This window comes from Vibrio sp. (genome assembly GCF_984391705.1).
The window spans coordinates 1-45,067 of sequence record NZ_CFHWOM010000034.1 but is presented as its reverse complement, the minus strand read 5'-3'; the positions used below and the strand labels follow the sequence as shown (position 1 = coordinate 45,067).

Below are 45,067 nucleotides of genomic sequence, written 5' to 3'. Positions count from 1 at the left end.
CGCAGTAAAAGTGACAAGTACGACGTGAAAGTTAGCCTAAGCGCTTCACCGACATGACATCCTTAATCTGCTCAACGCGCTTTGACACTCGTTGTAGTACTTCAATGTTGGTAACTTCTAGGTCAAAGTCCATGATTGATAGCTGCTTACGATAATCAACTCGGCTCTTCATGCTAGTGACTTTGATCTTCTCGTTTGCAAACAACGTGGTGATGTCTTTGAGTAAACCGCCTCGCTCCATTGCTTCAACTCGAACAGTTAAGATATATGAGCCGACGAAACCGCTGCCCCATACAGTGTCGATGATACGTTCGGGAGCATGGTGGCGAAGCTCTTCTAGTTGCTCACAGTCCGCACGGTGAACAGAAATACCTCGGCCTTGAGTAATATAGCCTGCAATCTCATCACCTGGAATTGGTTGACAACAACGTGCCAAATGGGTCATTAGGTTATCAACGCCTTCAACCACTACCGCATCTTTTTTAGGACGACTTTGAACAGGTGCTTTGTTTTCAGCTTCTTGCAACTTCTCAAGCGCTTGTTGATCTTCCTCTTCTGCAGTTGGCTTATTCACCAGCGCATTGATGTGGTTAATGATTTGGTTAATGCGTAAATCGCCGCTACCGACACCCACATAAAGCTCATCTGGCGTATTCATATTGAAACGCTTGAGACCATATTGCTCAGCATCTTTTAGCGTTGCACCAATCTTTGTGAGCTCTTGCTCTAGGATCTCACGACCCGCTTCAAGATTCTTCTCACGGCTCTGTTTACGGAACCAAGCATTGATCTTGGCACGAGCACGGCCTGAAGTGACAAAGCCAGTCGAAGGGTTTAACCAATCGCGCGACGGGTTCGGCTCTTTGGAGGTGATAATTTCTACCTGGTCACCCATTTGCAGCTTATGAGTAAACGGAACAATACGCCCAGCTACTTTCGCACCGATACAACGATGGCCCACCATTGAGTGAATATGGTAAGCAAAATCAAGCGGCGTCGCGCCCATTGGCAGGTCAACAACATCACCGCGTGGCGTAAAGGCATAAACTCGATCGTCGAAGACTTGGCTACGCACTTCGTCGAGCATTTCACCAGAGTCTGACATCTCTTCTTGCCAATCCAGCAGCTTACGTAGCCATGTGATCTTCTCATCATAGCCACTACGACCGCCACCACCTTCTTTGTACTTCCAGTGTGCAGCAACGCCGAGTTCAGAGTCTTCATGCATCTCTTTGGTGCGAATCTGGATCTCGATTGTTTTACCTTCAGGCCCCAATATAACCGTATGAATTGACTGATACCCGTTAGGTTTTGGGTTCGCCACATAGTCATCAAATTCACTAGGCAGGTGCTTGTATTTGGTATGAACTGTACCTAGAGCGGCATAACAGTCTTGCAGTTTGTCAGCAATGATACGCACGGCACGTACGTCAAAGAGCTCGTCAAAAGCGAGACCTTTCTTCTGCATTTTGCGCCAGATACTGTAGATGTGTTTTGGACGACCACTCACTTCTGCATTGATAGAGGAAGCCTTCATTTCTGAAGTTAAGTCATCAACAAAGTCGGTAATATACTGCTCACGAACAATGCGGCGTTCAGAAAGCTGCTTAGCAATTTGCTTATAGGTATCTGGTTGTTGGTAACGGAATGCGTAGTCTTCCATTTCCCATTTCAGCTGACCGATACCAAGACGGTTCGCTAGCGGCGCATAAATATTGGCACACTCTTTCGCGGCGGCTTGACGAACTTCTTCTGGCGCTTGCTTTACTTCAACAAGGTTAGCAATTCGTTCTGCAAGTTTGATGATGACACAACGGAAATCATCCACCATGGCAAGTAACATTCTGCGGACATTATCCACCTGAGTCGATGCGGCGCTCCCTTCCATTGTGACGTTTAATTGCCCCAACGCTGCCATTTCTTCCACACCATCAATCAATTTGATGGTTTCTTTGCCAAAGTCTTCTTCAAATTTTTCGCGGTCATAGGCACCGCTTGAGACCAATGGAAAAAGCAAGGCAGCCACTAAAGTTGCCTTGTCCATAGAAAGGGTAATTAAGATCTCAATCATTTCTCGGCCACGCCACAATAAAAGCGGGCCTTGATCATTGCCTTGTAAAATGGTTTCACATTGGCGGTACACCTCTTTGAGACGTTTCGCCACATTTGCGTCCTGATTTAGGCTCGCAATCCATTTATCTAGCTCAAACTGTTCGTCTTGGTTCAAATGTGCGCTTCTTACCGCAACCATCTTTTTCGTCCTAGTTTTTAGTTTTTCTTCGACTTATCCCAGAGTCTGACTCACTTTATGGTAATAAGTTTAATCCTTAACAAAAAGCGCCATGGATTCTAGGTGACTGGTATGTGGAAACATATCCAGCATGCCTAACTTTTTCAGTTGGAAACCCTGATTTAGCAAGCTTTGTGAGTCTCTTGCTAGGGTAGCAGGATTACAGGAAACATAAACGACTCTCGAAGCACCAAGGCCAGAAAGTTGATCTACGATACCACTCGCTCCTGCTCGCGCTGGATCGAGTAGTATTTTATCAAATTTTTCGCTCGCCCAGGGCTGACCAGACATATCTTGTTCCAAATTGGCTTGGAAGAATCGCGCGTTATCCAATTGATTGAGCTTAGCATTAGACGTTGCCTTCTCAACCATTGCATCGACGCCTTCCACACCAACTACATCACGCACTTGATTCGCCATTGGTAAACTGAAGTTACCCAAGCCACAAAAGAGATCTAGCACACGATCATTAGCGTTCAAATCAAGCCAGTTCAGTGCCTGAACAACCATCTGCTGGTTCACGCGTTGATTCACTTGAATAAAGTTGTTTGGCTCAAATGGGATCGTTGCTCCCGCCTCTAAATAATGAGCCTGCTCGCCTATCACGCGCTCCAGAACATCGCTTTGCGGCATGAGATATAGACTCACATTGTGTTCATTCGCAAAAGTTTCCAATGCCGCCCGATCTTGCTCTTCAAGCGGCTTCATATGGCGCAAAACAATCACTCGAGTATTATCACCTTTCACCAATTCTAAATGACCTAAAGCCTCTTGATGACGAAACGTTTTTAGTAACTCGAACAATGGTGGCATCAACTCATTTAAGCCACTATCAAGCACTGGGCAATCAACAACATTAACGATGTCTTTGCTTTGCTTTTTACGAAAACCGAACTGTAGCTGACGTAATTTCTTATCCAACATCAGGCTCACACGGGCCCGTCGGCGATAACCTAACGACTCGCCCACCAAGGGAGCATCTAACGACGCAGTCTGACCAGAGAACTTTTTCATTAACTGCGACAGTGTTTGTTGTTTGTGTTGTTGCTGCTTTTCAATGTCGAGGTGCTGCATATTACAACCACCGCACTCTTGATAGTGCGGACAAAACGGCTTAATACGCTCGGCACTTTTATTCTGAATCTTAATAAGATTCGCGCGGGCGTATTTGCTTTTACTCTCAGTAAGCTGAACCAGTACTTGTTCTCCTGGTAGCGCCCCTTCAATAAAAATAGGCTTTTTGTTTTGATAGGCGATCCCGGCACCGTGATGATCAAGTTTCTCGACCAAAACGGATTGGTGCTTTGTGTTGAATTGAGTTTTCTTCTTCGGTTGGAAAAAACGCGCCATGCTCTATGCCTATTTAAATTGCTCGAATTGCTGTTCAGGTTCCACCTTTTGTGCCTGAATCATTGTGTGAGCTGACCGAGTTGATTATGCTTAAGGATTCGGCAGTCTCATCTTTATATTGCGACTATTTTCCCATATCCACACCACGATGTTTAGACAATAATGACAAGATATGGCTTACGTGCCCGCGTTATTACCCTAACCTTAGCGCCGACGCTGATTATCGGGTTACTTCTGAGTGCTTTTTTCTCTTTCAACCGATATCACGACCTTGAACTTCAAGTGTACAACTCAGGCTTAAATATTATTGAACCTTTGGCCATCGCCAGTGAAGATGGCCTTAAGAATAATAGTCGAGAGTCCGTACGGCGCATCATCAGCTACGCGCATCGTAAAAACTCTAAGTTTGTTCGTAGTATTGCGGTATTCGACTACAACCACGAGTTGTTTGTCACCTCGAACTTCCACCCTAACTTTGAGTCTTTGACCTACCCTAAGAATGAACCTATTCCACTGTTAGGTAGCTCGGTACTCAATGAAAACACCTTGATTATGCGCGCGCCCGTTATTGCTGAATCTGGTTTGATTGCCACAAGTCGCGGTAAAGAAAATACACCTGCACTGGGTTACGTCGCTGTCGAGCTCGATTTATCATCACTGCGCTTACAACAATATCAAGAGGTATTTTCTGCAGTATTAGTCCTATTAATTGGCCTCGGGCTGTCTGCCGTATTCGCTTATCGGTTGATGTATGACGTAACCCGCCCAATTTCGCATATGAAAAACATGGTCGACCGTATTCGTCGCGGCCACCTCGACGTTCGTATTGAAGGCAAAATGCATGGTGAGCTAGATTCGCTAAAAAACGGTATCAACGCGATGGCAGTTTCATTGTCTGAGTACCATGTCGAGATGCAACATAGTATTGACCAAGCAACATCAGACTTACGTGAAACGTTAGAACAGTTAGAAATTCAAAACGTTGAACTTGATATCGCCAAAAAACGAGCTCAAGAAGCAGCGCGCGTAAAATCCGAGTTCTTGGCAAATATGTCCCACGAGCTTCGTACACCACTGAATGGCGTGATTGGCTTTACTCGCCAAATGCTAAAAACTAAGCTGACGAACAGCCAAACCGATTATCTGCAAACCATTGAGAAATCAGCGACCAATCTACTCAATATCATCAATGATATCCTTGATTTCTCAAAACTAGAGGCAGGTAAGCTTGCACTAGAGAATATTCCATTTGATTTCCAAGAGTCTCTAGAAGAGGTCGTCAGCCTACAAGCCACCAGCGCTCACGAGAAAGGACTCGAGCTGACCTTGAAGATCGATCCTAAGATCCCTGCAGGCTTGGTTGGTGACTCACTACGTATTCAACAAGTTCTTACCAACTTAGTCGGTAACTCAATTAAGTTTACGGAACACGGCAACATAGATATCAGCGTCGAAATGCGTTCTCAGAAAGACGATGTTGTCGAGCTGCAGTTTATGGTTCGAGACACAGGGATCGGCATTTCCGAACGTCAACAAGCTCAGCTTTTCCAAGCCTTTAGTCAGGCTGATGCAAGTATCTCACGTCGCTACGGGGGGACGGGCCTTGGCCTAGTTATCACCCAAAAACTCGTTAGCCAAATGGGCGGTGAAATTAGCTTAACCAGCCGCCTCCACCAAGGTTCTACGTTCTGGTTCACTCTACGTTTGAATGCGACAGATATGCCAGTCACCGAGATGATTGAAACCGATAGTCTTAAACAACGCTCATTACTGCTAGTTGAGCCAAACATGCAAGCGGCATCGGTTACGCAGCAGCTGTTAGTACAGGCGGGGCTCATGGTCACATACCGCTCCAGCCTGCCAGATGAAGTCGAGCAGTTCGATTACGTGCTGTTAAATCTAGCAACAAATAAAGAGCACAAAACGACAGCCGTCGAGCTTCAAGTTGAGCAAGCTCTGCGCTGCGCATCACACGTTGTTGTCGGTGTTCCGAGTACAACGTTGGCCCTGTCTGATCATTTGATACAGTCCTACCCTGTCCACTGTATCACCAAGCCTCTATCTCGCAGGCGTCTGCTGCAAACACTGTCTGCAAATCAAGAGAGCTTGCCATTAATTGAATCAAGCATTGCGATTCACAATGAAACTCTACCGCTCACTGTCATGGCAGTGGATGACAACCCAGCTAACCTCAAATTGATTAGTGCGCTGCTGCAAGAGCGTGTAGAAAAAGTGATCACTTGTACTAATGGCGTAGATGCGGTGAGGCAAGCGGAAGTAAACCATTTCGATATTATCTTGATGGATATTCAAATGCCTCAGATGGACGGGGTGACCGCTTGTGAAAAAATAAAACAAACAGAGCTTAATGCCAACACACCTGTGATTGCAGTAACCGCTCATGCGATGAGTGGCGAGCGCGACCGCTTACTGAATGCAGGTATGGATGACTACCTAACCAAGCCGATAGAAGAGCATGTGTTGCAGCAAGTGCTGATGCACTGGAGTCCGCAAACAACAGATGATCAATTGGAAAAACTCGACCTCTCTAGCCAACCAGATCCTGTTGAGCACAACCAAGCTGAAACAGCGCCGCACTCGAATATGATCATTGATTGGCAAGCTGCACTCAAACAGTCCGCGAACAAGGAAGATCTTGCGAAAGATATGCTTCAAATGCTGATTGACTATATTCCGGAAGTAGAGGCCATTGTCGAAGGTGCCTTAGAGGACGATCATTTTGACACTGAGCAGTTAATCCATCATATCCACAAACTCCACGGCAGCAGCTCATACTGTGGAGTACCTAGATTGAAAGGCATCTGTGCAACCATTGAAAAAGAGTTACGTTCGGGAGTTGAAATCGAAGAGATCGAACCCGAATTATTCGAACTTCAAGACGAAATGGAGAAGGTCGTTGCAAGTGCACAGCCTTATTTAGGCACGAGCTCTTAGTCACAATAGAGGCTCATGCCCGACTTATCCGTCTGCGTGAGCCTTATATTCCCCTTGGTAAAAATGATAGCTGTTTTTACCTTCCTGCTTGACTCGATACATCGCTTGGTCAGCCCTGTGCAGGAGTTTCTCGATTACAATGCCTTTACTTGGCTGAATTGCTATACCGATACTACATCCCACATTAATCGAGTGCCCATTGTACATAGAGGGAAGGTTGGCTAACTCAATCGCTTCTTTAGCGATACGAGCTAGCAATTCGTGGTCATTTTGCTGCAACACTAAGTAAATAACGAATTCATCTCCCCCAATGCGACCTACCACTCCAGGGATATTACTTTTCGCTTGTAAATCGGAAAAGCGGCTCGCGATTTCAGTTAAGATTAGATCTCCTGCCGCATGACCGTGAGTATCGTTGACGGATTTAAAACCATCAAGATCAACCAGCAGCAATGCAATCGCCTGGCTAGAACGTGATGCTTGTTCGATGTACTTCTCACAACCAAGACGATTCTTCAATCCAGTTAAGGTGTCTTGTTCGGCCATGTTTCGGTAGTAGTGCTCCCAGTGCTCAATTTGAGAGCGAAGCTCTCTCTCACGCTCAATCGCCTGGCGGGAGTTCTCAATGAAGGTATTAACACTATGGATCACAACGCCTAGTTCATTATTCTTGTTCTCAAGATCAATGGGAATGGTCTTTGGATCCTCAGGCGTCGCACTATACATAGCATCAGATAACTCCGCTAGCGGCTGACCGACAATACGCTTAAACACCATAATCAAAGCAATTACCGTCACCAGAAACTGGATTAAGATAAACATGACCTGGTTGAACACTTGTGACAAAGTGGTCTGCTGTAAGGCAGAATGATTATTGTGAATATAAAGTGTCCCTAAAGGTTCACCATTAGTCGGAGAGTAAAGACGATATTTGTTGGCGTGTCCCCAAGGGTCTTTCTCCTCCAGAGTCATATGATTCGATGCAAATGAAACACCATCATCGCTCTCTAAACGCACAGCATCTATTTCTTTATGCAGTAATAAGGCTGATATGACTTCATCGGCGATTTCGGCATTATTAACATACAAAGCGATCGCTGCTGAACCCGATAAGGAAAGAACGAGTTTTTGCTCTAACTCTTTATGATCTCTATCCGCTTGTGCAAAACCAACCGGAATCATAATCACCAAAATAAGAACCAAATAAGTTAGTGCCAAAATAGTGATTATTTTTAGCAACTTATTTGAGAGCGAGTTCAGCTTAGGTCTATTCATTGATTTGTAGCGCTACCTTAACCCCTGAACCTTCAGGAGGCTTTTCCATCATGTAGCCAATTGCCTGTGGGTTCTCAGCGAGTTTCTCTAGCAGCACCTGATTCGAACTCACCTCCTCGGGAGCCCGCATACTGCCGGAAAATTTAAGCTTAGCCCAATACGCATTGACCTGGCTCTCACTCATATTGGTTACTGTTTCAAAAAAGCGTTTCCTGTCTTCTCCAGTGCGGTCAAGAACCTGATCAATATAGGTAGAGCCCAACACTTTTTTTCGTCCTAAGTAAACGTCTGCAATGTCATCTTCAGCGAAGACTGCAATCGGGCTATTTTCGTTTACAACAATGTAAAAGTCCGCATGAGCGTGACTTGCAATAAGCAATAAGGAGAGGCTTACAATTCTCATCTCAGCCTCCTAAAAAATAAAGTTCATGTTAAGACTGAACATTTGGACATCAGTGGATTTACTTATGTTTTCCACTGAAGAGACCCAAAGTCCGTAGCCATATGGATTGATCTTAACGTGATCCACTTGCGCTTTTACCGCAATGTAAGGAGACACATCCCACCGAACACCCAGCGAGTAGGTTGACTGATCTATTCGTACTGAATTAATGCCGGCCATCGCTCCCTGTTGAAGCAACGCGACTTCGGGACCAGCAACGCTCCAATCTTCTTCTAACTTAAAACGAGAGGTACTTGGCTTGAATCGACCATACATGATGTAAGGAGTAAAGCTATCAAATGTATGACCTAGCAAAGCATAACCACCACTCCCTTGAGGGATGGAGTCTTTTTTTGCATCAATACTGAAGAGCTCACTTTGAAACGTCCATTGACCGTCAAAATAGATAGCCGCAGCTTGGAGGTAACTGACTTGCTCTTCTTCAAGAACAAAAGAGTCATAAGCATACAGCGCTTCTGCACCTATGCTTGGAAAGAATGCGTTAATTGCGGGGTTACTTGCTATGCCATTGAGGCCACTTTGCAGAGCCTCAATTTGATTACCATGATTCACCGTCAAAGATCCAATGTAGGCGTAAGACAATTGCCACTTCCACGCATCTTTGTCGACTTCAAACGAAGCACTAAAAACGTTATCTAAGTCTGTCGAATACTCTTCATTTGTAACGGGAACCTCACCCATTTCTTGATTGCGCCCGTACTCAAATGTCGCTTTCCAATTGAAGTGTTCATTGTTTGAGTAATAGGTGGCTCCAATGCCATCAAGAGAGTTGAAAACAATGCCCCCATAAAGTTCTTGAGGAGGACGGACCCATAAATGTGCATAGTCGATATGACGACTATCTGCGGCCGCGTATGCGCTTACACCAATGCGACCAGCGCGAAAATCCCAACTAGCATTAGGCGAGTAACGAATAAAAGCAAACTCAGTGAGCTCATCTAAATCGTATGACACACCCTGATCTAGGAGAAATTGCGTGGTAAAAGACCATTGTCGATTGATCGCGCCATCTAATTGAACGCCTATATTGGAGTCGACAGTAAAGGAGCCGTTTTTATCAATCTCTGTGGTATGAGTAATATCTCGGCGATAAGCTAAATCATCTTCATTCTCGTACGCATAACCTAAAGTACCAAATCCTGAAAATGAGAAGTCCACTGCATGAGAGAAAAATGGCAAACCCGCCAAACTTAATGCCAAAGTACCACGGGTGATAAACTTGTAAAATTGGTTAGGCATAGACGAATGTCCTTGTGTCTAAACGCTAGGTTGCTAATTTATAATTCTTATTTATATTTACAAGTATACCAATAACCAACGAAAGTGTTACGAGCGGAACGCGAAAATACTGCTTTGAACAAAAAAAAAGCGACCTAAGGTCGCTTATTGTTCAAAAACTACCGTTGCGACTGCATAATGTCGCTCGTCCGATATAGACAAATGGATGTACCGAACTCCTTTCGCTTTAGCAATTTCTTCGGCTTTATTACTCAATGTCAGAATGGGAGCACCATACTGATCATTGGTAATATTGAAGTCATGAAAGGTCACACCTAGCGCAATTCCTGTTCCTAATGCTTTTGATGCCGCCTCTTTGGCAGCAAAGCGCTTAGCTAAAAAGCGCCCTTGTTGCTTAAGAGTTTTAAAGCGCTCAAATTCACTATCAGTCAAAATACGCCGTGCAAATGGTTCACCAGACCGAGCAAGCGCTTTTTCTACGCGCTCGATCTCAGCAATGTCAGTGCCTAAACCTACAATTGCCATTAATTACTTACGCGCTAAAACCATTTGCGCTTTCATATCCGCAACCGCTTTGTGCAAACCATCAAACGCAGCACGGCCGATAATCGAATGGCCGATGTTCAGCTCATAGATTTCTGGAATTGCCGCAATCGCAGCCACATTATGGTAAGTCAAACCGTGGCCAGCGTTTACTGTAATGCCAAGATCTGCTGCGTAGCTTGCACCTGCCGCAATCTTCTTCAGTTCGTCTTGTTGATCTTCTTCCGTTTCAGCATCCGCGTAGTGACCAGTATGTAGCTCAATAAATGGCGCACCACATGCTTTCGCCGCGTCAATCTGTTCGCGGTCTGCATCAATAAAGAGTGAGACTTTAATACCTGCTGCCGTTAGTTTTTGCGTCGCTGCTTTCACCTTGTCCAGTTGACCAACAACATCCAAGCCACCTTCAGTCGTTAGCTCTTCACGCTTCTCTGGCACCAAACATACGTATTCAGGTTGAGTATTCAGGGCAATTTCTACCATTTCATCGGTAACAGCCATCTCAAGGTTCATACGAGTCTGAATCGTTTCACGTAAAATGCGTACATCTCTATCATTGATATGGCGGCGGTCTTCACGTAGGTGAATCGTAATACCATCCGCTCCTGCTCGCTCAGCTACCTCAGCTGCATGAACAGGATCTGGGTATTTAGTGCCACGTGCATTACGTAGTGTCGCGATATGGTCGATATTTACACCTAGGTAGATTGAGCTCATTTTCCAATACTCCGTGCTCTGGGAATCATCGTAAGAAACAATTCCCTGCTTTTTAATGGTTTGCCGCCAAGATACGGCTTTAGGGCTATACGTGTAAAGCGTTTTGCCGCTTTAAGTTGTTCTTTTGTGGTGAACCTGCGTTCGCTGATTGCGATAAGCTCATCACCTCGAAAGGTCAGATTGTCGTAGCGAACCGAAGCAATAAAGCCTTTCTGCTCTCGATAACGATAGGTCATGGTTGGCTCAATCGGCTCCCCGCTTCCTGCGCAATGAAGAAAGTCGACGCCATAACCTAATGCTGACAACATCGCTAATTCAAAACGTCGTAACGCAGGCTCAGGATTGTCGCATTGCGCAAGCTCTGTCAATGCATGTAAATAATCGTGAAACAAAGCTGGCATCGGCACTTCCGCCATCAATACACGACCAATTAGCTCATTGACGTACATACCCGAGTAAAGATTGATACCAGTCAGTGGCAAACCTAAACTGATAGGCTCTGCTTGGCGCAATGTTTTCATCGAGCCATTTCCCGACCACTTCAGCAGGAGAGGGGTAAATGGCTGTAACGCCCCTTTTAAATTAGAGCGCTTACTGCGTGCACCTTTTGACATCAAAGTGACACGACCATACTCCTCACTGAACACATCAAGAATTAGACTCGATTCGCTGTAAGGGCGACGGTGTAAAACAAAGCAACGCTGTAAACCTTCTGAAGACATATCACCTTCTAAGCATAAAAAAGGAGCCTAAAGGCCCCTTTTACTAACTCTAACTCGGAGCGAAGCGTAATGCCTCTAACTCGTTATAAGTCGTCAATGTAGCCCAATGAGCGGAGTGCTCGCTCATCATCAGCCCAACCAGATTTAACTTTAACCCAAGTCTCTAGATAAACCTTACGACCGAACAACTCTTCCATATCGAGGCGAGCCTCACGGCCAATCGTTTTGATCTTCTCACCACCTTTACCAATCACCATCTTTTTCTGGCCACTACGCTCTACCAAGATAAGTGCATTGATATGGAAACCATCGGTCTCTGGATTATAATCGAAACGCTCGATTTCAACCGTCACTGAATAAGGCAGTTCTTCACCAGTGAAACGCATCAGCTTCTCACGAACGATCTCAGAGGCCATAAAGCGTTGAGAACGGTCAGTCACATACTCTTCAGGGAAGTGGTGTGTTGCTTTAGGTAAATGGTCGCGAACATGCTTACGCAGTACATCGATGTTTTTGCCATGCTTAGCCGAGATTGGCACCACATCAACAAACTCCATCTTCTTCGACATCTCCATCATATGCAACATAACGTCATTGCGATCTTGGACGTTATCAACTTTGTTGACACACAATACTACTGGGAAGTTCGATTTCTGCAGTTTAGTCAGAACCATCTCATCATCGGCAGTCCAATGCGTGCCATCCACTAAGAAGAACACAAGGTTTACATCACTTAACGATGAGTTAGCCGCACGGTTCATTAAGCGGTTGATAGCTCGCTTTTCTTCAATATGAAGCCCTGGAGTATCAACAAAAATCGCTTGGTAATCCCCTTCAGTATCCACACCCATAATACGGTGACGGGTAGTCTGAGGTTTACGCGAAGTAATCGAAATCTTCTGACCTAAAATTCGGTTTAAAAGTGTCGATTTACCGACATTTGGGCGCCCAACAATCGCCACAAAACCACAATGTTGGTTCTCTGGTGTGCTTGCTGGTTCATTGTTCGATGAGAAAAACGCATCGATATCAAATTCATTGTTGTCTGTTGAATCAGTCATTGGTCAATTGCTCTAGTGCCAATTCAGCAGCCGCTTGTTCTGCCTTGCGGCGGCTGGTGCCTTTACCAATTACAGGCTGTCCAATACCTGCTACTTCGCACGAAACCGTAAACTCTTGGTTATGTGCTTCACCTTTAATATTAGTCACTGTGTAAGCTGGCAGTGGTTTTCTTCGTCCCTGCAAAAACTCTTGAAGGCGAGTCTTAGGATCTTTTTGAGAAACACCCGGCTTAATTGCTTCAAGGCGCGACTTGTACCAACTCAAGATAATACCGCGCACAACCTCGATATCACTATCTAAATAGATAGCGCCAATGATCGCTTCAACCGCATCAGCTAGAATTGAGTCACGTCGAAAACCGCCGCTTTTCAATTCACCTGGACCTAATTTTAAGTGATCTCCTAGTTCGAATTCACGACCTAGTTCAGCAAGCGTATGACCACGAACAAGTGTTGCGCGCATACGACTCATGTCCCCTTCATTCACTTTTGGGAAACGGTGATAAAGATCATCAGCAATGACAAAACTTAAAATTGAATCGCCCAGAAACTCAAGACGCTCGTTATGTTTTCCATTAGCGCTACGATGCGTCAGCGCTAAGTTGATCAGCTCAGCATCATTAAACTGATAACCAATCTTTTTCTCTAGTTTTGCAATAGGAGAATTCATGCTCTCTCATTCATAATTTCGAATTTTCTAAATAGTGGATTTCAAAGCCAAGCGACAAATAAATCCAGCCCTATGAACATAGAGGCTCTATGTTATTAGGGCTAGGGTTATGCAGTCACAACTCTGTGGTGCCAACTAAGACGAAAATTTAGTTAATACCACCGATGCGGTTAAACCTAACACCAGTTGGAATCCAAGAAGGTAAAATGCTGTCAGCATCACGCTCAAACTCAAAGCTGATCCAGATTGCAACGGCTTTACCAACTAGGTTTGCTTCTGGAACAAAGCCCCAGTAGCGACTGTCAGCACTATTGTCACGGTTATCACCCATCACAAAATACTGACCTTCAGGCACAACCCACTCATTGACACCATTACGAGGCTGATACGCTTCAACACGGTCACGACGAAGTGGATTAACCAAAATCTGATGACCTACTTCCCCCAACTTCTCATCAAGTTGGATCAGAGGAATCCCATTTTGGATAAATTGGCTTTCTTCTACATTCGAGAGTTTCACTGGCTTACAGCTGGTCTCGCCTGGAGACTGAATACAGATTTCTTTTTTGCTGTTGTAACGAACCGTATCACCCGGCAAACCCACAACACGTTTAATGTAATCAATACTAGGCTGTGGTGGGTATTTGAATACCACGGTATCACCACGCTCTGGCTTACCCGTCTCAACAAGTTGAGTACGCCATACTGGATCTTTCAAACCATAAGCATACTTCTCTACTAGAATGAAATCGCCCACCAATAACGTTGGCATCATTGAGCCTGAAGGAATTTGGAACGGTTCGTAGATAAAAGAGCGCAATACGAGCACAGCAGCGATAACCGGGAAAATAGACACACTATTTTCGATCCACCATGGCTGAGTCTTTACTTTTTCAACAACAGCAGCATCTAAACCGTTAGTTTGCGCTTCAACTTCCGCAACTTTCGCTTGACGTTTCTTTGCAAAAACCAGCTTTTCTAACACCCAGACAATACCCGTCACTAAAGTAACAATTACGAGGATGAGTGAAAATGTATTCGCCATTGACTTCCCTTATCTCAAAAATACGAAAGTGAAAGAGCCGAGACCCTTTCACTTATTTTATTATCTAACGTCTTAAGACAGACCGGAGTGAGAGTAGTTCAACTCTAGTCTTTACCAACGTGCAGAATAGCGAGGAATGCTTCTTGAGGAAGCTCTACGTTACCGATCTGCTTCATGCGTTTCTTACCTTCTTTCTGCTTCTTCAGAAGTTTCTTTTTACGGCTCACGTCACCACCGTAACACTTCGCAATTACGTTCTTACGTAGCTGTTTCACTGTTGAGCGAGCGATGATGTGGTTACCGATTGCTGCCTGAATCGCGATATCAAACATCTGACGAGGAATAAACTCTTTCATCTTCTCAACCAGCTGACGACCACGAGTCTGAGACTGATCCTTATGAGTGATCATTGCGAGTGCATCAACGGTGTCGCCGTTAAGAAGGACATCAACACGCACCATGTTCGACGCTTCAAAACGCTGGAAGTTGTAATCAAGTGATGCGTAACCACGAGAGGTCGACTTCAGACGGTCAAAGAAGTCTAGAACTACTTCAGCCATTGGGATGTCGTAAGTTACCGCGACTTGGTTACCGTGGTAAACCATATCAACTTGAACACCACGCTTCTCAACACACAAAGTAATAACATTACCTAGGTATTCTGAAGGTACAAGAATGTTACAGCGGGCAATAGGTTCACGAATTTCTTCGATATCGTTAACCGCTGGTAGCTTAGCAGGGCTATCTACATACAAAATCTTGCCGTTAGTTTCTTCAACTTCGTAGACTACCGTCGGAGCTGTCGTGATTAGGTCTAGGTCATATTCACGTTCTAGACGCTCTTGAATGATTTCCATGTGCAGCATGCCAAGGAAACCACAACGGAAGCCAAAACCTAGAGCTGCAGAGTTTTCTGGCTCATAGAATAGAGAAGCATCATTTAGGCTTAGTTTGCCTAGCGCATCACGGAAGTTTTCGTAGTCATCAGATGATACTGGGAACAAGCCTGCGTATACCTGCGGCTTCACTTTCTTAAAGCCTGGTAGTGGTGTTTCACTGCCATTCTTAGCCATTGTCAGCGTATCACCTACTGGTGCACCCAAAATATCTTTGATACCACAAACCACCCAGCCTACTTCACCAGTACGCAGAACATCAGTATCTACTTGTTTTGGTGTGAAGATACCAAGACGGTCAACACCCCAAACTTGACCTGTGCTCATTACCTTGATCTTATCGTTTTTCTTCAGTTCACCATTCTTGATACGAACTAATGAAACAACACCTAGGTAGTTATCGAACCACGAGTCAATAATTAGCGCTTGTAGCGGAGCTTCAGGATCACCTTCTGGTGCCGGAATCGCAGATACAATGTTTTCTAGAACGTCGTCAACACCGATGCCCGTCTTCGCACTACAGCGCGTAGCTTCCATCGCATCGATACCAACGATTTCTTCAATTTCTTCTGATACACGCTCAGGATCAGCAGCAGGAAGGTCAATCTTGTTTAGGATTGGCACCACTTCTAGATCCATTTCGATCGCAGTGTAACAGTTAGCAAGAGTTTGAGCCTCAACACCCTGACCGGCATCGACAACCAATAGTGCGCCTTCACACGCCGCTAGAGAACGAGATACTTCATAAGCGAAGTCAACGTGTCCAGGGGTGTCGATGAAGTTAAGTTGGTACGTTTCTCCATCTTTTGCTGTGTAGTTAAGCGTCACACTTTGCGACTTGATGGTGATACCGCGCTCACGCTCTAGATCCATGGAGTCAAGAACCTGAGCCGCCATTTCGCGGTCGCTTAGACCACCACAAACTTGGATTAAACGGTCAGATAGGGTCGACTTACCATGGTCGATGTGGGCGATAATCGAAAAGTTACGAATGTGCTTCATGATTTGGTGTGACTAAACTCTTAAAAATTAGGGACAATAGATACTCAGCAATGACTGAATGCTAAGTATAGAAAAGCCGTCATTTGACGGCATTTCGATCAAGTTGGCAGATTCTACCCAATTTCTGAGCGCTTCGCACTAGCTAATTGGCTCACCAAGAACTCTGAGTAGAGTCACTTGCTGGGAAGAATCTCGCTCCAGTTTCGCTGCAAGAGCTTTAGCGAGATAGATACCACTACCTGTAAAGATAGCAGAACTTAAAATTACGACGCCTTCTCCTCCACCGAGAAGAGGGGCAAACCACCAACTTCCGAGCAAAGCTCCGAAGATAAGTGAAAACAAAGGGACGAGATAAACCACCGCAGCAGACTGCAGTAAACTCTTCTCTGGTAAGCCTATTTCGACCACCTGCCCTTCTTTAACAGCCTTCTTGGTGAGTAAATGCCAATGCAGTGATTTATTACCCACTGCTTTAGACACAATCCCAGTACCGCAGCTTTTTTGCGAAGAACAGCTACTACAACTTGTTTGTTGCTCACAGCTCAATTCTACATCGTAACCTTTCGCTGTAGCATGAACAGCCGAAACCGTCGCCAACGCAGTCATCATGGTGTTTTACTCTCAGGCGATGATACCACCACAGATTGAGCGATTCGCTTAGCGGTCGCAGGCGGGATATCCCCAACGACAGATATCTCAATGTTACCATTCACAAAACTGTGAAGTGTTCTACGCCCTTGTCGAACAAGCTGACCTTTAAGTGACAAGTTATCACTGTCAGCAATATACACTGAGAAATTAAACAGCCCATCACTGTACATCTGACTTTCAACCATACGTTCGGTATTAACCATTCGATAACGGTTCAGCTCTTTCGGTTCAAAACCATTTGGTATCCAGTTAACTTGCCAGAAAGACTCTTTCAATTGGCCTTTAGGCAAAGACAGGACCTCTGGCAGTTTCACATTATTTAAACCGCTAAGAATCGTACCAACTTGGTCATTCACGCTGTACGCAATGGTTCGATACTGTTCAAGCACTTCTCCATCTCTATCAAGCAGATCGGCACGCAGAGGTAACTTGCTTTTCTCGTCTACCCATAAGACGTAGGAGTAGCGAAGCCCATCTTTTGGTACTACGCGCAATACCTGACATGCAGCACCAGCTTCTCGCGCTCGGCCAACCTGAATAAAATCGTAAAACTCACTCAACTCTTCGATGTTGGTATTAAGTAGCGGAATAGTCGGTGCGACCATGCTCGAGGAGTCAATCGTAAACGGCTCGACACCTGGCTCGATGTAGCTCACTTCACCACCACGGCGAATCACTTCACGTACCGGACCACTTAAATAAACAAGATGTGCAAGTTGTTTATCGTCAAGACGAGCATGACGATATAGCAAAGGCTCGATGCTGTTCTTCTTAATTAGAATATAAGACAGCTCGTAATTGAGGTGCTGACTTGCTTCGTTCATTTGATGCAACAAAGCCTCTGCGGGCGGTTGCTCCGCAAAGGCTGTGGTTGTATTCAAACTGAACAGTGTCAGCACACTGAACAGAAATTTTCTCATTCAACTACCGTTTCTGGGTGATTACTATCTACAGATTCGTTTTCACTATTTAAACGTAATTGTAGTTCGTAATCCTGTAACATCGCATTGATACGACGACGTTGCTCCTGAATCGTGGTTTGGTTGTTTTGGCTAGAGTGTTCAACAGATTCACGAGTCAAACTCACCGGTTCAGCACTTCCTGCAAATGGAATAGTCTGAAGAACTGGCAACTGATCCGCTTCTGGAGCTGTAGGGTCACTACCACCATACTGTTGTACACCTAGAATCACAGCCAACGATACACACGCTGCTACTGCGACTTGGCCAAATTGGTTTAACCATGCAGGTAACTGACGTCGTGCTTGTTGTGGACTCGGCTGAGCCTCTTCAACACGATGCTTGTTTAATTCAACCACACCCTCTGACGAGGTGAAGGTTGAGTGCACAGGTTCATTCTCTAGCGCTAAAGCTACACTTTCAGCGATATTCCACTCCGGTTGCTCCGGCGCATCACCGCGCATTACATCTCCGATGAGATGGTAATTTTTCCAGGTCTGCAGGCAATCTTGGTCGTGCTCCATATCGGTAATTAGAGCTTTATCGACCAACTCTCCATCCATGAGTGCTGAAAGCTTCTCTTTATCAGCCATTATTTTCACCATTACTATTACTGGTACTAGCGTTGCAAAAGAGGTTGAATTTTCTTCTCAACCGCTTCACGAGCTCGGAAGATACGTGAACGCACCGTTCCGACAGGGCAATCCATAACAGCCGCAATTTCCTCATAACTTAAGCCATCCAGCTCACGTAGCGTCATTGCGGTTTTTAAATCATCTGGTAGTGCTTCAATCGCACTGAAAACTACTTGTTTCAATTCTTTGGACAACGTTAAGTTCTCAGGGTTCGAAATTTCTTTTAATGCACTACCCGTTTCGTAATATTCAGCGTCTTCAGTATCTACATCTTGTGCAGGTGGCCTACGCCCCTGAGCAACAATGTAGTTTTTAGCAGTATTAACTGCGATACGATATAACCAAGTATAAAAGGCACTTTCACCTCGGAAACTAGGAATCGCTCTATACGCCTTAATAAATGCTTCTTGTGCTACGTCTGGCACATCACCAGGGTTATTTACGTAGCGGGAAATAAGGTTACACACCTTGTTTTGGTATTTGGTCACCAACAGGTTGAATGCTTGCTTATCCCCATTCTGAACTCGCTCAATTAAAACTTGATCGGTCAGCTGCTCGTTCATTCGAGCGGGTACTCCTATTGTTATTCGCTCTTATCCTCACAGATATGAGCATTAATTATGCAAAATGTAGTATTGACACCACTGCTTACTAGAGCACTATTGTGACCTAGCAAGAATTAGAAAGTTCAAACTTTCTTCAAACTAATTGTTCAACCAATGATATTGCTAATGTTTGATGGATAAATTGTGAGGATGGCGCATGATAAATGCAACGCAATTTACAAACTATTGACTATAAACTCTATGGCTTGGCTCCATCGGAAGGCTAGTTACTTGGCAATCAGCAAGTGTTACTATGGTGAGCTGAGTCTGAATTTTCAGAACTGACTTTTGCATTTAATAATTGATTGAGAGTGGGATAACTCTTTATTGATGCACTTGGGATCTCAGATATCAAAAAGGCATCGATACTTTAACTCGGGAATTTAAAAGTTTTATGAACGCAAACCGTGAACATCAATGTGATGTGTTAGTGGTGGGTAGTGGCGCAGCCGGTCTATCGTTGGCGTTACGTGTAGCAAAGCATGGCAAAGTGATCGTCCTTAGTAAAGGCCCTCGCAGTGAAGGGGCAACTTACTATGCGCAAGGTGGTATTGCTGCGGTATTTGATGAATCAGACAGTATTGAATCACACGTTCAAGACACCTTAATCGCAGGTGGTGGTATTTGTGAGCAGGAATCTGTTGAATTCATTGCAAAGAATGCCAAAAAGTGTGTCCAATGGTTGATTGATGGCGGAGTACCGTTCGACCGCGAAGAAGATGATAGCGATGAGGAACCGCGCTACCACTTAACCCGCGAAGGTGGGCATAGCCATCGCAGAATCTTACACGCAGCAGACGCTACAGGCATGGCGATGCAGACATCTTTGCAAGATAACGTCAATAACCACCCAAACATTACGGTATTAGAGCGTCATAACGCGTTGGATTTAATAACCGAAGATAAGATCGGTGGAGATGAAAAAAAAGTCATCGGCGCTTACATTTGGAACCGCAATCAAGAGCAAGTCGAAACCGTTCGTGCCAAATTTGTTGTTCTTGCAACAGGCGGAGCCTCTAAAGTCTACCAGTACACGTCTAATCCAGATGTATCATCGGGCGATGGTATCGCTATTGCTTGGCGTGCAGGCTGTCGTGTGGCCAACATGGAATTCAACCAATTCCACCCTACTTGCCTCTTCCACCCTGAAGCAAGAAACTTTCTTCTCACAGAAGCATTACGTGGTGAAGGCGCTTATTTACGCCGTCCTGATGGCTCTCGCTTTATGCCAGATTTTGACGAGCGTGAAGAACTTGCACCACGTGATGTCGTTGCAAGAGCCATTGATTTCGAAATGAAGCGCTTAGGTGCTGATTGCATGTACCTAGATATCAGTCATAAACCTGCAGATTTCATTGAGAAACACTTTCCAACCATCAATATGCGTTTACTGGACCTAGGTATCGATATGACCAAAGAACCTATTCCAGTCGTGCCTGCCGCGCACTATACCTGTGGTGGAGTGATGGTGAATTTCCAAGGCGAGACAGATCTAGCTCAACTCTATGCAATTGGTGAAGTCAGCTACACTGGCTTGCACGGTGCCAATCGTATGGCTTCCAATTCACTATTAGAATGTGTGGTGTATGCTTGGTCAGCGGCTAAAGACATCATCAAAAAACTGGAAGGGGCAGAGCTAGCACCGAGCTTACCTGCTTGGGATGAGAGCCAAGTTAGCTGCTCAGATGAAGAGGTGGTTATTCAGCATAACTGGCATGAACTGCGCCTGTTTATGTGGGACTACATGGGAATTGTTCGCACGGATAAACGCTTAGAGCGAGCATTACGTCGAATTCAGCTCCTTCAACAAGAAACTCATGAGTACTACAGCAACTTTAAAGTCTCTAACAATTTGTTAGAGCTGCGTAACCTCCTACAGGTCGCAGAGTTGATGGTACGCTGTGCGATGGAACGGAAAGAAAGTCGTGGTCTGCACTACACGTTAGATTATCCAGAGCAAGCAAAAGACAGTGGTCCAACTATCTTAGTTCCGGAAAAACTAAAGTAACCTCAGTTAACCACAGTTAAAAAGGAGCCTAGTGCTCCTTTTTTAATATCGCCAGAATATGTCGATATTGCCCTTCACTTGTGCTGTCGCGCCAAAGCAAATATCGTCGCCCATCATAAAGCCATAACAATATGCATAACTCATCAAGGCTAAAAACAATCTTTCGTATCTCGATAAGTTCGCCTTGATAGTGAACACCACCATCTGAATCAACAATCAACTCTCCACGCATAGTGGGAACTAACCAAGAACCTCGGCCTAGATTAAGCCAAAAAACAACAATAATGCAGATTGAAGGGGCTAACGGGAAATCAGAGATGACAATAAGAAAACAGGCCAATAGCATCAAAATGATATTGGCCTGTAATGCAAGATATGAATAAGCTAAATCAGTTTTAGCGGACTTTGCTGAGGTTATGGGCGACAATCTTATCCACCATGGATGCATGACCTAAGTTTTCACTGCGGCCGTGGCCCATAATCCAAGTAAACAAATCTGGATCGTCACATTCAAGCAGTGACACGAAATCACGTTGCTCATTTTCATTCAACGATTCAAAACATTCCTCAAAAAAAGGCATGATCACAACATCGAGCTCTAGCATTCCTCGACGGCAACCCCATTTAATACGCGCTTTTTCTTCCGCGGTGTACATTCTACTTCCTCACCTTTCCGGTTGTTGTCGCGCGAGTGTACCAAGCAAACCTAGCGACAACTACTAACTCAGTCACACTCCCGAGCAAGCTATCAAAATATCATCCTTCATTACTGCAATTGTGTTGAAGAATTTGATAAATACCTACTACCGCAAAGGTTGTTTGATCAGGCTATTAGGACTTACCATAGTAGTATTGAATTTAAAGCAGGTAACTAACATGGAATGGCAAAATAAGTTTGCACCTATTTCTCTTTCTTCCACAGATGCATTGCCAGAACTCGCTCTTTCTCACCTAACGTCGTGGGGTGCGATTAACATGACTGGTAATGACAAAAAGTCATACCTACAAGGTCAAGTCACCTGTGATGTAGTCACACTTCCTCAAGTTCAGTCCACCTTTGGAGCTCACTGTGACGCAAAAGGTAAAGTGTGGAGTGTGTTTAGGCTATTCCACCATAATCAGGGCTATTCATTGGTTCAGCCTAAGTCCGCGATCGATATTGAGCTCAACGAGCTCAAGAAGTACGCGATTTTTTCCAAAGTTGAAATCACGGAAAGCGAAGACGTACTACTTGGTGTGATTGGTAGCCAAGCGAGCGCTTGGGTTGACTCGCTTTCTGATCAAAAGGGTGACGTACGTACTATATCGGGCGGCTCTGCAGTCAAAATTGATGAGCAACGCTGGCTACTGGTCATTGACAACGCCAGCGCCTCTCAACTCATCGAAGGTAGCTCAGCTCAATTAGTTGATGAATCGCTATGGACAAGATTAGAGATTGAATCTGCGCTCCCATTTGTCGACCAAAAACAACAGAACGAACACATCCCCCAAGCTCTCAATTTGCAGGCCATCGGTGGTATCAGCTTTACCAAAGGCTGCTATACCGGCCAAGAAACCGTTGCTCGAGCTAAGTATCGAGGCATGAACAAGCGTGCAATGTACATTGTAAAAGGCTCTACCTCTTCAGCTATTGAAGCGGGCGCAGAGGTGGAGCGCGCTGTCGGAGAAAACTGGCGAAGTGCAGGGACTCTACTGACAAGCTACCAATTTAATGACGATAAAGCTCTGGGGTTAATCGTTTTACCTAATAATCTAGAGGCAGACACTCAGCTACGCTTAAAAGCACAACCTGACCACATCTGGACGATTGAACCTCTGCCTTACTCCCTTGAAGATGAATAATTATATCGATACTAAAGTCACTCGATACCTCACTGAGCAGCAAGTTTCTTATCGCTTGCTGCCCCATAAAACGCCAGCTATCACTATCGAAGACGCTGCGAACCAACGAGGCGTGCGCACAAGTCAAATGGTTAAATCGATCGTTTTGCGTGATATGGGAGATTTGTTCGCACTGGCTTGCGCGCCTGGCAATCAATCTGTTGACCCCAAAAAAGTTCGAGCACTATTAGAATGTCGGCGCATGACCTGTGTTGACCTTAGCGATGTTCCCGACTTGACTGGCTATCAAATTGGTACCGTAACGCCATTACTTCTCGCAACGCCAATGCGCATCATTTTCGATCATCAAATCCTATTGGAAGAAGAAGTGACGATAAGTAGTGGATCTAATATGGCAGGTATTGCCTTACGTCGTGATGATTTAGTCAGACTGTGCCAGCCAATCTTTGCTGACATTTGTCGACAAACCTCTTAAAAATCCAGCAATCACAAATATGAATCACATAAACTAAGTGACCTAGTTCGCATTTGGAAATTCAATGCAATTAAATTTTTATTCAAAAGTAAAGCATATATAGTCACGAGATAACTTTTGCATTATGCTTACTTTGTTGGTTAAAGTTCGAGCAAGAAAGTCATCTTGTTCAGAAGCTGTAAGGTATCGAGATTAACTCAGGCCATACAGTTATCCTTCTCCAACAAAAAAGTGAATCCACTGATTGTTTCAGGACATCCACTTTTTGTGTAATGCATCTGTGACTATTCGGCCCGCCTAGCGGGCTTTTTTTTATGCAAAATTTTTACACTAAATTAGCACATTCTTAAAAACTTAAACTATTCTTAAATCTGTCACATTGTTCTGGCTTAATATGCGCTAACTCGAGTCAGACATGAGTTCCTATAACAGAAGATAATTGAGGTAACTATCACACTAAATTGGATATCTATCGGTATTTTTGTTCGCATTAGCACAAATATCCAATTTACTCGTTAATACTGCATATTCCTCCACCACTATCACATATTTATAAGGGGGATATTTGTATAATTTGCAGTGCTTGCTAAACATAAGGATTTATTTATGAGACTGTTTAAGCGCTATACACCAGGTATGATTGCTAAACACGTAAGTCGGCTATTTAAGGGAAGAATCTACATTTATGGAGTCGGTAAGTTTGAGTTTGACAATGGTAAGCTCCTTCCTCCAGAGAAAGCAGAGAAAAGGCATTTCCAAGCGGTTAAAGAAGTGAATGAGGAGATAATGAAACTTCGTTGCGCTTATGCTTAAAATTTCACTCAGCAGAATTTTAAAAGGGTTGGCACTTGCCAACCCTTTGCTGTATTAGCTAACTGAACTTCGGTGTCGTTTTGCTAGCTGAGGTAAATCACCTTTTAGACCTAACGCCCGCTTCATGATTTCATCTTTAGCTCCGGGTAATTGGCTCACTAATGTCATACCAATACCTCGGACAAGTTTCTTCGCTGGGTTGCCTCCAGAGAATAGATCTTTAAAACCTTGCATTGCTGCAATCATCTTAGCCGCTTCAGCTTTTCTCCAACGCTCATACCCACGCAAGTTACGCTTGGTACCAATGTCTTCGCCGTTCTGCCATAAAGTAATCACTTCTTGAGCAAGACTTGCCGCATCCAATAAACCTAAGTTCACGCCCTGCCCAGCTAGTGGGTGAATCGTATGCGCGGCATCTCCAACAAGGGCAACACGCTCCACGGCGAAGTCACGGGCGTAGCGCATTTTTAGTGGGAAGGCAAAGCGCTCTCCGACAACTTCACAGAGGCCCAAGCGAGCGTCAAACTCTGCAGTCAGCGCTTTATTGAACTCTGCATCGGACAACGCGATCAGCTTGTCAGCGCGATTAGGCTCAGTAGACCAAACAATCGAGCTCATATTACTCTCACCCATAGGTAGGAAAGCTAACGGCCCTTGAGGGGTAAATGTTTGGCGAGCAACTCGCTCGTGCGCTTCCGCAGTCCATACATTGGCGACAATGGCGCTATGACCATAGTCCCAATGAGTCAACGGGATATCTTGTTGCTTACGTACCCATGAGTTCGCCCCATCAGCACCAACCACTAGCTTAGCTGTAAGTGCTTGACCGCTGTCTAACGTTAACCAAGCTTCGCTTTCTCCAATGGCCATCGAGCTGCACTTATTTGGCATAAATAAGCTCACATTAGGCTGTTGTTTCACCTGTTCTAGTAACGCCAGTTGAATGACTCGGTTTTCAACAATATGCCCTAAATCAGGTTGTGCCAGTTTTTGTGCATCAAACTCAATACGAGCAAAACTGTCTTGCTCCCAAACTTCCATCGCGGAGTAAGGCGAGTAGCGACGAGACAATATCCCCTGCCAAGCGCCTAGGTTACGTAAGATGTTCTCACTTGAACGGCTTAGCGCAGAAACTCGTACATCCGGAAGATCTGCCAACTGCTCTTCTGGCTCACGGCTTTCTATGACCGCGACACGCAAATCGGTATCTTTAAATGCCGCGGCCAGTGCAAGTCCAACCATGCCGCCACCAACAATGGCAATATCTACACTTTGCATCATTTATTTCAAATCCTTATACGAGATCATTATCTCGCAACTAAACCTAGTGTTCTCGACAGTAAAGGCGCTTTCAGTGGAGGCAAATTATCCATAGCCGCTAAGCCCAGATTACGCCCTATACGCAGTGATAAGTAGTCGTTGGAAAAAAGGTGCACCAAAGAAGAAGTCAGTGAAATCGTCGCTTGGCGATCTTCCATTCGGCGCTGCTTAAATCGGCTCAACACTGCGTAGCTACCTGAGTCATTTGGTGAAAGAGCAATCTCTTCAGCTAAACTAGCCACATCACGAATACCTAAGTTGAATCCTTGCCCCGCAATAGGGTGAAGCGTCTGAGCAGCGTTCCCGACAACGGCAAAGCGATGGGAAACATTCTGCTGACGGTAACGCAATAGTAAAGGATAGCTAGCGCGCTGACCAACCTGCTCCAATTTACCCAATCGCCAGCCAAAAGCAGTTTGTAGCTCAGCCAAAAATGCAGATTCATCCAATGTCATGACTCTTTCGGCTTGCTCGGGACGTAAACACCAAACCAAAGACATTCGACCTTCACTCATCGGCAGTAGAGCCACTGGTCCACTGCTAGTAAATCGCTCGTATGCTCGACCTCGGTGATCTTTCTCGGCGCTAATATTGGCAATAACAGCAACTTGGTCAAAGTCATGTTCCGACAAAGCTAATCCAACTTGCTGGCAGCAAGTAGAAAGTGCCCCATCCGCCGCAACTAACAACTTCGCACTAATCTGCTCACCATTGTCCAGTTGCACCGTGGCATCTTCGGTAGTTCTATTAACCTTTAATACCGAGGCAGGGCAAATCAGTTCGACGTGTTCATCTTGCTGAGCCTTGTGATGATAGATGCGCCCCACGTCCGCAAGCTCAACCACATAGCCTAGGCTTTCAACACCCAGTTCATCTTTGTCGATTTCAGTCATTCCCGCGTGGCTACGGTCTGATACATGAATATGTTCGATCGCCGTCGCCACTGGTTCAATATCGCCCCATAAATCCAGACTTTTAAGAATATTGACGGTGCCATACGAGAGGGCAATGGAGCGAGAGTCGAAACCAGGATGAGACTGATGGTCTACCAGGAAGGGCTCAACCACTGCGATAGATAGAGGCTGCGATGACAATTTATTGATCGCCAACGCTAAGGTCATCCCCGCCATTGCACCACCAGCAATGACAACATCATACTGCTTCATGCCAATCCTTACTTAGTGAATCGTTGGTGCCTTGTTATCACTTGGCTGCTGACCAAACTCTGCATGGATTGTTAATACACAAGCTTTCACGTGCTCGATCACTTGCTCAAGCAGTTGCGCTTGTTCTTCCATGTCATCATCTTCATCGATGCCTAATTTGGAAATCTCTTCCAAATCCGCCAAAGCCTCTTTGATATCAGCAGGGGCTTTTTTCACATCTGCGCCGACAAGACCAAGACCTGAAATAAAGTGATTTACCCATTCAGCAAGGCCGTCTGCAATGTCAAACAAGCTTGCACTAGCCTCTTCATCAGGCAGTAACATCTCTAAATCCATACCAGAGCCAGTCAGCTCTTTGATTGTGGCATCTAACGTTACTTCAGCCATTTTTAGTACGTGCATCGGCCAACCCATACCATCATTGGTATAGTCAAAAATAAGCGGTTGCCAACTTTTGTCTGTTAAGCTTAAACCACCACTTAACATACCCGTTAACAAGCCATGCAGTTCTGCTGGATTAACGGCGATACCCGAAGATTGTAGCTCGCTTGCTAGCGTCAAATAATCTGGAAGATTGCTATCACTCATGAATAGACCCAAAAGTTTACGAATAAGCTCAATCGTACCACTTACCAATGCCAGCGAAAACGAACGAATCAGCAATTGTGGATAGCTTTTACACAATTTGTCCAATTACTGTGTTATTACTACGAGTTGCTTGCGAAAAGCTTGAATCTTAACAATGCTTTTCCTATAGTTTCCCCCTCGGTGACAAACTGCAGAGTCACCCCAAGTAACGTGCAGAGTTGATATGAGTAATCAAGCGGTTGAAGTAGAAATTTTAGGTCGAATAACTCGAGTGAATTGTCCATCAGGGCAGGAAGAGTCATTGGTCAAGGCGGCACAGCGTCTTGATGAAAACCTGAAAGACATGGCTGCAAAAACTAAAATTACCAACGAAGTACAGTTACTAACATTTGTTGCTTTGAATGTCTGTCATGAATTAGAAAGCCGTGATAATGTTAAGGCAGAGCAACAAAACGCCCTAACTGAGCGAATGGAACTGCTCAGCGCGTCACTAAGCGACGCATTAAGTAAAGTGAAGCCAGGACAGCAATAGCCTTTACAGCAATACGCAAGAATTTACCCTGGAGTGTGCGTTAGGGGATTACGTCCCTGAGCCGATAAGCAATACCAAAGGGTTAGTACTTGGTTGCTATTGAGCAAGCTCGGCATGCACCGAGAAGCCTACGGTAGCCATTGCTGATCCGCCCTGAACCAGCTGGTTCATGGGTCAAACATCTCCAACGGCACTCTGGGGTATCCTACTTGATACCCAGACATGGGTAATTCTTATGACACTATCTCGTCAAGACTTCCGTAAACAAATTCGAACTAAGCGCAACAATCTCAGTAGTGATGTTCAGCACATTGCTGGTCTGGATCTCGTATCGCAATTTTCTCTATTGCCCGAACTTCAACGCGCTACACATATTGCACTCTACCTTACCGCTGACGGAGAGATAGAAACCACACCACTAATAGAGTGGTTATGGCAGCAAGGAAAGAAAACTTACCTACCGGTTATACACCCTTTCTCAAAAGGTCACCTCCTCTTCCTTCACTATGACGCATCAACCCCAATGGTACTAAACCGCTACTCAATCGCGGAACCTAAATTGAATCAAACTCAGATAATTCCAGTCGCACAACTGGATTTAATCTGCACACCTTTGGTTGCATTCGATGCTACCGGACACAGGTTAGGCATGGGCGGCGGCTATTACGACCGAACTTTAGAGCCATGGTTTAAAGCGCAAACGGGCCCAAAGCCAATTGGACTTGCTCATGATTGCCAGCAAGTAGACAAGTTACCCGTTGAAAGCTGGGACGTACCACTACCTAAAATAGTGACACCAAGCCAGATCTGGGATTGGGAATAGGACGCAATTGGAGATATAATCGCGCCGCAATTCACCGTAAACAAACCTCACTTAGGAGATGGGCATGACTCAAGATGAAATGAAAAAAGAAGCCGGTTGGGCAGCACTAAAGTATGTCGATAAAGGCAGTATTGTAGGTGTGGGCACTGGCTCAACAGTAAATCACTTCATCGATGCGCTGGGCACAATCAAAGAAGAGATTAAAGGCGCAGTTTCTAGCTCTGAAGCTTCAACACAGCGCCTTAAAGAATTAGAAATTGAAGTGTTTGATTGTAACGAAGTCGCTGGTCTAGATATCTATGTAGACGGTGCTGATGAAATTAACGCAAACCGTGAAATGATCAAAGGTGGTGGTGCAGCCCTGACTCGCGAAAAAATCGTTGCGGCTATCTCTGATAAATTCATCTGTATTGTTGATGACACTAAAGCAGTCGACGTACTGGGTACTTTCCCGCTTCCAGTCGAAGTCATCCCGATGGCTCGCTCTTACGTTGCCCGTGAGCTAGTAAAGCTTGGTGGTGACCCTGCTTATCGTGAAGGTTGTATCACTGACAATGGTAACGTGATCCTAGATGTTTACGGCCTACAAATCACAAACCCGAAAGAACTAGAAGATAAGATCAATGCTCTTCCTGGTGTTGTTACTGTTGGTCTGTTCGCTCACCGCGGTGCGGATGTGGTTATCACAGGTACTCCTCAGGGTGCAAAAATCGAAGAGTAACCTTCCGTTCTTTTCGTTATTTCCTTACAAACGGCGCTATTCGGCGCCGTTTTTTCATTTCTCTCTATAAAAATTATGCCTTATTCCGTAATTTTCTTACCCAAACTGTATTTTTTTTGTTAACTTAGTGAGCAGAAGACGCACAAGGAAAACGTTTGCGTCACATTAAAGTGCCTAGAAAACGTTATCAAAGACAATGTGCGCCAGTTAAGCCCCAATTTCCCATTTTAAGGATGAAGATAATGGCCAAAGTTTCACTGGAAAAAGAAAAAATAAAGATCCTACTTCTAGAAGGTCTACACCCATCTTCGGTAGAGGTTTTACAAGCTGCTGGATACTCAAACATTGAATATCACAAAGGCTCGTTACCAGAAGACGAGTTACTTGAAGCAGTTAAAGACGCACATTTCATTGGTATTCGTTCACGCACTAACCTATCCCAAGAAGTCATCAATGCAGCAGAGAAGCTTGTAGCAATTGGTTGTTTCTGTATCGGAACAAACCAAGTAAACCTAGCCGCTGCCGCCGAGCGCGGAATTCCAGTGTTCAACGCTCCTTTCTCGAACACACGTAGCGTAGCTGAACTAGTGCTTGGCCAAGTCCTACTACTATTACGCGGTATTCCTGAAAAGAATGCGCTGGCACACCGTGGTATTTGGAAGAAGAGCGCTGATAATTCAAACGAAGCGCGTGGTAAACGCTTAGGGATCATTGGTTATGGTCACATCGGCACCCAACTTGGCATTATCGCTGAAAACTTGGGTATGCGTGTTTACTTCTATGACATCGAAAACAAGCTATCACTAGGTAATGCAACACAAGTTCATACTATGAGTGAGCTGCTAAACAAGTGTGATGTCATTTCTCTTCACGTACCAGAAACACCTGAAACCAAGAACATAATGGGCGCTGAAGAGTTTGCTCGCATGAAGCCAGGTGCAATTTTTATCAACGCAGCTCGTGGTACTGTAGTTGATATCGAAGCGCTTTGTCATTCACTTGAAGCTGGTCATCTATCTGGTGCGGCTATCGACGTATTCCCAGTAGAGCCAAAAACCAATGCTGATCCATTTGAATCACCATTGCAGAAGTTTGACAACGTCATCCTAACGCCTCACGTTGGTGGTTCAACGCAAGAAGCACAGGAAAATATCGGCGTAGAAGTGGCTGGTAAATTAGCGAAATACTCAGATAATGGCTCTACGCTTTCTAGCGTTAACTTCCCTGAAGTATCACTGCCTGAACACCGCGATTGTTCTCGTCTATTGCATATTCACAAGAACCGCCCTGGTATCCTAACGCAAATCAACACCATCTTTGCAGAAGAAGGGATTAACATCGCAGGTCAGTACCTACAAACTGCAGCGGACATTGGTTACGTCGTGATCGATGTAGAAGCAGGTCGCTCAGAAGAAGCTCTGGCTAAGCTGAAAAAAATCGAAGGTACAATTCGAGCTCGAATTCTTCACTAAGCTGTTCTTTAGATACAAAAAAACCACCGCTAGTCGGTGGTTTTTATCGAGTTTAAGTCGTTAAGGTTTCAAAGCACGCTCACCACGAGCAATACCCACAACGCCACTTCGCGCGACTTCAATCACTTCCGTCACTTCAGAAATCGCTTGGATGAATGCGTCCAGCTTTTCACTAGTCCCTGCCAGTTGTACCGTATATTGAGATGAGGTCACATCAACAATTTGGCCACGGAAGATATCAGCCGTGCGTTTCACTTCAGCTCGTGCAAAACCACTCGCTTTTACCTTCACCATCATCAACTCTCGCTCAATATGCTCAAGCTCAGAGACTTCTTGTACCTTCAGAACATCAATTAACTTGTTGAGTTGCTTTTGGATCTGCTCAAGCTTCATTTCATCTGAAATAGTCGTAATGTTGAGGCGTGATAATGTTTCATCATCCGTTGGAGATACCGTTAACGACTCAATGTTATATCCACGTTGGGAGAACAATCCAACAACGCGAGACAATGCACCTGGTTGGTTTTCCATTAAAAGCGAAATAATGTGTCTCATATTATGTTCTCTCCGTCTTGCTTAGCCACATCTTGTCCATACCCTCACCTTTTATTTGCATAGGGTATACATGCTCAGTCTCGTCTACATTGATATCCACAAACACCAAGCGATCTTTCATGTCGAGAGCTTTCTTCAAGCCCTCTTCTAATTGGTCTGGTGTTTCAATACGGATACCAACATGGCCGTATGCCTCAGCAATTGCAGCGAAATCTGGCACTGAGCTCATGTAGGAATTTGAGTGGCGACCTTGATAAATGATGTCTTGCCATTGCTTCACCATACCAAGGAAACGGTTGTTCAAGTTGATGATTTTAACTGGAATATCGTACTGCATTGCGGTCGATAGTTCCTGAATGTTCATTTGAATACTGCCATCACCAGTAACAACAACGACTTCTTCGTCTGGTTTAGCAAATTTAACCCCCATACCGGCAGGTAAACCAAAGCCCATCGTCCCTAAACCACCTGAGTTAATCCAACGGCGTGGCTTGTTGAATGGGTAGTAAAGAGCTGCAAACATCTGATGCTGGCCAACATCGGAAGCCACATACGCATCACCATTGGTAAGTTTGTGGAGAGTCTCAATGACTTGTTGAGGTTTGATGCGTTCTGGAGATGTTTCATAGGCAAGGCTCTTACGCTCTCGCCATACTTGTATCTCGCTCCACCAGCTTTCAAGAGCCGCAGTATCATTGACCGCTCCCTGCTCTTCCATCAGCTTAATCATGCTCTCGAGTACTTTTTCCGCCGAGCCCACAATTGGTAGATCCGCTTTAACGTTTTTAGAGATCGATGAAGGATCGATATCAATGTGCATCACTTTAGCGTTCGGACAGTATTTTTCTAGGTTGTTGGTTGTACGATCATCAAAGCGCACCCCAACACCAAAAATAAGATCGGCATTATGCATTGCCATGTTCGCTTCGTACGCGCCATGCATACCAAGCATACCTAACGAGTTATTATGAGTGCCAGGGAATGCCCCTAAGCCCATTAAAGTACTCACTACTGGTAGGTTTAGTGCTTCAGCCAACTTAAGTAAATGGGTATCGGCTTCAGAGATCACCGCTCCCCCACCCACATACAGCACAGGTTTTTTTGCTTCAAGTAACGCTTTTAGGCCTTTCTTGATTTGACCTTTATGACCAGTAGTCGTTGGTTTGTAAGAGCGCATAGAAATGCTTTCTGGGTATTCATATGGCAACTTAACTTGCGGGTTCATGACGTCTTTCGGTAAGTCAATAACCACAGGACCTGGGCGGCCCGTTGTTGCAATATAAAAGGCTTTTTTAACGGTTTCTGGGATATCTTCCGCTTTCTTAACTAAAAAACTGTGCTTCACCACAGGGCGTGAAACACCAACGATGTCACACTCTTGGAAGGCATCATTACCAATGAGATTGTTTGGTACGTTACCAGAAATAACGATCATGGGAATTGAGTCCATGTAAGCCGTCGCAATACCTGTAATGGTATTGGTCGCACCTGGACCAGAACACACTAACACAACACCTGGATTACCAGTCGCACGTGCATAGCCATCAGCCATGTGCGTTGCAGCTTGTTCATGACGTACAAGCACGTGTTTTATTTGTTCATCTTTCGCGTGAAGCGCATCATAGATATCAAGAACGGAACCACCAGGGTAGCCGAAGATTTGCTCTACACCTTCTTCGATCAGAGATTGAACAACCATCTCTGCACCGGACAACATTGCTGCCATATTTTTCTCCTTAACCAGTTTTCAATCAGTAAGGTCAACTAATTGGTCTGGTTTTACATAGTCTAGGTCTTATTCGTAGCCTAATTCGAAATACTTCCACTTTTTCGGCTATGTCCTGCTCATTAATAACAAAAAGCAAGGTAACGCAACAAATGTAACGTTTTATTATCAAGGGGTCTAATGCGATTTTTCTCTCACTTTAAACAAGATACTACTTTTCAGACGAAACCAAGGCAGTTACCCCAACTCAAAACACAATATTAGAATTTCAAAAGACAAAACATGCAAAATTCAGAGTAAAATATTAAACAAATTCAAGCTATCACCAATAGATAACCTGCCATAGCGATGATTTCTTCAAACAAAAAAATCCCCCAACAGCACTCTAATGCTTTTGGGGGATTTTTAAACAATCGAAAAATTAACTTTTAGAAAATCACTTTTTATCTGATTTGTCTGTGTACATTTCTTCGATTTCGTCCTGATATTTGTCGTTAATCACTTTACGGCGCAATTTTTGTGTTGGGGTCAATTCGCCTTCATCCATCGAGAACGCTTTTGGCAATAGCTTAAACTTTTTCACCTGTTCAAACTTCGCCAGCTCTTTCTGAAGATCATTAACACGCTGCTCTAACATCTCAACGACTTGATGATGTTTAATCAGCTCGACACGATCGTGATATTTGATGTTTAACTCTTTGGCATACTCTTCCAACGAGTCAAAACACGGCACAATTAACGCCGAAACAAACTTACGCGTGTCGGCAATAACTGCGATCTGCTCGATAAAGTGATCTTTACCAATGGTACCTTCTACCATCTGCGGCGCAATATACTTACCGTTAGAGGTTTTCATTAGCTCTTTAATGCGATCTGTGATGAACAAGTTACCATTTTCATCAATATGACCTGCATCCCCTGTTTTCAGGAAGCCATGCTCATCAAAGGTTTTCGCCGTTTCTTCAGGCATTTTGTAATAGCCACGCATAACCATTGGACCGCGAACCAAAATCTCATTGTTCTCACCAATTTTGACTTGGGCGCCAGGCATCGCCATCCCGATAGAGTCGGGGTTAAAACACTTATCATCCCAGCAAGAAATCGTGGCTGTGGTTTCCGTCATGCCGTAGCCTAACTTGACGTTAATCCCAATCGCGTGGAAGAAGCGACCAATGGTTTCATCTAGCTTTGCCCCACCACATGGCATAAAGTTGATGCGACCACCAAGCAATGCTCTGAGTTTTGACAACACCAATTTATCGGCAAGCGCATAAGCCTTTTTCAAAGCAAGTGAAGGTTTGCGTCCTTCCTGATGACAAACCGCCATCTTCGCTCCCATATTCACCGCCCAAGTGAACATCACTTTACGAATGAAAGGCGCTTTAGCCACTTTTTCATGAATCGCTGAGAAGATCTTTTCGTAGAAACGAGGAACAGCACTCATCACTGTTGGGCGAACTTCGCTCAAGGCATCACGCACTTGCATTGTGTCTTGTAGGTAGCAGTTCGTAGCACCTTTATACAATACGTAGAATGTCCAAGCGCGTTCAAATACGTGGGATAGTGGCAAGAAACAGAGAGACACATCCTCTTCTGTCAAGCTTAAGCGTTGATCGTGACCTTCAAGCTGAGCCGCAATATTAGCGTAATCGAGCATCACGCCTTTTGGCTGGCCTGTTGTACCAGAGGTATAGATTAAGGTCAGCAGGTCATCAAAGTTAGCATCCGCTAAGCGCTGCTCCAACTCGACCTGATGCTGATTATCACCCTTAGCGGTAAACTGATTCCAATGCAGAGCATAACTATGTTCACCTATATCGATGTCCTCAGACATAGCAACAATCAGTTCAAGTTGTTCACACTCATCGAATATTGAAACAGCTGCATCAAACTGAGGCTGTTCACCAACAAAAAGTACTCTTACATCAGCATTTTGCAAGATATACGCAGATTGCGCCGCAGTATTCGTTGGATAAATTGGCACTGTCACACCGCGCAGTTGTAATGCGGCAAAATCAGCAACAGTCCATTGAGGCATGTTGTTTGAGAAGATCCCTATCTTATCTTGGACTCGAAACCCTTGAGTCAGTAAAGCAAGTGATAGCGCATCTACCTGCTGACCAAACTGCTTCCAGCTAATGCCATTCCACATATCGCTCACTTTATGTTTGAGAGCAATACGATCACCGCCTTTGGCAATCTGTTCACGAATTCGTTTTACGATATGAAAATCTAAGTTAGCCATCTTCTTTACCTTTAGCTTACACCTGTAAGCTTTTTGAGCGCACAAGTGTACATTTCGGGTTATAAAAGGCAACTGACGCGTATCAAAGTTATCAATTAAATAGTAAAAAACCTTGAATGGCCGACGACCACTCAAGGTTTTTCTGACAAGGGGTGGTGAACAATTAAGCGAGAGCTACCACTTCACCACAAATCATCATCAACTGATCGCGTAGCCAAATGTGGCCTTTGTCTTTTTCGCTTGATTCATGCCAGCTTAGGAAGCCGCTGATTTTTGCGTTCTCAAACGGGAACTCCAATACTTGTAGCTGATCTTTGTTTGCCGCGTTTTCTACCATCCAACGTGGTGCAATCGTTACTAACTCTGATTGGCCAACAACGTAAAGAACATTACTTAAGCTTGTTCCTTCGTAATATGCCTGCACGTCCATCTCGCGATAAGCTTGCTCAGAGAAACTGCGCTGACCATGTACTCGTGATAGTTTTGCATGGCGCTCCATACGAAGCTGCTCTGGAGCAACTTCACCTTGGATTCGTGGGTGGGACTTCGCAGCCACGACGACCAACTCATCTTGGAAAATCTCTGTGCTTGAAAAACCTTGGTCATCAAATCGAGCGTAATCAATCACGAAATCAATCTCTTGATAACGCATACGTTCTGCTAATTGGCGATCAAACTCAGCATCTAAATGCAATTGAACACTTGGAGCTTGCTCATGGATTGTAGACATGATCTTAGGAGCAAAACGCATATCACAAGGGCTACAAATTGCGAGCTTGAATAAACGAGTCGATGTTTCTGGAGAAAAAATAGAGCTCGGTAATTCGTTACGGATCAACTGTAGAGCTTGACGAACAGGACCAAATAACTGACGAGCACGTTGAGTTGGTTGAATACCGCGGCCTTGTCGCATGAACAATTCGTCGTTGAACATAACTTTTAAGCGGGCAACAGCGTTACTTACTGCTGGCTGAGACATACCTAGGTTATGTGCTGCACGCGTAATGTTTTGCTCTTGCATTACAGCGTCAAAAACAGTGAGAAGGTTTAAATCTACTCCTCGTAGAGTACTTTCCATGCGGTAACTAGCAATGGCACTCATAGACTCTTTCTTATCAATCATGGGTCAAGCCTCTTAAATTCGTCAGTGTATATGGTTCTGAAAAGTCAGTAGCGGTTAGGAATAGATAACCTGCTTTTGTTATATTTGTTTGTTAGATAGGTTCTAACGAATTGCTACTATCAACGAATCAATTAAACACTGGCAACAAGATTGACAATTAATCAGTATTTTTTACGCACCACCCGAATAAACCCTTAAAAAAACAAACAGTTATATAAATCATAAAAAAACATCAAGTGGTACTTGTGATGTTTTTAGCCAACGTTAATGATTTTTCACACCATGTTAAACAAGATCTCAATTCCATAACCAAAGAAAATAGGTCAAACCCTAAATACAAAAACAGCATCAATGATTAGATGCTGTTTTTGCCAATTTTAACGGACACTAAATATTGGTGACATAACTGGGAAAGTCGACTTTTTCCCAAAGGTTTGACGTCAGTGACTCCTGACAATGCCAATTACCTAGCAAGATCCAGTCGGTAATAGCTTGTGCAACGTCTGGATAATTCACACTCTCTGCGGGTTCTTCATCTAACCATTGGCGCACTGTCGATGCCTCTAAACTTTCCATACATGTAGCCATCCCTAAATCCTCTAAGGTTGCAACATTACTTAATTGCTCAAATTGACCAGACAAAGGCTTAAGCAACAACTTTTTCCCCAAAGTCAGCGCTTCAGAGGGAAGCTCAAAACCTCCATTAGCTATCACACCAGAACAGCGATGAAGGTGATGCTGAAACCCTTCAAAACTTAACGGAAGCAACTGACAGTTTTCCAATTGTTGAGCTTCAATCACTTCTGGGTGGTAACAGACAAACGTCTGACTTGAAAAACGCAGTAACAGCTCAGAGATATCACTCAAATTTTCAAACGGTAAGTAAACCAATACGAAGTCATCACTCGCTACGGGACCTGAATGGGTATGAACAATCGGCGGTAAGATGGGTTGCTCAAAGTGATACCAGTGCAGTCCAATATGATGAGTTGCTGGCGCAAAGTGCTCAATAATCTTCTTATCTAACCAATTAGCGCCTCTCAATGGAACCGCATGACGAAAAGCATTTTGGTGACTGATACTGATCACTGTTTTCTGCTGACGTTTTGCAGCCCATGCGGACACAGGTTCAAAGTCATTTAGAATCAAGTCGTAATTAGAAAGGTCAAGACAGGCAACCTCTCGCCAAAAAGCGAGCACATTGTTCTTTAAGCAAGTTCTCGCGTAACTCAATTTTCCATTATGGCTGACGAAGGTTAAGCCTTGATAAACTTGGTAGTCACCAAATTCTTCCATCGAAAAAAACTTGTCTTTAGCTCGTCCGGAAAAGAGAAAGTCAACGTCAACCCCACGCTTTTGCAATGCATGCGCCATCGCCCTAGCTCTGGCTATATGCCCATTACCTGTACCTTGAACACCATATAATATTCTCATTTTTCACCTACAACATTATTGCCATAGCAAGATGGGCACATGCCACACCCAATAATGAACCGAGCACAACATCAGTTAAAAAGTGGACCCCAAGTAAAATACGAGACGAACCTATTAGGCTGGCCCAAGCGAATGAAAAGACAGCTAACTGCGGATAAAAATAAGCCATTAAGCTCGCCATTAAGAAAGCGGCAGCTGTATGGCCAGAAGGTAAGCTATAGCGATCGGAGGGAGTCACGAATGAAGTGACCAAGTCTGACAATTCTTGTGGCCTCCGACGTTTGAAAATATTTTTGGTCAGCCAATAGATGGGGAGCTCGATCGAAAAAGCGAGCAAGCCAACCCATAAAAACAATTCGCCTTTAGAGCCATCTAGCCACCATGCACATAAGCCTAGAATCAAATAAAGATGGCCATCTCCAGTATGTGACACCGCTTTGCTCAACCTTGATACCGGATAACGAAATCGGTGCTGGAGACAAAACAGTGAAAATGCCAAATCCAATTTGGCAATTGGTTCTATTGAACGCATTACCTAGCTCCTTTCTTATCACTTCCGTCAAATTAGGGGCTAACGGTGACAAAATCATGAAGCTTTAGATGAAAGATCATGACAATTCACAGATCTCTGGTATTCAAAAAGAAGAAGTACTGCGCCGATGAGTGGAAAAAACAACCATTTTTACTTTTAACGGTTGACGAGACCGTTTGAGTGCGGTACTAATTTGTTAACTTAAATATGTGGATTATTTAACGCCCTAAAAGGAACCGTTAACAATGATGACTCGTTTTTCTATCCTGCTGAGCCTCCTCCTTATCGTGACATAATCGCGCGGGTAGGCTGTGGAAGAAAAACAACCACACAGAATTACACAAAACCCGCACTTAGATGCGGGTTTTTTTATACCTAAATACTGGAAGTAAACGATTAACTGATGCAATAAGCATCGAATCACTAAGGAAGCACTCATGAACAATCAAGTCATTATCTTCGACACCACTTTGCGTGATGGCGAACAAGCGTTGTCAGCAAGCTTGACGGTTAAAGAAAAACTGCAAATTGCCTACGCACTTGAAAGGCTCGGTGTAGACGTGATCGAAGCAGGCTTCCCTGTTTCATCTCCTGGTGATTTTGAGTCAGTCCAGACCATTGCTCGCAATATTAAAAACAGTCGAGTTTGTGCTCTTTCGCGTGCCGTAGCGAAAGACATAGATGCTGCAGCTGAAGCATTAAAAGTTGCTGACCAGTTCCGTATTCATACCTTTATCTCAACTTCTACTGTCCACGTTCAAGACAAATTACGCCGTAGCTATGATGACGTGGTTGAAATGGGCGTTAAAGCCGTTAAACACGCTCGTAAATATACTGATGACGTTGAGTTTTCTTGTGAAGATGCGGGCCGTACTCCAATTGATAACCTATGCCGCATGGTCGAAGCCGCGATTGATGCCGGCGCGAACACCATCAACATCCCAGATACCGTTGGCTACACAGTACCAAATGAATTTGGCGGTATTATTCAAACGCTATTTAACCGTGTACCAAATATCGATAAAGCGATTATCTCTGTGCACTGTCACGATGATCTAGGTATGTCTGTTGCGAATTCAATTGCTGCCGTTCAAGCAGGTGCTCGTCAGATTGAAGGTACTATCAATGGTATCGGTGAGCGTGCGGGTAACTGTTCGCTAGAAGAAATTGCAATGATCATCAAGACTCGACAAGAGCTACTGGGTGTTCACACCGGTCTAAAACATGATGAAATTCACCGTACCAGTAAGTTAGTTAGCCAGCTTTGTAATATGCCGATTCAAGACAACAAGGCTATCGTAGGCGCTAATGCATTCAGCCACTCTTCAGGTATTCACCAAGATGGCATGCTTAAGAATAAAAATACCTACGAGATCATGACGCCGGAATCCATTGGCCTTAAAAACCAAGCGCTAAACCTAACCAGCCGCAGTGGTCGCGCAGCCGTGAAGAGCCACATGGACACCATGGGCTACAAAGAAGACGAGTACAACCTAGATGCGCTATACGAAGATTTCTTGAAACTAGCGGACCGTAAAGGCCAAGTATTTGATTACGACCTAGAAGCTCTAATGCACTTTTCTAACTTGCGTGAAGAAGACGACTTCTACAAATTGAACTACCTAAGCGTGCAATCAGGTAGCGTAATGGCAACAACCAGTATCAAACTGCAATGTGGCGATGAGGAGCAATCTGAAGCTGCAGTTGGTAATGGTCCTGTTGATGCGTTATACCAGTGTATCTATCGTGTAACGGGTTATGATATTGTTCTAGACAAGTTCGATTTAACCGCAAAAGGCGAAGGTGAAGATGGACTAGGTCAAGCGGATATTATTGCTAACTACAAAGGTCGCAAATATCACGGTACCGGTGTTTCAACCGATATCGTAGAAGCTTCTGGCCAGGCGCTACTACACGTTATCAACAGCATCCATCGTGCTGACAAAATCGCTGAGATCAAACAGAAAAAAATCGAAACAGTATAAGTAAGACTCCAGGGATGCGAGTCGTCTCTGGAAGACATAAAAATTAAAGGAATAACATGACAGACAAATCATACAACATTGCCGTTTTACCAGGAGACGGCATTGGCCCAGAAGTGATGGCTCAAGCGCACAAAGTTCTAGACGCGATTGAGAAAAAACACAGCATCAAATTTGCGCGTGAAGAGCATGATGTTGGCGGTATTGCCATCGATAACCACGGTTGTCCACTACCTGAAAGCACAGTAAAAGCCTGTGAAGATTCAGATGCGGTGCTGTTTGGCTCAGTTGGCGGCCCTAAATGGGAACACCTACCACCAAACGATCAACCAGAGCGTGGCGCACTACTTCCACTGCGTAAGCATTTCCAATTGTTCTGTAACTTACGCCCTGCGCAAATCCATAAAGGCCTTGAAGGATTCTCACCGCTGCGTGCAGATATTTCTGGTAACGGTTTTGATATCGTTGTGGTACGTGAACTGACTGGTGGTATCTACTTCGGTCAGCCTAAAGGTCGCGAAGGTGAAGGTCCAAACGAGAAAGCATTCGACACTGAGGTTTACCACCGTTTCGAGATTGAACGTATCGCTAAGATTGCCTTTGAATCTGCTCGTCTACGTGACAAAAAAGTGTGTTCTATCGATAAAGCTAACGTACTTCAGAGCTCTATCTTATGGCGTGAAGTAGTCGAGGAAATCGCAAAAGATTACCCAGACGTTGAGCTTTCACACATGTACATCGATAACGCGACAATGCAGCTAATCAAAGATCCTGCTCAATTCGACGTAATGCTTTGTTCAAATATCTTCGGCGACATCATCTCAGATGAGTGCGCGATGATCACAGGTTCGATGGGCATGCTTCCTTCAGCATCACTTAACGAAAGTAAGTTTGGTCTATACGAACCTGCAGGCGGCAGTGCGCCTGACATTGCAGGCAAAAACATTGCCAACCCTGTGGCACAAATTCTATCAGCAGCATTAATGCTACGTTACAGCCTAGGTGAAGAAGCTGCAGCGCAAGATATTGAAGCCGCAGTATCTAAAGCTCTATCAGCAGGCGAGCTAACTGGCGATCTTTCTGGTGATAAGCCAGCGCTATCGACTTCAGAGATGGGCGATAAGATCGCTGAGTACATCTTAAATTCTTAATTTACGCAGACAGATAATAATTATTCGCTCCTGATAAGCCGTTGTCAGGAGCTGTACACAGGATAGTAATAATGGGCAAAACATTATACGAAAAGGTCTACGACGCACACGTTGCTGTAGCCGCCGAGGGTGAAAACCCAATTTTATACATCGATCGCCACTTAGTTCATGAAGTAACGTCACCTCAGGCGTTCGATGGCCTACGTGAAAAAGGTCGTAAAGTGCGTCAAGTAAGCAAGACATTTGCAACCATGGACCACAATGTTTCTACGCAAACAAAAGACATTAACGCTTCGGGTGAGATGGCACGTATCCAAATGGAAACGCTATCTAAAAACTGTGAAGAGTTTGGTGTAACCCTTTACGACATCAACCACAAGTACCAAGGTATTGTGCACGTGATGGGCCCAGAGCTAGGCATTACCTTGCCAGGTATGACGATTGTTTGTGGTGACTCACACACTGCAACGCACGGCGCATTTGGCTCGCTAGCATTTGGTATCGGCACCTCAGAAGTTGAGCACGTACTAGCGACTCAAACGCTAAAACAAGCGCGCGCGAAAACGATGAAGATTGAAGTGAAAGGTAAGGTAGCTCCTGGCATTACAGCAAAAGACATCGTGCTAGCCATCATCGGTGAGACGACTGCAGCTGGCGGTACTGGCTACGTAGTTGAGTTCTGCGGCGAAGCGATTACTGATCTTACGATGGAAGGTCGTATGACAGTATGTAACATGGCAATCGAGCTAGGAGCCAAAGCGGGTCTAATCGCACCAGATGAAACGACATTCGAATACATTAAAGGCCGTAAGTTCTCACCACAAGGTGAAGACCTAGACGCTGCTATCGAGTATTGGAAATCGCTAAAAACTGACGATGATGCTGAGTTTGATGCAGTAGTAACGCTAAACGCAGAAGACATCAAACCACAAGTCACTTGGGGTACTAACCCAGGTCAGGTAATCGCCGTTGATCAACCAATCCCTGCTCCAGAAAGTTTTGCTGACCCAGTAGAAAAAGCTTCTGCTGAAAAAGCATTAGCTTACATGGGTCTAGAAGCTGGCAAAGCGCTATCTGACTACAAAGTCGATAAAGTGTTCGTTGGCTCTTGTACTAACTCACGTATTGAAGACATGCGAGCTGCAGCTGAAATTGCTAAAGGTCGTAAGGTTGCCGCGAATGTACAGGCGCTTATCGTACCTGGCTCTGAGCAAGTTAAGGCTCAAGCGGAAGCTGAAGGATTAGACGTGATCTTTAAAGACGCAGGCTTTGAATGGCGTCTACCAGGTTGTTCTATGTGTCTAGCGATGAATAACGACCGCTTAGGTCCAGGAGAGCGCTGTGCATCAACTTCAAACCGTAACTTTGAAGGTCGCCAAGGCCGTGACGGTCGTACACACCTAGTGAGCCCTGCAATGGCAGCGGCAGCAGCGATCGCTGGTCACTTTGTTGATATTCGTGAGTTGGATTAAGGAGAGAACAGATGTCAGGTTTTAAACAACACACAGGCTTGGTCGTTCCTCTAGATGCCGCGAACGTCGATACCGATGCAATTATCCCAAAGCAGTTCCTACAAAAAGTATCTCGCCTAGGTTTTGGTAAGCACTTATTCCATGATTGGCGCTTCCTAGATGATGCTGGTGAGCAAGCAAACCCAGAGTTTGTGATGAATGCTCCTCGCTATCAAGGTGCTTCAATCCTACTTGCTCGTGAAAACTTCGGCTGTGGTTCATCACGTGAACACGCACCGTGGGCACTGGCAGATTACGGCATCAAAGCGATGATCGCTCCAAGCTTTGCTGATATTTTTTACGGCAACTCAATCAACAACCAAATGGTTCCTGTTCGTCTAACCGAACAAGAAGTGGATGAGATCTTCCAATTCGTTGAAGCAAATGAAGGTGCTGAGGTTGAAGTCGATCTAGAGGCGAACCTAGTTCGTGCAAATGGTAAAGAGTACTCATTTGAGATTGATGAATTCCGCCGTCACTGTCTACTAAACGGTTTAGACAATATCGGTCTGACACTGCAACACGAAGATAAGATCGCAGAGTTTGAGTCGAACATTCCTAGCTTCCTGAAATAAGCTAGACCGGGAAATAGAAATAAAAAGGTTGGCTTCGGCTAACCTTTTTTATTTTTTGACGAAACAAATTCGCAATAAGCTTGGTCTAGTAACTTAAGCTCATCGATAAAGAGATTTCATCTAATGATACGCATTGTCACACTACTGCTTACTCTTGTTTCATTCCACGTATTTTCCGCCCCTAAATCTGAATTATGGCCTATTTGGCAACAGTCCAATGAAACCAATACAGCGACCATTTCTCACAACATTTGGCAGTCTTTTCTGAACGATTACTTGGTTCAAGATGGAAAAAATACACTCATTAAATATGGAGCAGTGTCAGAGAACGACAAGAAACAGCTAAAACAATATATCTCATCGCTAGCAACATTAGACCCAAGACAATTCTCGCTCAACGAGCAATATGCCTATTGGGTGAATCTCTACAATGCCATTACTGTCGATCTAATCCTAACCGAGTACCCTGTTAAATCTATTACTAAACTTGGTGGTTTATTTAGTTTTGGACCTTGGGGAGATGAAGTCGTTAATGTCGCAGGGAAAGACTTAACACTCAACGATATTGAGCATAGAATCCTTCGCCCAATCTGGAATGACCCTCGTACACATTACGCTGTGAACTGTGCAAGCCTAGGCTGCCCAAACCTTCAAAATCAGGCGTTTACTGCTGACAACACAGAAGCTCTATTGGAAAAAGCTGCACAAGAGTTTATAAATAGCGACAAGGGCGTATTGCATGAGAAAGATAAAACTCAGCTATCCTCGATTTATGAATGGTTTGCAGATGATTTTGGTAACAAACAAGAGTTAATCCAACACTTAGCGACATACCGCCCTGAATTAGCAAATTTAAACGGAAAATTCAGTTATGAATATGACTGGAACTTGAACGATAAGAAATAGCGACTCGTTAGAAAAAGCCCGCAAAAGTTTCTACGGACTTTTTTATTCAATTAGCGGAACAATAGCGATAAGCCCCCTCTAGATTCACTAAGTGTGATTTGATCATCACAGCCTGACTGTCAAACGCTATGGTGAATGAGAAAACTTTGCGACACCATTCCCTGAAAGAGAAATTTCATGCGCTATAAATGACGAAATCCAGCCCGAAGACTGGGTTTCTAAATAAGTGGCAGACGGCCAAGTGGGCGAGACTCGTTCCCAGAAAGGGACAATTGCCTCGCTTTAAAACGAAACAAGCCTAGCCATAAGACTAGGCTTTCTGAATAAGTGGCTGATGGCTGGGGTTGCAGGCAACCGGGACTCGTTGGTCACAGACCAAAATAATCCCGCAGATACAAAAAGACCCCAGCATTGCTGCTGAGGTCTAGAATAAATGGCGGAGCGGACGGGACTCGAACCCGCGACCCCCGGCGTGACAGGCCGGTATTC

At 44.6% G+C, this 45,067-nt stretch carries 41 protein-coding genes and 1 other RNA gene; 15 read left to right on the top strand and 27 right to left on the bottom strand.

Translation table 11 applies throughout. The annotated features are described in order from the left end of the window. Window positions 1-31 precede the first annotated feature (31 nt). A complete protein-coding gene (relA, locus tag AC4MRV_RS15460; RefSeq protein WP_491188223.1) occupies window positions 32-2,251 on the bottom strand; it encodes a GTP diphosphokinase in 2,220 nt (739 codons plus the stop codon). A gap of 69 nt (window positions 2,252-2,320) precedes the next feature. Then, on the bottom strand, window positions 2,321-3,640 hold the full coding sequence (rlmD, locus tag AC4MRV_RS15455) for a 23S rRNA (uracil(1939)-C(5))-methyltransferase RlmD (protein ID WP_491188222.1): 1,320 nt from the start codon (window positions 3,638-3,640) through the stop codon (window positions 2,321-2,323). 162 nt (window positions 3,641-3,802) lie between these two features. On the opposite strand from rlmD, the gene barA reads away from it, so the two are divergent. Continuing rightward, window positions 3,803-6,595: a two-component sensor histidine kinase BarA gene (gene barA / locus AC4MRV_RS15450; RefSeq protein ID WP_491188221.1), complete on the top strand. Its 2,793-nt coding sequence runs from the start codon at window positions 3,803-3,805 to the stop codon at window positions 6,593-6,595. A 24-nt stretch (window positions 6,596-6,619) separates the two neighbouring features. On the opposite strand, the gene AC4MRV_RS15445 is transcribed toward barA, so the two are convergent. The 14 genes from AC4MRV_RS15445 to rpoE form a co-directional block, all read right to left on the bottom strand. Beyond that, the gene (locus tag AC4MRV_RS15445; protein ID WP_491188220.1) at window positions 6,620-7,870 is read right to left on the bottom strand and encodes a diguanylate cyclase domain-containing protein; all 1,251 of its coding nucleotides are present in this window, start codon (window positions 7,868-7,870) and stop codon (window positions 6,620-6,622) included. Continuing rightward, window positions 7,863-8,273, bottom strand: a complete 411-nt coding sequence (locus AC4MRV_RS15440; protein ID WP_491188219.1) for a hypothetical protein — start codon at window positions 8,271-8,273, stop codon at window positions 7,863-7,865. The genes AC4MRV_RS15445 and AC4MRV_RS15440 overlap by 8 nt, the downstream gene beginning before the upstream one ends. Window positions 8,274-8,282: 9 nt before the next feature. Beyond that, the gene (locus AC4MRV_RS15435) at window positions 8,283-9,572 is read right to left on the bottom strand and encodes a hypothetical protein (RefSeq protein ID WP_491188218.1); all 1,290 of its coding nucleotides are present in this window, start codon (window positions 9,570-9,572) and stop codon (window positions 8,283-8,285) included. Window positions 9,573-9,716: 144 nt separating this feature from the next. Beyond that, on the bottom strand, window positions 9,717-10,097 hold the full coding sequence (gene acpS, locus AC4MRV_RS15430; protein WP_491188217.1) for a holo-ACP synthase: 381 nt from the start codon (window positions 10,095-10,097) through the stop codon (window positions 9,717-9,719). Between the two features lie 3 nt (window positions 10,098-10,100). Continuing rightward, the gene (gene pdxJ / locus AC4MRV_RS15425) at window positions 10,101-10,832 is read right to left on the bottom strand and encodes a pyridoxine 5'-phosphate synthase (RefSeq protein ID WP_491188216.1); all 732 of its coding nucleotides are present in this window, start codon (window positions 10,830-10,832) and stop codon (window positions 10,101-10,103) included. Then, a complete protein-coding gene (gene recO / locus AC4MRV_RS15420) occupies window positions 10,829-11,554 on the bottom strand; it encodes a DNA repair protein RecO (RefSeq protein WP_491188215.1) in 726 nt (241 codons plus the stop codon). Before recO ends, pdxJ begins: the two co-directional genes overlap by 4 nt. 83 nt (window positions 11,555-11,637) lie before the next feature. Then, window positions 11,638-12,615, bottom strand: a complete 978-nt coding sequence (gene era, locus AC4MRV_RS15415) for a GTPase Era (protein WP_491188214.1) — start codon at window positions 12,613-12,615, stop codon at window positions 11,638-11,640. Further along, window positions 12,608-13,285: a ribonuclease III gene (gene rnc / locus AC4MRV_RS15410; protein ID WP_491188213.1), complete on the bottom strand. Its 678-nt coding sequence runs from the start codon at window positions 13,283-13,285 to the stop codon at window positions 12,608-12,610. Before rnc ends, era begins: the two co-directional genes overlap by 8 nt. A gap of 148 nt (window positions 13,286-13,433) precedes the next feature. Further along, entirely contained in the window at window positions 13,434-14,330 is an 897-nt protein-coding gene (gene lepB, locus AC4MRV_RS15405; RefSeq protein ID WP_491188212.1) for a signal peptidase I, read from the bottom strand. 104 nt (window positions 14,331-14,434) lie between these two features. Further along, the gene (gene lepA / locus AC4MRV_RS15400) at window positions 14,435-16,228 is read right to left on the bottom strand and encodes a translation elongation factor 4 (RefSeq protein ID WP_491188211.1); all 1,794 of its coding nucleotides are present in this window, start codon (window positions 16,226-16,228) and stop codon (window positions 14,435-14,437) included. Between the two features lie 138 nt (window positions 16,229-16,366). Then, entirely contained in the window at window positions 16,367-16,837 is a 471-nt protein-coding gene (locus AC4MRV_RS15395) for a SoxR reducing system RseC family protein (protein ID WP_491188210.1), read from the bottom strand. Continuing rightward, window positions 16,834-17,799, bottom strand: a complete 966-nt coding sequence (gene rseB, locus AC4MRV_RS15390) for a sigma-E factor regulatory protein RseB (RefSeq protein WP_491188209.1) — start codon at window positions 17,797-17,799, stop codon at window positions 16,834-16,836. The genes AC4MRV_RS15395 and rseB overlap by 4 nt, the downstream gene beginning before the upstream one ends. Beyond that, complete coding sequence (locus AC4MRV_RS15385; protein ID WP_491188208.1) at window positions 17,796-18,443, bottom strand: RseA family anti-sigma factor; 648 nt, start codon at window positions 18,441-18,443, stop codon at window positions 17,796-17,798. Before AC4MRV_RS15385 ends, rseB begins: the two co-directional genes overlap by 4 nt. A 14-nt stretch (window positions 18,444-18,457) precedes the next feature. Then, window positions 18,458-19,036: an RNA polymerase sigma factor RpoE gene (gene rpoE / locus AC4MRV_RS15380; RefSeq protein ID WP_491188207.1), complete on the bottom strand. Its 579-nt coding sequence runs from the start codon at window positions 19,034-19,036 to the stop codon at window positions 18,458-18,460. Between the two features lie 436 nt (window positions 19,037-19,472). On the opposite strand from rpoE, the gene nadB reads away from it, so the two are divergent. Continuing rightward, window positions 19,473-21,086 carry an L-aspartate oxidase gene (nadB, locus tag AC4MRV_RS15375; RefSeq protein WP_491188206.1) on the top strand — a complete coding sequence of 538 codons (1,614 nt, stop codon included), beginning with the start codon at window positions 19,473-19,475 and terminating at the stop codon, window positions 21,084-21,086. A 28-nt stretch (window positions 21,087-21,114) separates the two neighbouring features. On the opposite strand, the gene AC4MRV_RS15370 is transcribed toward nadB, so the two are convergent. Further along, entirely contained in the window at window positions 21,115-21,513 is a 399-nt protein-coding gene (locus AC4MRV_RS15370) for a protein YgfX (protein WP_491188205.1), read from the bottom strand. Continuing rightward, window positions 21,482-21,742 (bottom strand): FAD assembly factor SdhE, encoded by a 261-nt coding sequence (locus tag AC4MRV_RS15365; protein WP_491188204.1) that lies wholly within the window; start codon window positions 21,740-21,742, stop codon window positions 21,482-21,484. The genes AC4MRV_RS15370 and AC4MRV_RS15365 overlap by 32 nt, the downstream gene beginning before the upstream one ends. Window positions 21,743-21,962: 220 nt before the next feature. Here AC4MRV_RS15365 and ygfZ point away from each other — a divergent pair, with 220 nt between their 5' ends. The 3 genes from ygfZ to AC4MRV_RS15350 all read left to right on the top strand — a co-directional run bounded on the left by ygfZ (window position 21,963) and on the right by AC4MRV_RS15350 (window position 24,216). Continuing rightward, on the top strand, window positions 21,963-22,928 hold the full coding sequence (gene ygfZ / locus AC4MRV_RS15360; protein WP_491188203.1) for a tRNA-modifying protein YgfZ: 966 nt from the start codon (window positions 21,963-21,965) through the stop codon (window positions 22,926-22,928). After that, a complete protein-coding gene (locus tag AC4MRV_RS15355; protein ID WP_491188202.1) occupies window positions 22,921-23,403 on the top strand; it encodes an aminoacyl-tRNA deacylase in 483 nt (160 codons plus the stop codon). The genes ygfZ and AC4MRV_RS15355 overlap by 8 nt, the downstream gene beginning before the upstream one ends. A 606-nt stretch (window positions 23,404-24,009) precedes the next feature. Continuing rightward, a complete protein-coding gene (locus tag AC4MRV_RS15350; RefSeq protein ID WP_491188201.1) occupies window positions 24,010-24,216 on the top strand; it encodes a DUF1107 domain-containing protein in 207 nt (68 codons plus the stop codon). Window positions 24,217-24,270: 54 nt separating this feature from the next. Here the strand turns inward: AC4MRV_RS15350 and AC4MRV_RS15345 are convergent, their stop codons facing one another. Genes AC4MRV_RS15345 through AC4MRV_RS15335 form a run of 3 tightly spaced genes read right to left on the bottom strand, consistent with a single transcriptional unit; the run spans window position 24,271 to window position 27,290 of the window. Next, complete coding sequence (locus AC4MRV_RS15345; protein WP_491188200.1) at window positions 24,271-25,497, bottom strand: FAD-dependent 2-octaprenylphenol hydroxylase; 1,227 nt, start codon at window positions 25,495-25,497, stop codon at window positions 24,271-24,273. A gap of 26 nt (window positions 25,498-25,523) precedes the next feature. Continuing rightward, window positions 25,524-26,702, bottom strand: a complete 1,179-nt coding sequence (ubiH, locus tag AC4MRV_RS15340) for a 2-octaprenyl-6-methoxyphenyl hydroxylase (protein WP_491188199.1) — start codon at window positions 26,700-26,702, stop codon at window positions 25,524-25,526. Window positions 26,703-26,714: 12 nt separating this feature from the next. After that, the gene (locus AC4MRV_RS15335) at window positions 26,715-27,290 is read right to left on the bottom strand and encodes a YecA/YgfB family protein (protein WP_491188198.1); all 576 of its coding nucleotides are present in this window, start codon (window positions 27,288-27,290) and stop codon (window positions 26,715-26,717) included. 223 nt (window positions 27,291-27,513) lie between these two features. Between AC4MRV_RS15335 and AC4MRV_RS15330 the strand changes: the two genes are divergently transcribed. The 5 genes from AC4MRV_RS15330 (at window position 27,514) to serA (ending at window position 30,838) form a co-directional block, all read left to right on the top strand. Further along, on the top strand, window positions 27,514-27,822 hold the full coding sequence (locus AC4MRV_RS15330; RefSeq protein WP_491188197.1) for a cell division protein ZapA: 309 nt from the start codon (window positions 27,514-27,516) through the stop codon (window positions 27,820-27,822). Between the two features lie 22 nt (window positions 27,823-27,844). Then, window positions 27,845-28,028, top strand: a non-coding RNA gene (gene ssrS / locus AC4MRV_RS15325) — 6S RNA. Window positions 28,029-28,057: 29 nt separating this feature from the next. After that, window positions 28,058-28,645 (top strand): 5-formyltetrahydrofolate cyclo-ligase, encoded by a 588-nt coding sequence (locus tag AC4MRV_RS15320; protein WP_491188196.1) that lies wholly within the window; start codon window positions 28,058-28,060, stop codon window positions 28,643-28,645. Between the two features lie 64 nt (window positions 28,646-28,709). Continuing rightward, the gene (rpiA, locus tag AC4MRV_RS15315) at window positions 28,710-29,366 is read left to right on the top strand and encodes a ribose-5-phosphate isomerase RpiA (RefSeq protein ID WP_491188195.1); all 657 of its coding nucleotides are present in this window, start codon (window positions 28,710-28,712) and stop codon (window positions 29,364-29,366) included. Window positions 29,367-29,608: 242 nt separating this feature from the next. Then, window positions 29,609-30,838, top strand: coding sequence for a phosphoglycerate dehydrogenase (serA, locus tag AC4MRV_RS15310; protein WP_491188194.1), 1,230 nt, complete (start codon window positions 29,609-29,611; stop codon window positions 30,836-30,838). Between the two features lie 60 nt (window positions 30,839-30,898). Here the strand turns inward: serA and ilvN are convergent, their stop codons facing one another. The 6 genes from ilvN to AC4MRV_RS15280 all read right to left on the bottom strand — a co-directional run bounded on the left by ilvN (window position 30,899) and on the right by AC4MRV_RS15280 (window position 38,453). After that, window positions 30,899-31,393 (bottom strand): acetolactate synthase small subunit, encoded by a 495-nt coding sequence (gene ilvN, locus AC4MRV_RS15305; RefSeq protein WP_008073469.1) that lies wholly within the window; start codon window positions 31,391-31,393, stop codon window positions 30,899-30,901. Window position 31,394: 1 nt separating this feature from the next. Further along, on the bottom strand, window positions 31,395-33,119 hold the full coding sequence (locus AC4MRV_RS15300) for an acetolactate synthase 3 large subunit (protein ID WP_491188193.1): 1,725 nt from the start codon (window positions 33,117-33,119) through the stop codon (window positions 31,395-31,397). A gap of 436 nt (window positions 33,120-33,555) precedes the next feature. After that, entirely contained in the window at window positions 33,556-35,364 is a 1,809-nt protein-coding gene (locus tag AC4MRV_RS15295) for an AMP-dependent synthetase/ligase (RefSeq protein WP_491188192.1), read from the bottom strand. A gap of 163 nt (window positions 35,365-35,527) precedes the next feature. Next, window positions 35,528-36,487 (bottom strand): transcriptional regulator LeuO, encoded by a 960-nt coding sequence (leuO, locus tag AC4MRV_RS15290; protein ID WP_491188191.1) that lies wholly within the window; start codon window positions 36,485-36,487, stop codon window positions 35,528-35,530. A 387-nt stretch (window positions 36,488-36,874) separates the two neighbouring features. Then, complete coding sequence (locus tag AC4MRV_RS15285) at window positions 36,875-37,921, bottom strand: MJ1255/VC2487 family glycosyltransferase (protein ID WP_491188190.1); 1,047 nt, start codon at window positions 37,919-37,921, stop codon at window positions 36,875-36,877. 7 nt (window positions 37,922-37,928) lie between these two features. Beyond that, window positions 37,929-38,453, bottom strand: a complete 525-nt coding sequence (locus AC4MRV_RS15280) for a phosphatase PAP2 family protein (RefSeq protein WP_491188189.1) — start codon at window positions 38,451-38,453, stop codon at window positions 37,929-37,931. Window positions 38,454-38,890: 437 nt separating this feature from the next. Here AC4MRV_RS15280 and leuA point away from each other — a divergent pair, with 437 nt between their 5' ends. From leuA to AC4MRV_RS15255, 5 genes are all read left to right on the top strand, one after another. Next, window positions 38,891-40,438 carry a 2-isopropylmalate synthase gene (leuA, locus tag AC4MRV_RS15275; RefSeq protein ID WP_491188188.1) on the top strand — a complete coding sequence of 516 codons (1,548 nt, stop codon included), beginning with the start codon at window positions 38,891-38,893 and terminating at the stop codon, window positions 40,436-40,438. Between the two features lie 56 nt (window positions 40,439-40,494). Continuing rightward, complete coding sequence (leuB, locus tag AC4MRV_RS15270; protein ID WP_481086850.1) at window positions 40,495-41,586, top strand: 3-isopropylmalate dehydrogenase; 1,092 nt, start codon at window positions 40,495-40,497, stop codon at window positions 41,584-41,586. 71 nt (window positions 41,587-41,657) lie between these two features. Beyond that, complete coding sequence (leuC, locus tag AC4MRV_RS15265) at window positions 41,658-43,058, top strand: 3-isopropylmalate dehydratase large subunit (protein WP_491188187.1); 1,401 nt, start codon at window positions 41,658-41,660, stop codon at window positions 43,056-43,058. Window positions 43,059-43,069: 11 nt separating this feature from the next. Then, window positions 43,070-43,672, top strand: a complete 603-nt coding sequence (gene leuD / locus AC4MRV_RS15260; RefSeq protein WP_491188186.1) for a 3-isopropylmalate dehydratase small subunit — start codon at window positions 43,070-43,072, stop codon at window positions 43,670-43,672. Window positions 43,673-43,795: 123 nt separating this feature from the next. Continuing rightward, window positions 43,796-44,578, top strand: a complete 783-nt coding sequence (locus AC4MRV_RS15255; protein WP_491188185.1) for a DUF547 domain-containing protein — start codon at window positions 43,796-43,798, stop codon at window positions 44,576-44,578. Window positions 44,579-45,067: the final 489 nt, after the last annotated feature.

Bases quoted from the DNA above. Each gene is read 5' to 3' on its own strand.
- ilvN (WP_008073469.1), bottom strand. From the start codon at position 31,393: ATGAGACACATTATTTCGCTTTTAATGGAAAACCAACCAGGTGCATTG.
- pdxJ (WP_491188216.1), bottom strand. From the start codon at position 10,832: ATGAGCTCAATCTACCTAGGTGTAAATATCGACCATATCGCGACACTA.
- rlmD (WP_491188222.1), bottom strand. From the start codon at position 3,640: ATGGCGCGTTTTTTCCAACCGAAGAAGAAAACTCAATTCAACACAAAG.
- rpiA (WP_491188195.1), top strand. From the start codon at position 28,710: ATGACTCAAGATGAAATGAAAAAAGAAGCCGGTTGGGCAGCACTAAAG.
- AC4MRV_RS15395 (WP_491188210.1), bottom strand. From the start codon at position 16,837: ATGATGACTGCGTTGGCGACGGTTTCGGCTGTTCATGCTACAGCGAAA.
- AC4MRV_RS15345 (WP_491188200.1), bottom strand. From the start codon at position 25,497: ATGATGCAAAGTGTAGATATTGCCATTGTTGGTGGCGGCATGGTTGGA.
- AC4MRV_RS15320 (WP_491188196.1), top strand. From the start codon at position 28,058: ATGACACTATCTCGTCAAGACTTCCGTAAACAAATTCGAACTAAGCGC.
- acpS (WP_491188217.1), bottom strand. From the start codon at position 10,097: ATGGCAATTGTAGGTTTAGGCACTGACATTGCTGAGATCGAGCGCGTA.
- lepA (WP_491188211.1), bottom strand. From the start codon at position 16,228: ATGAAGCACATTCGTAACTTTTCGATTATCGCCCACATCGACCATGGT.
- leuB (WP_481086850.1), top strand. From the start codon at position 40,495: ATGACAGACAAATCATACAACATTGCCGTTTTACCAGGAGACGGCATT.
- era (WP_491188214.1), bottom strand. From the start codon at position 12,615: ATGACTGATTCAACAGACAACAATGAATTTGATATCGATGCGTTTTTC.
- AC4MRV_RS15300 (WP_491188193.1), bottom strand. From the start codon at position 33,119: ATGGCAGCAATGTTGTCCGGTGCAGAGATGGTTGTTCAATCTCTGATC.
- AC4MRV_RS15255 (WP_491188185.1), top strand. From the start codon at position 43,796: ATGATACGCATTGTCACACTACTGCTTACTCTTGTTTCATTCCACGTA.
- AC4MRV_RS15295 (WP_491188192.1), bottom strand. From the start codon at position 35,364: ATGGCTAACTTAGATTTTCATATCGTAAAACGAATTCGTGAACAGATT.
- serA (WP_491188194.1), top strand. From the start codon at position 29,609: ATGGCCAAAGTTTCACTGGAAAAAGAAAAAATAAAGATCCTACTTCTA.
- AC4MRV_RS15330 (WP_491188197.1), top strand. From the start codon at position 27,514: ATGAGTAATCAAGCGGTTGAAGTAGAAATTTTAGGTCGAATAACTCGA.
- rnc (WP_491188213.1), bottom strand. From the start codon at position 13,285: ATGAATTCTCCTATTGCAAAACTAGAGAAAAAGATTGGTTATCAGTTT.
- AC4MRV_RS15350 (WP_491188201.1), top strand. From the start codon at position 24,010: ATGAGACTGTTTAAGCGCTATACACCAGGTATGATTGCTAAACACGTA.
- AC4MRV_RS15335 (WP_491188198.1), bottom strand. From the start codon at position 27,290: ATGAGTGATAGCAATCTTCCAGATTATTTGACGCTAGCAAGCGAGCTA.
- leuC (WP_491188187.1), top strand. From the start codon at position 41,658: ATGGGCAAAACATTATACGAAAAGGTCTACGACGCACACGTTGCTGTA.
- lepB (WP_491188212.1), bottom strand. From the start codon at position 14,330: ATGGCGAATACATTTTCACTCATCCTCGTAATTGTTACTTTAGTGACG.
- leuD (WP_491188186.1), top strand. From the start codon at position 43,070: ATGTCAGGTTTTAAACAACACACAGGCTTGGTCGTTCCTCTAGATGCC.
- relA (WP_491188223.1), bottom strand. From the start codon at position 2,251: ATGGTTGCGGTAAGAAGCGCACATTTGAACCAAGACGAACAGTTTGAG.
- nadB (WP_491188206.1), top strand. From the start codon at position 19,473: ATGAACGCAAACCGTGAACATCAATGTGATGTGTTAGTGGTGGGTAGT.
- rseB (WP_491188209.1), bottom strand. From the start codon at position 17,799: ATGAGAAAATTTCTGTTCAGTGTGCTGACACTGTTCAGTTTGAATACA.
- AC4MRV_RS15440 (WP_491188219.1), bottom strand. From the start codon at position 8,273: ATGAGAATTGTAAGCCTCTCCTTATTGCTTATTGCAAGTCACGCTCAT.
- barA (WP_491188221.1), top strand. From the start codon at position 3,803: ATGACAAGATATGGCTTACGTGCCCGCGTTATTACCCTAACCTTAGCG.
- AC4MRV_RS15435 (WP_491188218.1), bottom strand. From the start codon at position 9,572: ATGCCTAACCAATTTTACAAGTTTATCACCCGTGGTACTTTGGCATTA.
- ygfZ (WP_491188203.1), top strand. From the start codon at position 21,963: ATGGAATGGCAAAATAAGTTTGCACCTATTTCTCTTTCTTCCACAGAT.
- AC4MRV_RS15355 (WP_491188202.1), top strand. From the start codon at position 22,921: ATGAATAATTATATCGATACTAAAGTCACTCGATACCTCACTGAGCAG.
- rpoE (WP_491188207.1), bottom strand. From the start codon at position 19,036: ATGAACGAGCAGCTGACCGATCAAGTTTTAATTGAGCGAGTTCAGAAT.
- AC4MRV_RS15280 (WP_491188189.1), bottom strand. From the start codon at position 38,453: ATGCGTTCAATAGAACCAATTGCCAAATTGGATTTGGCATTTTCACTG.
- AC4MRV_RS15445 (WP_491188220.1), bottom strand. From the start codon at position 7,870: ATGAATAGACCTAAGCTGAACTCGCTCTCAAATAAGTTGCTAAAAATA.
- AC4MRV_RS15385 (WP_491188208.1), bottom strand. From the start codon at position 18,443: ATGGTGAAAATAATGGCTGATAAAGAGAAGCTTTCAGCACTCATGGAT.
- AC4MRV_RS15285 (WP_491188190.1), bottom strand. From the start codon at position 37,921: ATGAGAATATTATATGGTGTTCAAGGTACAGGTAATGGGCATATAGCC.
- AC4MRV_RS15365 (WP_491188204.1), bottom strand. From the start codon at position 21,742: ATGTACACCGCGGAAGAAAAAGCGCGTATTAAATGGGGTTGCCGTCGA.
- leuO (WP_491188191.1), bottom strand. From the start codon at position 36,487: ATGATTGATAAGAAAGAGTCTATGAGTGCCATTGCTAGTTACCGCATG.
- ubiH (WP_491188199.1), bottom strand. From the start codon at position 26,702: ATGAAGCAGTATGATGTTGTCATTGCTGGTGGTGCAATGGCGGGGATG.
- recO (WP_491188215.1), bottom strand. From the start codon at position 11,554: ATGTCTTCAGAAGGTTTACAGCGTTGCTTTGTTTTACACCGTCGCCCT.
- leuA (WP_491188188.1), top strand. From the start codon at position 38,891: ATGAACAATCAAGTCATTATCTTCGACACCACTTTGCGTGATGGCGAA.